The organism is Bacillus sp. GbtcB14, assembly GCF_019091205.1.
Taxonomy (GTDB): Bacteria; Bacillota; Bacilli; order Bacillales; family Bacillaceae_G; genus Bacillus_A; species Bacillus_A cereus_AG.
In genome coordinates, this window is the sequence record NZ_JAGXJT010000002.1 from 288358 (window position 1) to 346028 (window position 57671).

Here is a 57671-nt window from a genome sequence, read left to right on the forward strand (position 1 = left end):
TGTTAACAATCGCCATTTTTTGAATAGATGGATATGCATGGACTTCACAATAAATGTTGCTCGCATGATACTTTTGAAATTCTCCTTCTTTATTAGCAGCATAGTATAACGCGCGCATCAGAAGACGTGTATTTTCTTCACTGTATGGCAGCCCTGCTATATAGACTGCTCTACCTTCTCCAAACGGATGACTTGAAAGATGAACTTCTCCATTTGAATATTCTATTATTTCGGTTTTATCTGATAACGCATAAATGTTTTTCATTCCTTCACCAAAATCAAATTGGGTGCTGTCAGTAGAAATAAAGTGATTTTCAACAGGATTAATAAAATATTTATCTGTTGATAAGCTAAATCCTAATTCTTTGTCAACACCTAAGACGTTCGCCAATTGAAAATAATGTCCTTCATGCTGATAGGCTGTCGGTTCGCCAATACCTATGAAACCTCCACCGTTATACATCCAGGCCCTAATTGTAGTGACTAACTTTTCATTAATCCAATTAGCCCCTCCTGAGAAAGCTGTGCCTACATCACCGGCATTAATGATAACGTCAATACCCTCAGGTATCCCCTCGTTAATGACATCATCAAAACTAATGAACGAAACTTCCACAGCAGCCCCGCTCAAAGATTCCAAAACACCTAAATAAGAATAAATTTGTTTATACCATAGAGCGTGAGCAACCATATGTGTTTGCCAAGTTCTCAACTTGCCCCAAGAATTCAAAATTGCAACTTTAAGACCGCTGTATGGTTGAACACCTTTAATTGTGTCATGAATTTCACGAAATTCCTCGGTAACTTTTTCAATATAGGAGATAAATTCCGGGAATTGATAAGCTAGACTTAAATAACCGCCATAGCCGATACGATCAACAGGGTTCCGTAATAACGCTCTGCGTGCCGTTAACCAGTTTTCATTCGCTTCAATCGTCGGGTTGTTACCTTCGTAAAAAGTGTCTGGGAAGAAATAAGGTAAGAAACGCCCTTCTGTGTAACGAACATGTGGTATATCTGCAATCATACGTAGTGTGGCTCCGCCGCCCACACTGCCTACAACTGCGTCCAATCCGATATTTTCAAAGTATTTCCCATATGGTTCTGTACCAATCCAGTTATCACCAAGGAACATCATTGCTTCTTTTCCACTTTCATGGACAATATCCACAAGTTTCTTTGCTTCTTCAGCAACGAACTTATGAACAAAATCTATATAATCTAAAAATGCGGTAGTTGGAATTCGAAACGCAGTATTATAATAACCTTGATCAACAATGTCCTCTGGTCTTAAGCGATAACCCTTTTCTTTTTGAAAAGCATCCAAAGCAGCAACTGAAACACTAGCACCATATCCGAACCAATCGACAAATTTCTCTTTACCAAGATTATTGAACACAAGGGTAAAATGATAGAAAAATGTTGTAAACCTGACCACATCTGTATCTTTATTTTCTGTCAGCCATTGTTTTAAATAGGTTTTCATAAATTCATTGGAATGTGGCCGCCTGACATCAAAAGGAATATCATGTGGCTTATCGCCCCAATTATTAGTAATATGATTGTACATTTGGGTTGGATCCCAAATCGCATAAACTAGGAATGAAACCGTATATTCATGCCAAGGAATCGCATTCGTAATCAAGACACGATTTTTTTCGTCGTTTACTTCCCAATCATTAGCGTCAACAATTTCTCCTGTCGTCCGATCGATAACCTCCCAGTATTTTTTAGGACTGTGAGTGTAATCCGGCTTTAATTGTTCCTCAAAGTAGCCCTTCATAAAATCAATTTCAAGGCTGTCAGTAAGCGCTGTATTGAATAAGCTCATTAAATAAAGCTGCTGGCATTCATCCATGTGCTTCTCTGCAAACTCATTGTGAGCTCGAGCAACAAAATAGGTCGTATAAATTTTCGCATCCAATTGTTTAATATCATCGTCTAGTTTCGTTCCATCACTATCGCGAATCGCATCCGCACCCCATCGTTCCATCAATTCTTTTGTTTCCTTAAGAAAATTTTCTTCACTCGGTAAAGTAACGCGGCCTTTTTTCTTTTTCATGTAAATCCTCCTCTAATCCTTTAAACCACCAAGGGACATTCCTTGTGTTAATTTTTTTTGAACAATGATATATAAAATCAAAGTTGGCAGCATGACAAGAACCATACCTGCATACATTTGACCATAGTTCGCAGCAGATTTCTGAGCTGCCATCAAGTTCATTAACCCAACAGGTAACGTTTTATTCGGTCCCGGGATTAATGTTAAGGCAATAATATATTCGTTCCAAAAGGCAAGAAAATTAAATAAAATAACGGCAATAATACTTGGACGAGCTATCGGAATCATGACTGAAATCATTGTTTTGAAATATCCTGCACCATCGACCAACGCCGCTTCCTCATACGTAGATGGAAGTGATTGAAAAAAACTAGACAGCAAGTAAATGGTAAATGGTAATGCCGTCGCCGCATATACCACAGCTAAAATAAATAAATTGTCTAGTAAAAATCCATCACCCAGTTGGCCTCGTAAAAAGGTATCCCCGTCCAATAACATCAAGAAAATTGGAACAACAATGTAGTTCACATTGATGAATAATCCAGCTTTAAAAAAAGTATTTATTAACTTGCTTCCTCTAAAGGTATACCTTGCCAACACATAGGCTGCTGGTAAGGCCACAATCAATAAAATGAGCAGAGCCAACGCAGTTACCATGACTGAATTCAACATATAGGTACCCATGTTTGCTTTTTGGAAAGCATCGATAAAGTTTTGAAAATAGAAACTTTTCGGCATGGCCCAAGGACTTCCATAAAACTCCGAGTTTTTCTTCACTGAGGCTAAGAAAACCCATGCAACAGGAATAATAATAGAAATTGCTAACGTAATCAGTGCTACATATATAAAACAACGATATATCACTTCTGTAGTCATACCTTTTTTGGGCTTAACTATTTTTGGGGCTTTATAAGCTGCTTCTACAATCATTTCTTTTTCGGTTTCCATCATTTTCGGATCTCGATAAGCTGTTTCTGTAGTCATTCTTTTTTGTGTTTCCATCGTTTTGGACCTCCTTAATACTCCAACACTTCCCTTTTAGTGACACCGCTTATAATTGCAGATAATGCGAATGAGAACAGGAAAATTACCACCCCAATTGCCATACCGTAACCGTAAGAAGAATTCGTGTAAGCCTGCTTATACATGTAGCTTAAAAACACTTCCGTCGATCCGTCAGGTCCCCCGCCAGTCATCGCTTGAACGAGTAGAAAGCTTAAATTAATCGTACTAATAACGAAGAAAGTTAAAGTCGTCCGAATGTTATTCCAAATTAACGGTAACGTAATACTGAAAAATTGTCTGACCCGTCCAGCACCTTCCAAAGCAGATGCTTCATAAAAACTTTCCGGAATACTTGCCATTGCCGCCATATACATGACCATATAATAACCAATCGCTTGCCAAATGAGTGCCCCGCCAATGCTATAAATGGCAATCTTTTGATTACCGAGCCACATCTTTTGAAGATTTTCAAGGTTAAATAAAGCAAGTATATTATTTAACAATCCTGTAGTCGGATCATAAATTGCAGAAAATATTCCCGCGATAACTACAACGGATAAAATATTAGGGAGATAAAAAATAATTTGAAAGAAACTTTTACCTTTTATTTTTTCTCTCGTTAACAAAGTGGCAAACAAGATCGCCATCACCATCGTGATAAGTGTAACAATAACAATTAATACGATACTGTTTTGAAGAGATCGAAAGAAATTCATATCATTCCATAAAATCTTGAAGTTTTCTAATCCAACAAATACCTTATTATTAGAAAATCCTCCCCACTTATATAAGGACATCCTGAATACCTCAATTGTAGGAACAATCATAAAAATGGCTAATAGTAGTAGTGCCGGTGCAGTGCAAACAAAAATAAAAATTCTTTTTTCTGTTGTCTTATTCATGCCATCACCTCAGTTAATAAGTACAACGGTGAGACTAGCTGCTCACCATTGTACGTAGTGAAAACTAATTTATTTTAATGCAGATCGTAATTGGTCACTTACTTTTTCAACAGAGCTTTGCCAATCTTTCACCTTTTTATCACCAGAAATAACACTGTCAATCGTTCTAAATAATGTATCTGGCATACTTACACCTTCAACGGCTTTCGTTGCAGCAAAGCCACCTATTCCCACTTTCACTCCATTATCATAGATACTATAGAATGATTTATTTTCACCTGTCAGTTTATTAGAAAGGCCTTTTATAGGCTGAATCGCACTCGATTCAGCAAAAATTTCAGCTGCCTTATCCGAGTAAACAAACGTCATGAAATCTTTAGCAAGTTGTTTATTTTTAGCTGCCGAAGGAATCCACATTTGTTCAAAGAAAGTAAATGCATAACGGTCGCTATTAGCATCAATTGTTGGTAAAGGCATCATGCCCCATTCAAACCCTTTAGATCGAGGAGCTTCTTTCATTTCACCAACTACCCATGTACCATTTGGCATAAACAAAGCTTTGTTATCGAGAACCAATTGTTGATTTTTCTTGTAGTCTTTATCATTTGCATTCGCAACAGTAGTTGGTTCTGTATATTTTCCTAATTTTCCGATAATTTCAAACGATTTCGTTGCTTCAGAACTTTCCCAAACACCATCTGTATATTTCATAGCTTTATTAAACAACTCAGGTCCACCCACCCCTAGTAATAAAGAGTAGAAGAATGTATCAAAGTAGCCTGTTGTAGGATAAGTAAATAATGAAATTCCTTCTGCTTTCGCTTTATCTCCCAAAGCCCACATCTCATCCCAAGTCTTCGGCACTTCCCAACCTTTTTCTTTTAATAAGCTAGCATTATAGAATAATCCAGTTGGACTATAGAACATCGGTGCCATATAAATTTTGCCGTCATTATAAGGATTAGTCGCAGGTGTACCAGTAAGCCCCGGTACTAACTTATCTTTGACTTTAACATCTTCACCATAAACATTTTTATCAAAAACATCAGTAATGTCTTCTAATGCTTTATCTTTAATTAAAGTTTCTGTTAGTGCCTGTTTTCTCCCAGTTGCCAACAACACAACATCCGGATACTTTCCTGCTTTCATATTTGAGCCTATGACATCCTCAAGATTTTTGTCCACTGTCAATTTAACATCAACTTTTGGATTAGCAGCTTCATATGCGTCAATTACTTTGCTCCACATCTCTTTACCATAAGCCGATTCAAGTGTTGCCACATGAAGGGTTTGTTTTTCACTGGAGCCTTTTCCACCCTTAGAGTCATCAACTTTTGTAGTATTACCTTGGCAAGCTATTAAACTAAGAGATAACAAAGCCGTCATTCCAGACAACAAAAACTTTTTTTTCATATCTATCTTACCCCCATCTCCTAATCTTCCTTTCATAATGAAAGCATACAAAATAGATAACGCTTTCACAATAAACATCTTGTTCTGTTTTTTAGATATCTTGCTTTTTACTGAATATCCCACTAAAATCTTTATAAAATAGATAAAAAGTCTACGAAGGAGGGATTCATTTGTCCAATGAAGTATATGAGATTCCACAATTTCAACGAAACCATCTTTCAGTAAAACTTCTTTATATAACAAAATCAAAATACGATAAAGATTGGCATAGCACCATTCATGCGCATCACTTTACAGAGCTATTATATATTACCAAGGGCAAAGGAACTTTTATCTTTTACAAAGAAGAGATTCCCGTCCAAGAGCACAATTTGATTATCATCAATCCAAATATCGAGCACACAGAAAAGTCTGATACGAATCACCCACTCGAATACATCGCACTTGGTATTCAAGGTCTGTCCTTTTCATCCATAGAAAATCCTAGTCCAGTCACCATTCATAACTATAAACAGGATCAAAAAAACTTCCTCTTCTACCTTCAGCAATTGGTCGAGGAAGTGGAAAACCATCAGGAAGATTATGATTTAATTATACAAAATATTCTGGAAATATTACTACTTAAAATGATGAGAAAAAAATCTTTTAATGTAGAGAAAACATCTACTCAAAAAATCAATAAAGATATTGAATTTATTAAAAACTATATTAAGCAGCATTTTCACGAAAATATTAGCCTGGATACATTAGCTCGAATTAGTCATATAAACAAATATTACCTATCCCATTCTTTCAGGAAATTCGTCGGCGTTTCGCCTATTGAATACTTAATTCAAACTCGTATTAGAGAAAGTAAAATATTATTAGAAACTACCAATTATTCGATTTCTAATATTTCAACTATTACCGGGTTTTCTTCCCAATCATTCTTTGCACAATCATTTAAACGAGAAACGAATCTATCTCCTTCACAATACAGAAGCGCTATAAATTCTAGCAAAAATATACCAGATTCTAGTGCGAAAATTTAGGGATAATTACAATGAATCTATACTTATTTAAAATATTGTTACTATTATTTTAGAAAGGGTAGTGTTCCTATGATTCAACAATTAAAAACATATTATGGTGAGGATATCAAAATCAATGAAGTTGTTCTATCTGAGGATTATAGCTGGTTTGTAGTTGAAGGAAACAAAGTTGGGATTCGAAAAACTCGATTACATCAAAAGGAACATCAATTGCTTTCATTCATCTTAACGCCCATTCATACTGATACATTTTATGAAACAAAGAAAGAAAAATCGTGGTATGAAGTATTATATAAAAATAAGAACATCCCTATAGTATTTGTTCGTTTTTTACACTTCTTCACAACGCATCCTATAGTAGAAAGAGAAGAATTTCAATACGCTTTACAGTCTATGTTTCCTGTCACCACTACAACAATATGGGAAACTTCGCAAACCGGCGTGCTCGTCTTAGAAGAAAATGTACCAGAATCTGTATTGCAAGCAGCCCTTGATACACTAGAAACAGATTTTTTTATATCCCTATCCTTTTTTATGGGAAGACACTATACGCAAACAAATGACATTGCTCAACTATATCAATGGGAGCGAAATTTATTTTCTCTGCTTTCTCCCTATTTATCGCAAAAAATTACATACATTGAACAACTACTTCCTTATCAATTAATGATCTCATTACCGAAAGAAGTAAAAGAAAAATACACGAATCAATTATTAGCACACCTTTCTAATAACAAAGAACTAATAGATAGTGTTAAAGTATTCTTCCAATGTAATTTAAATGTATCACTTGCAGCTAAACAATTATATTTACATCGTAATACTTTACAATATCGAATTGATAAATTTATTGAAAAGACAGGAATTAATATAAAAACTTTTGAAGGTGCAGTAGCAGTTTATATGGCGTTTCTTTCTTTAGATATCTCGTGAAACTCTCATGAAAGGCGTTACAATATTCATTTTTTCATACCATCATCGTTTTATAGTCTCTCTTGCGTGACTCGGACACTCTTTTAACATATTTTTTTCTGAAAAAGTAATACTTTCATCCCATATCTATAGATGAACTTAAGTCCTACAGATGCTTTCTCGTATCTTAAATCTGTAAACTTGCATAAAAGCCTCCCATTCTTTTGTGCACAGTGCCAATTTACTTACGCTTCTAATGATCTTATAATTCAATCAATTAATCAATAAGGAGTGAATATGTATGGCCGAACTTGTATTAGATCATATTTTTAAAGTGTATGATAATAAAACCACTGCTGTTTCTGACTTTCATTTACATATTGAAGATAAAGAGTTTATCGTATTTGTCGGTCCTTCTGGATGCGGAAAATCAACAACTCTACGCATGATCGCAGGTCTAGAAGACATTTCCGATGGTTCGTTTTATATTGATGGAGAGCGTATGAATAATGTCGCTCCAAAAGATCGCAACATTGCGATGGTATTTCAGAATTACGCATTATACCCGCATATGACTGTTTATGACAATATCGCGTTTGGCTTAAAACTACGCAAACTTCCAAAAGATGCAATTAATCGCCGAGTAACGGAGGCAGCGCAAATATTAGGGCTTGAAGATTACTTACAACGAAAACCAAAAGCATTATCAGGTGGACAACGCCAACGGGTTGCACTAGGAAGAGCTATCGTCCGTGACGCAAAAGTATTTTTAATGGACGAGCCTCTATCGAATTTAGACGCAAAATTACGCGTCAGTATGCGTTCAGAAATCTCCAAACTTCACCACCGTTTAAATACGACCACTATATATGTAACGCATGATCAAACAGAAGCCATGACAATGGCATCACGCCTTGTTGTTATGAAAGATGGGCTCATCCAGCAAGTCGGTACTCCAAAAGAAGTATATGATACTCCGGAAAACATATTTGTTGGTGGATTCATTGGTTCTCCAGCTATGAATTTTTTTACTGGGACATTACAAGAAAACTATTTTCACATGGAAAATAATCGCTTCAAAGTACCAGATGGCCAACTAAAAACATTAAAGAATCAAGGGTATAATGGACAAAAAATCATACTTGGCATTCGTCCTGAAGACATTCATGATGAACCAATCGTTCTTCAATCTTCTCCTGAATCCACAGTCGAAATTACAGTAGAAGTCGCTGAATTATTAGGTGCTGAAACGATGATTCATGGAAAACTTTCGAATCAAAACTTTATTGCACGAATTAACGCTCGTTCCGAGATTAAAGCTAACGATACACTTCCATTAGCTTTTAGTTTAGCGAAAGCACACTTTTTCGATATCTCCACCGAACAACGTATTCGTAATAATTAATGGATGAATTTTCTCTAATTTTGAACAAACTGGCCCAGTAAAACAAACTCTTCTTTTTAATTATATGCATAGCTTCTACTTCAGAAAAAACAGATATATCTGTATCCAACAATTCGTGAAAAAGAATGAAATACTAGATTCCCAAGTACATGTGACAGAACCATACGAAAAAACATCTCATATTCATATGAGATGTTTTTTCGTATTTACTATTCTTTTAATAAATCTATTAATCCATTCCCTTCAGATGTACGTTCATACCCTAAAGGTACAGTTCTTTTAATAAGTTGTGCATATATTTCTGGCTCTGATAACTTTCTACCATATTCCCTCTCACACTGCTTAATGAGTAATGCGAGCGCTCCAGCAACATGCGGTGTCGCCATAGAAGTTCCACTTAATACCGCATATTTCCCTTCAGGATACGTAGATAATATTTCCTCGCCTGGCGCCACTAAATCAATTTCTTGATTCGAATTACTAAAACATGCGATTTTCCGTTCTAAATTGACAGCACCGACTTCAATTACTTCTGCGTACGCACCTGGGAAATCTAGTTCCTCCGTGTTATCATTACAATCTCCATTATTCCCAGCAGCACATACGACGAGAACATCTTGCTTTACCGCGTTTTGAATTGCTTCATGTAATTCCGGAACGTCTTGCGGGCCACCAAGTGACATTGAAATGACTCTAACTCTTTCTTTATTAGGCCCTCTCCAATTTACAGCATAATGAATCGCCTCAATAATTTGCTCATAACTTCCAGAACCATCTCCCGCTAAAACCTTTAATACTAACATTTTAGCAAGTGGTGCGACTCCTAAAACACCGACACCATTTTCAGTCGCTGCAATTGTCCCCGCTACATGAGTACCGTGTCCGTTATTATCAAGATAAATATTTGTATCCCCTTCGTAATCTTTCGTGAAATTTCTTCCGCCGATAATGCGATCCTTTAAATCTATATGATTCACATCACAGCCTGTATCTAATACGGCAACAACAATATCTTTTCCTTTCGCACTCTTCTCCCATACTTGTGGAGCATGAATGAGTTGTACACCTGGTGGAATTTCATTTACTTGTTCAACCACCTTATCTACTGTAAAAGGAATCAATTGTATACCTTTTTGTTTATTCGCTGTACTACTATTCATCGTAATCCCTCCTGAAAATATATTATTTTCATTTCAGACCACTTTTGAAAAGGTTTAAATGTAACATTCGTTTTATTCGTTTCGTTTTCCTTCCTTAAAAATATTTCTCAATATAGCTTACTAATTTTATACTACTCTTTTTATTTATCTCGTAATTTTTATTCACCAAAAATTCAATTGGTACAACCAATAACCAAAATAAAAGGACCAATTTAATGGTCCTTTCATAGTTTTTAAAGAATGATATGAAATTTTAAAAATAAAATAAATTAAGACTAAGCCTCACTCTTATTTAAAAACTTCTCTATTTCTTTTATTAAATGTTTCGCTCCATCTATACTAACAGTAATGTTTCCATTTGCTAATGATATGTTTTGATCTGAAACATCACCTGTTATTTGACAAGCATTGTAAGGTTGATATTTTTGTAAAATGATTTTTTCTTCTTCTACGAAAATTTCAAGTGGTGATTTGATTTGTATTCCTAATACTTCTCGTAACTCTTTAGGAATAACAATTCGTCCTAATTCGTCTACTTTTCGAATAATTCCTGTTGCTTTCATATTACTCCCCCCTTACTTATTAATATTTTTTCCACCTCGCTCTTTCCATTTTATCACTTTTTGGTAATACTTGTCTCTTTTTAGAAAATTTTGTACTCAAGTTAAAATAAAACAATTAACGCATACGTAATCTCTCTTTCAATTGTTTTAAATAACGAGATCGTATCAGTAAGAAATATACAACTTGAATTCCTAAGAAAATACTTAATACAATTGCATTTTCTTTAAATAGTGAGTACTCAAACATCTGTCCCAGTGCCGTTAACGCTACTGCTCCATGTAACGTTGCAACACCTATTGGAACGAAGAATAACAGTGCCAATCTGATTGTAACCACTTTCGATAATTCCCCACTCGTTAAGCCGACTTTTCGAATCATCTCAAACAAACGAGTATCATCCTCCAAATCTGAAAACAAGCGGAAGTAAAGGAAGCTTCCTGCACATACGAAAAATACTATACCAATAAAGAAACCTACAAATAAAATTGGTCCTGCGATTTGTAAACTTTGGTTTTGTTCGTACTCTTCTGCACGAAACGTTGCGTGTTCTTCATAAGGCTTCATCTGATTAGTAAGTTCTTTACCAACCTCAATTTCATCTTTCGTTCCTTCCGTTTTGTATACATAATCTTCTTCCTCTTTAAATCCATCTTGTAATGCATCATACTGATTTTTAGAGATTACATAAACGTTTCCTCTTAGTATTTTGCTTAATGAAGAAGTATTAACTTTTTTCACTTTTAAAGGTTCATTCATATTTGGTAACGTAATTTCATTTCTTTCTTTCATCGGAGGTCCTGGTATATCGACTGACAAAAATAAAGCGTCTTTATTTGATACCGCATGAAAGGGTTCTCCTGTTAACTTTGCATATCCCTTATAGTCTGATTCTTTTATAAAGGTGGCGCTTCTTAACGACTGCTCCTCTGTTTTCTTCGTCGAAATTTTAGTTTTTGAAGCTGCTATATTATATTTCTTTAATCCTTCGTCAATCATTTGTATATGCTGTGATTCAATATTATTCCCTTGCTTAGATTGGTAGTGAAATGCAATTGGTCTCTCCATAATCTCCTTTGTCATTGATGTAAAGCCAACTAATGTACCTATTGCAGAAAACGCCACAGTTGAAATAATGGTTACAATAAAGAACATTCTGGCGTTGTCTCTCATGCGGTAAGCTAAATCTGATAACGTAATAATATTTGTCTGTGTCCAATAGAAACGTTTACTTTTTTTACATAGTCTAATAATAAAGACACTTAACTGCTTGTACAGCAAATACGTACCAATAATGACTACCGTTGTAACAGGAATCATCATAATAAATACCATTGCACCATGTGACATCAGCGCCCCTGCATATCCCGCACTAAGTAATATGACTGCTAATATAGAAGAAATAATAGACGCTTTCGGTTCTGGCTTCGCTTCTGCTGATCCTCTAAACAATTTCATAATTTTATTTTTTCGAATCATTCCTGCACTAAACAATGAAATGATCATAAATAACACGAAAAACATAATACTTGTTACAACAATGGCTTTCATTGGTATGTAATAAGCTAAAGAAATATCTAATTTTAATATCATCGGAGCTACAAATATTAATATGCCAGAAAACAACATTCCTGCAAGAATCCCAAAAATAATTGCCCCTATCCCAATCATAATATTTTCAAAGAAGATCAGACGCTTTAATTGATATTTCGTCATACCTAACATCATTAAAATTCCTAATTCACGCTTTCTCGTTTTTAAAAACATTCCCATCGAATATAAAATAAAGAAAAATGTAAATAAGTAAATAATGGACTGTGCAAAAGACATACTTACGAACACGTATTGCCCCAGTTCTCCAGCACTTAATGCCGGATGAAACGCAAAAAATGAATACACAAAAAAGGCCATAATGGCAAATGCACTACTTAAAAAATATGCTGAGTATGTTCGTCTATTTCGTGTTACATTCCGGTATGCGAGTTCTCTAATGTTCATATTACTTCTCCGCCCTTCTACTAACTATGTTTTTATATTAGTAAAATACGGAAATACCTTCCATCGATTCAAATGACAAAAACCTTACATTATTGAAAGGTTTCAAAAAAATTGCTTATATGAAACAGTTTCATTATAATGACTACATTCATATTCATACACGCATCCTATTGTATATTCGTTAGTTTTGCGAAATAATAAAGGATAGAAGTATGTACCAATATACATATAAACTTATTTACCGTTTTAATATGAATAGGAGGAAACATAATGACATTACAAGAACAGATTATGAAAGCATTACATGTTCAACCTGTAATTGATCCGAAAGCAGAAATCCGTAAACGTGTTGATTTCTTAAAAGATTATGTAAAAAAAACAGGTGCAAAAGGATTTGTACTTGGCATTAGTGGCGGACAAGACTCTACATTAGCTGGACGTTTAGCTCAGCTTGCAGTCGAGGAAATTCGTAATGAAGGTGGTAACGCAACGTTTATCGCCGTGCGCCTTCCTTATAAAGTGCAAAAAGACGAAGATGATGCACAATTAGCATTACAATTTATTCAAGCTGATCAATCTGTTGCATTTGATATCGCTTCAACAGTTGACTCTTTCTCAAACCAATACGAAAACTTATTAGGTGAATCATTAACAGATTTCAATAAAGGTAACGTGAAAGCACGTATCCGAATGGTTACACAATATGCAATTGGTGGACAAAAAGGTCTACTTGTTATCGGAACAGATCACGCGGCAGAAGCTGTAACAGGATTCTTTACAAAATTCGGAGATGGTGGTGCAGACCTATTACCATTAACCGGATTGACGAAACGCCAAGGACGCGCTCTATTACAAGAATTAGGTGCGGACGAGCGACTTTACTTAAAAATGCCAACAGCTGATTTATTAGATGAAAAACCAGGTCAAGCTGATGAAACAGAGTTAGGTATTTCGTATGATCAACTAGATGACTATTTAGAAGGTAAAGCAGTTCCAGCTGACGTTGCAGAAAAAATTGAAAAACGTTACGCAGTGAGCGAGCATAAAAGACAAGTACCAGCGTCTATGTTTGATGATTGGTGGAAATAAATTACATAAAAAAGAAGCTAATCTCATTAGCTTCTTTTTTATGTTAACGATATATTCCTACTCTTTTCTCTAGTAAGTCCTGTAAACAATCCTCATGTTGTTGATTAAACAATGGTGGCATTTTGCTTAACGGGAAAAACTTCAAATCCAACGTTTCATCACCGTCTACTTTTTGCTCTCCTCCGGCAATCGAGCATGAAAAGAATATTAAAATGGACTGGGCTTTGTCTCCATTTGGATACGCTTGAAAATATTTTGTATACACCCCGATAAGTTCATTTATTTCTACATCATAGCCTGTTTCTTCTTTTATTTCTCGAATCGCTGTTTCAGCGGCAGATTCTCCAATTTCCATTGCACCGCCAGGGAATCCCCAAGCATTAAAATCACCTCTTTTTTGCAGTAATACTTCTCCATATTCATTCAACACACAACCACCCGCAAAGTTTATGAGAACACAGTCGTGCCCTACTTTTTCACGTAATTCTTTTATATAATTAGCCATCCTCTTCCCCTTTTCATACATCTTCAATCATTATTTCTTATCTTTTTCAAGCAATTCAATCATTCGGTCTAGCTTCTTATTCATATTAATTACATGTTGTTTTTTTGCAGCGCTGTTTTGCAATAACCTTCTAACAAACAAAGTAAATGATAGGAAAAACAAAACGATAAGTCCGATTACTAAACAAGTATATATCAATGTAAAAATATTACTTTCGAACAAATCCATTCAGATTCCACATCCTTCCTTTTTATATTTTATCACACAATTCTGTTTTTTAAAGCGATACATAAGAAAAAGAGCACCTTTCCAAGATGCTCTTCTTAATTAATAAGTAAATGTAATTGCCGCTAATGAATAATCTGCCATCGCGCTATAAGGTGCTACTTCATAAGATACACGTTTTGCACCTTTTGGCCAATTTATTTCATTTAACACTTTCTTTATATCTTGCATTGTTCCATCCATAGACTGCTTATATCGTACTTCTACCTTTTCTGGCTTAGTAGCAAATTGTTGCTGTAATTTTTTCTTAAATTCACTGTAATTGTCTGCCCCGTATTGTGCAGACAAATATTTTAAATTTGTTTCTTTCAACATTTGTTTGTATGCAGTAGTTTTTGAACTACCCGCTTCTATTTTGTTTGTTAATTCACCATAGTAACTTGTAGTTGCTGCCGGATATTTACTACGATCCCAGTCGTGATCTTTACTTAATTGCTCGTCAGACATATTATAATATGAATACGTTACGCGCCCAGCTTTATCTGGTACTGGATCATCGAATGTCGTATCAAGATGATACCATTTGTTTTCAATGTTTACTATATTCCATGCGTGAGCTTGTCCATTTCCTGTACCTGTTACAATATGGTTTTGGATACCCGCTTCTTTTAGCAATTCATATGTTAATAACGTATATCCTTGGCAAACGGCAGAACGATTCGCTAATGCTTCATATGCTGTATACGCTTTATAAGACGTATCATAAGATACATGTTTTACAACGTAATCATGAATAGCTTTTACTTTCTCATGCTCATCCATTCCAGGTTTTACAATTGAACCGATAATTGCTTTTACCTGAGATTTCACATAATTTGTTTGCTCTTTTGATTCACGGTATTTCACTTCCAATGTAAACGTATAGTTTCCTGGTAACCCTTTAATAGAATATTTAGTAGAGGCTACATTATATTTTACATACTCATCTGCATCTACAATTTTATTAAACTCGCCATACAATTGGTCCATAACATTTCTAGCATTTCTATCTTTTGTTTTATATGTGATTGTAATATTTTCTTCTCGATTATCAACCTGTTTTTTTAATTCTTTTCGGAAATTATTTAATAGCTTTGCATCTGATTGCGTTGTCGCTACAGACGGATTCGTAGCTGCATAAGATACCGTTGACGCGTGTAAGCCTCCCATTACTATAGTTGAACAAAGCAGGGTAGCTGTCACATACTTACTTGTCTTTCCCATCTCGTCACTCCTTATATTCTATAACTATACGAAAAAAGTATCGTATAGTTTCAGAGTATACAATACTTTTTCGTATAGGTCATATGAGATTATGCATATTTAACATTGTAAAAAGGTTGTTCTTTTTACAAGAACAACCTTCTTCATTAACAAGTTTGTAATACACAACATGTATTTTCAAAACGTCGATTTTTTAAGTCTTCATTTCCAATACAGAAATAAAGCATTCCTAAATCTCCCCACATCATATTACAATTTTTAGTATCTGAATCAATTTGGAATAAAAGCGTCATTTGTTGCGGGTTTATGTCCATATATTGTGCAGTCTCGTGCAATACCTCATCTTGTACAGAGAATGGCTCACCAAACATTTGATGGTTATCGTAATTGTCTGGGATTAGTTCTTCAAGCAATTGTAAGAATTGATCTGAATCAGCCTCATCTTCAATGAAAAGCTCTGGCAATTTATATGTCAGTTCAAAAGTAGCTGCACACTGGTTATAATTCGTTTCGAATTCATCTGCTCTTCGTAATTGCTCTACAGAAACATCATAATAAAGTACACGTCCCGCTTCAGTTGGTTTCACATCTTCTTCAAAGTAATTTTCAATGCTAAAGAAATATAACATCCCTGTCTTTGGAAGATTGTGATTCATACTAACATTTTGTAAATCATTTAAGTTAAATTGAGCGATAAACTGTAACGGATTTCCTTTGTGCGTTGGGTATTCAAATGCAGCTGGTAAATCAGGAACTCCTCCCATTTTCGAACTACCTATCGCAACTGTTTCCTCCTGCTTTGGTACGACTTTTATACAAGGAAATACAATATTAATAAGTTCCTCTTTTAAATGCGTCAGCCCATATTTATCAATTAATACTTCAATTTGGTTATTCATAAATTCTCCTTATATTTACATATTTATTTGTATCATCGCACAAAAATTATACTCCATTCTTTGTAAAAACAACAAGCCTCCAAAAAAACGGGCTCTTCCTCCATACGCGAACAAGTTTAAAAAAGCATAGTATACATTGTTCCTACAAACACGATAGTTCATTATTTCTTCCAGTACATTTTCCCCTCGTTCATTTCTATTTTTAATTTAAGGAGGAATTCCACATGGGTTACGGATATAGTTGCGGCGGTTACGGTTACGGCGGCAGTTGTGGTGGATGTGGTTATGGAGGTTTCGCTTTATTAATCGTTTTATTTATCCTTCTAATCATCATCGGAGCTAGCTGTTGGGGCGGCTTTGTAGGCTGCTAGTAAATTTTAAAAACTATTGTAAAAAAGCACGTACAATACGTGCTTTTTTGCCATTTTCAAATCTTTTATTCGAAAGGAAGTATGATTGATGAAGATTGATGGTGTTTTTGAAGGAGGCGGTGTACGCGGAATTGCGCATGTAGGGGCAATTTGCGCGTTAGCTGAAAAAGGCTACGAATGGGAGCGTGTAGCTGGAACATCAGCTGGTTCCATTATCGCTGCACTCCTAGCAGCAGGATATTCTTGTTCAGAGTTAAAAACAATTATAACTGATATTGATTATAATAAATTTACGAAGAAAACCTTTATTGACAGAATCCCGTTTATCGGCAAAGGATTAAGTGCATGGACTACTCTTGGTATTTACTCTAATATTTTTATAGAAGAATGGATTGAAGAATTACTTCGAAAAAAAGGAGTACACTTATTTACAGATTTACCTGATTTAAATAAGCTTAAAATTATCGCTTCTGATATAAGTAATGGTAAAATGGTTGTCTTCCCCGATGATTTGCCGAACTACGGATTTTTAAATTATCGCTTCTCTATTGCTAAAGCTGTAAGAATGAGTACTACAATCCCCTTCTTCTTTGAACCTGTAAAATGGAGAACCCCTAAATGGAAGAAACCTTGTTATATGGTTGATGGAGGGATTTTAAGTAATTATCCTATTTGGATTTTCGACTCACCTACCTCTCCTCGCTGGCCGACTTTTGGGTTTCATTTCGTAAAAGATGAGATTCAAGCTGATCCTGCCCACTATAACGAGCCTATCTCCATGTTTAAAGGACTATTTAAAACAATGATGCAAGCCCACGATTTACGTCATTTAGACAAGGAATCAAAAACAAGGACAATTACAATTCCAACAGGGTCCATTACTAGTACAAACTTTGAGTTAACAAAGGAAGAAAAAGAGTGGCTTTACAATTCTGGTTATAACGCCGCAAATAAATTTTTACAATCTTGGAACTTCAGACAATATATTGATGCATATAGAAATGGAAATCAGGACCGAACAACAAATCGGTATTTCCGTCAACTTGACTCATAAAACTATTACTTTTCATATGAGAACACGTAACGCTTTCAAAAAAAATAAGCCTAGTAATATCATATATTACTAGGCTTATTTACTTCCTACATAATTATTATACGTTGCTTAAGGGTACGTTAACCCTTCCGCTTCCTCGGCAGTAATAACGGTGTATCGATTTCCTGTTCTCAATCCTAACAATTCTGCTTTTTCAATTGCATCCTGCTTCGTCTCCGCATAAGCAGCTAAATATTTTTTCCCATCAATAATTTGGCAAATTACATATTGTTTCATTACTTTCTCCTCTTACTTTTTCATTAATTGCGCAAGTTTTTTGATACCTATTTCAATTTCTTCTAACGTTCCGTATGAATAGGATAGACGCAAAAATTGGTTTGCACTTCTATCATACAAAGTACCTGGATTTAATAAAATCTTTTCTTTCAATGCTTTGTCAAATAAGCTACGGTTCGAAACGGGTACATTCATATGTAACCAAATATAAAAACCACCTGACGGTTCATACCAAGTTGCTATATCATGACAGTATTTCTCTAACATTTGTATCATAAAATCTCTGCGTTTTTTTAACTTAGTTCTTACAAACTGTAAATGTTCATCATACAATCCATCTGCAAACCATTCCGCTGCAATTTGCTGGGATATAGAACTTGAACCATAATCTGTTTGCATTTTTATGTCTGCCAATCTTTGAATGACTGGCTCTGATCCAACAATCCATCCAATTCTTAATCCTGGACTAATGACTTTAGACATACTCCCGATATGTAGTACAATTCCGTTTTTATCATATGCTTTTAAAGGCTTTGAAACAGGCCCATCAAACCATAAGTCTTGATACACCGCGTCCTCTATAATAGGCAATCCAATTTCGTTACATATTTCCATCACTTCTATTCGTTTCTTTGCGTTCATACTAAAGTTCGTCGGATTATGAAAAGACGGAATTGTATATAAAATAGATGCATTAAATTGCTTCTTATATTTTGTAATATATGATGCATGTATACCATTCTCATCCATTGGTATTCCAATTAAACGCATTCCTGCAGATTGAAAAACGTTAAGCGAATATAAATAAGATGGTTTTTCTAATAAGATGGATGCCCCTTTTGGAAGAAGCCCCATAGAAATCAGTTGCAACGCTTGAATTGCTCCTGAAACAATTAATATAGAATCAGGAGTTACATATACACCATGTCCCTTTAAATAGTCCGCAATTTTCTTCCTTAAATAGAAATTCCCTTTCGGTTCTTCATACCCAAGTATCATGCTCGACTTTAAAAGCTTATTCATAATATCTTTCATCTTTTTTTCAGGTAAAAGACTTGGTGCGAGCTCACCTGTTCCTAAACGAATTACATGTGGATAAAATTCAGCTTGATTAATCTCTTGAATAGCAGGCAGATTCGGATAATGAAGTCCTGTTTCTACATAAGACTGCCAATTAGGCGGGGGTGCGTACGTTGAAGCATTATTATTTATAACAATTGTCCCTTTCCTTCCATTCCCTTCAATGTATCCCTTTGCCACTAACTCATCGAAAGCCATTACAATTGTACTCCGGTTTACCCCAAATGTATGTGCCAAATCTCTTTGTGAAGGTAATTTCGTTCCAATAGTCCATTCTCCATTAACGATTCTTTCTTTTATATACGTTTCTATTTGTTTATACAGAGGAGTTGTTAGAGACATATTCGGTTTCCAAACAAATCTTTCCATCATATCACCTTATATTCTTTTTGGTTGGTAACCTCCCCAACCATATGGATGGATACAAATTTTCATTTCTTCTATAAAATATACACTATCATAATGAAATAAAATAGGAGGTAATATGATGAGTGAAGCAATTATTCATGGTATCATTCTTGCATTTGGCCTAATCATTCCATTAGGTGTCCAAAATGTTTTCGTCTTTAACCAAGGTGCAAGCCAACCAAACATTTGGAGGGCAGCCCCTGTAATATTAACTGCCTCTATATGTGATACGTTACTCATATTGATTGCGGTGCAGGGTGTCTCCCTTGTACTCCTTACTTTTTCTTGGCTAACTAACACGTTATTTATAATTGGATTTTTCTTTCTCCTATATATGGGCTTTGTTGTTTGGAGAAGTAACCCTTCCAACGATATAAAACAAGAAAACAGCATGCCCTTAAAAAAGCAAATTCTTTTCGCTGCATCGGTTTCGTTATTAAATCCACATGCAATTTTAGATACAATCGGTGTAATTGGAACGAATTCTATTCAATACATAGGAAGTGAAAAATGGGCTTTCACACTTGCAACTATTATCGTTTCTTGGATTTGGTTTATAAGCTTAGCTTTAGCGGGGAAATTTTTAAAAAGAATAGACTCAACTGGAAAGACAATCGTATTATTAAATAAATTTTCGGGTCTCATCATTTGGGGTGTCGCACTTTATATGTTAACACAAGTTATGTATTCTTAATGAACGAAAGAGAATTGCATGATGTTCCATAAAACATCATGCAATTCTCTTACAAATTATGAAGTAGGTTCTGTTTTCTGTTTTACGGTCTTTGCATTTTTTGCTGGTTTAATCCAAATCATTGCTATAACAGCACCAATACCAGCGAAAATACTTGTTAAATAAAACACTTCATGGTCAGCACCTTTCATGAAAAAAGAATATAGAGGTGGTCCAGCTGCTACACCGATAAATCTCATGGAACTATAAAATGACGTAACTGTCCCCCTTTGCTCCTTTTCAATCCCTTGTGTAATTAGGGCGTCTAAACATGGGAGTGCCATACCAATTCCTATCCCCATAATAACGAGACAAAGAAGTAGTAAATAGATCCCTTTTATAAATAAAGGAATGATGACTGATGCAGCTGCCATTAAAAAACCAATATAAATACACTTCTTCATAACGTTTTGATTATCTCCAATTTTTTTACCGGCCATATATGAACTAAGTGATAGTACAAGTAACGGGATAGCAAGTACACAGCCTTTCCATATACCATGAATGTCATACTTTGATTCCAGTATCGTCGACAAATAAAAGAGAATTCCGAATAAAATAAGCATAATAATTGCACCTAATACAAAAATGGCAATTAACCATCTTCCCTTTTCTCGAAACGTAGAGATAATAGATTGAATAAACTCTTTAAGTGGTGGTACTTCTCCTTCTTGTTTCTTTGCCTTTACTAGAACAAGTAATAAAACAATTGATACTACGCATAAAACTGGAATCGCCCAAAATGGTAAGAACCATACAATGGCAGCAAGAGCAGATCCTAAAATAGGGCTCAGCACTTTTCCAAATGTATTGGATGTTTCAATGATTCCTAAACCTGCACTAACTTGTTTTTCATCTTTGTATAAATCACCAACACAAGGTATAACAACCGGCATTGCACCAGCTGCACCAATACCTTGAATCGCTCTACCAATCAGTATCCAAGTGTAGGGATTATCAACTTTCCATGATACCCAACCAGTTACTGCTCCGCCTATAGCCGCAATCAGCAAACTCGGAACCATTACCATTTTTCGTCCCCATCTATCTGATAAGTAACCAGCAATCGGTATAAGTAAAATGGCTACGATGGAGTAAATTGTAATTATCATGGATACTTGAAACGATGAAATATGTAATTTCTTTTCGATAGTCGGTAGGATTGGAATAAGCATTGAATTCCCTAATGTCATAACAAGTGGAACTGATGCAAGCGCAATTAAACAACAGTTTTCTTTTTTTAACATGTTGGCTTCGGAACCCTTTCATCGTATATTTCTTACCATATAATAGCCCTGGTGGAACGTAATTTTTCATTCCACCAGGGCTATTACATCTTTACTACTTCCCATTTGCAACAAAAGAAATTGGGGAAAATATAGTATTATTCCTATTCTTTGAATCCAGTTCGCAATATATCCATACCAATTAATTGAAAAAAAAAGAAAGGAAGAATCCTTCCTTTCTCCTATAACCTTCTACAATTAGCGAGTATATCCGCCACCAAGTTGTTGTTCTGCCATCGCTACTAGACGTTTTGTAATTTCACCGCCTACAGAACCGTTTGCACGTGAAGAAGTGTCAGCTCCAAGTTGTACACCAAACTCTTGTGCAATTTCATATTTCATTTGATCTAAAGCTGCTTGTGCTCCATGTGATGCTAATTGATTAGAATTACGATTTCTAGCCATTACCAATCACCTCCTTATTTATATATAAATTGTGTTAAATTTTAATTTAAATACATGGTAATTTTTGGTTATTTATATTTTTAAAAAAAGAGTCTCTACAATGAGAGACTCTTACATCATTTTATATTAAGAAGTTACTACTTCTAAATTTCTATTTGTTAATACTTTTATTTCTTCTTTTAATATATCCTTCGCATGATGTCCAAACCATTCGAGTGAAGCAAAATGGTCAGTATCTCTCACTTCCTGAATAATCTCATCATAATTTACCACACCTTCAAATAATGGAACCATACCAATTCGACTTCCCGCTGCTGCATATACATTATTAGGTTCAAATACATGTAAATAATCTGCTGACGATATATTCTTAAAATGATAATGTTGTATCCACGGCCTTAGTCGATGGAAACTGTCTATTGGATTTGCACCAGACTCCCATATATGAAGAAAATCAAGGTTTATTTTCAAATTCGGATGATTTACTTCCTTTAATAATTCTAAAGTAGAAGGCAACGTATCCGTTAACGTATTTGGATGTGTTTCTAAAAGTACATACATATTATGCTGAGCAAATAAATCACAAATGTTGCGAATTCGCTTTACGTACTCTTTCCTTTCCTGTTCCGAGAAATCTTCGCTTCCCTTTTGTCCAGCAAACGTACGAATTTTGTTCGTTTTAAACCAATTAGCTAGTATTGCAAGTTGTGCACATTTCTCTATCGTTTTTTCAAAATCTGCCGATAATGATATGTCTAAATAATCACTGATCATCGTAATTTCCAAGTTTTTATCCTTTAAACAATTCAATTCTCGTTCTGTCGTTTCATACTCTTGTATATACAAATTTTGTGCATGAGTCCCCCACAATTCAATGCCCTCAAAGCCGTTTTCATATGCAAATTGAACAATATCAGTAAATGAAATTAATTGATGACGAAAGGAAATAGTACATAACGAATATCTCATAGGTTTGAACTCCCTTATTTTAAATTCAGCTAGCTTTTTAATACGCTAAGACAGACTGGTTTTTTTCTATTTCTTTCCATAATAAAAACTGTCTCTCTAATTCAGCCTTAATTTGCAGTTCAATTGCATTCATTTCATCCAACTTTTCAACAATTGATAATAACATACCTTTATTATTCGTCATTGCCATTTTAATTGCACGATACTGTACATTTGTAAATCCTTGTACAATATCTTCTATCCGATCACACCAATAATCAAATTCTTGCTCCGAATATTGCAACGTTTCACGGAAGTATGCAAAGGCATGTTCATAACTATATTTACGAATTGCAAGTACTGGTATTTGTTTGACTGCCGCTACAAGACCAGAAAGCGAATAGCCTTCTTCTTCATTTGCCATTTTTATAATTAAATTTTTCAGCTCCATAGTCAGTTCATTGTCGTTTCTTTTAAAAGTTTCTATGAAATAACTTGCTACCATTTCTTCTGTTGGCTCCTGAATTTCTTCTATATCAATGAAATACCCTCCACCAAATGGGTTATCTTGAACAGAGTGAAGCACTTTTTCTCTTTCCATATTCCCTTCCCAGCGAAAATCAGGATCTAGCATGAACCATTCTTCTTCTTTCTCCGTCTTTGATATCATCAAATAATGCGGAAACGGTTTTTGATGGAATTTATTTTCCCTCTCTGGCAATAGAGACATATCTACCATTACAATGACATAGCGATTCTCTGGCTTATTTTCTACTAATTGTAAAAACGTTTCTACATTGTTATCCTTATCTTTTGCATGATCATACCATTCGTTCACTTTCATGCCATACAACTTTTCATACCATAATAAATAATTATCATGGTTAATATTTTCGGAGTGATACGATATAATACCGCCTTCTGTTATATCAAAATCTCCGTCCCATAGTCCAAAATAAAAGGGACGAAAATCTATATCGCTACGCCTTTTTATAATTTCGCAAAAACAACTCACTAAACAGTGCACTTTAATTGAAGTCACATTCTCATCCACTTTCCTAAAGATTAATTATTCACATTTACTTCATATACCGGCTGTAACTCCTCCATAAAATCAAGTAAAGATCCTACAGTAAGAAATGCTTTTGGGTCTACCTCATCCTCTGGAACGCATAGCTTTAAATCCATTTCTATGTAAACTATGAGTTGTAACATCATTACCGAATCTATATATAAATCTTGGTTCAAACGCATCATTTCTTCTAAATGCGTAACGTTTTTGAGTTCCATCTTACCTGTCATAATTTTCAACACTTCATTTTTTAACGTTTCACGTCTCATGCTGTAACCTCTCCCATCTCTAGTAACTTTCTACTTACTTTTCCAGTTTTATTTTTCGGGATTTCAGTTACACTTTCAATCTCATGCGGAACTTTATAAGATGGTAAATGCTGCATACACCATTCTCTTATTCGCACTGGATCAATATGAGAAATTACTTTCGCTTTAACAATTTCGCCCATTACGGGATGTTTCCCTCGATATACAATTGCCTCTTGCACACCTTCTAATCGAAGTATTATTTCTTCTACCTCTATCGGAAAGACTTTTAATCCTGAAACGTTAATCACATCATCCATGCGTCCCATAAAATGAAGACCACGCTCAGATTTATATCCCAAATCTTTCGTAAAAATTTTCTTATCGTTCATTTCCACTACGATTTCTTCAGGCATATTTTCATCTGAACCTACGCTTATACTCGCATGAGGTAGTGGATTTCCTAAATCTAAATGGCTTTTCATATCATGACATATACTAATACAACCTGCTTCAGAACAACCGTATTGCTGCATCATATATGTTGTCGTTTCTTTTAGTTTATAAAACAATGCTTCTGGCAAAGGCGCTCCAGATGTCATAATTTTATGAAACTGAAACGTTCCTTGCGGGAAACTCCCCATAATATGTAACATAAGTGGTACCGCATATATGATATGTTTTTTTGTATTGCGAACTATATTTAATGCGAATTTAGGATTTTTATTCGTAATGATGATAGGTTTGCTTCCCCGCGTAATTGCAGATAACGTACCACATATTAATCCGTATGAATGTGAAACAGGAGCCATAACGATCGGCACTTCATCTACTTCACAGTTTAAAGCTTCATTATAAGCAGTAATTTCTGTATCCACTTCCGTCCATGCTCTACGAATCAGTTTCGGTGCTCCTGTTGTTCCAGAACTATATTGCAATAAAGAGGGCTCTTCTAGTAAATCGTTCACTACTTCTAATTTCGTAAAATCGCTATATTCTCCATATAAAATCCCGGTACAATTTGCACGCTTTGCCATTTCAATAGCCGTTTCTTTTGGTGTATCTTCATGTATAAGTAATACTGAGGCTGTCTTTTCTTTTAAGAAAAACACAAGCGTAATAATATCGAATGGATCTTTCAGACAAAGCGCAAATCTATTTCCTGCCGCTTCTTGAAATTGTTCCGTTTCCTCATAAACTTGTAATTTCAAATCAAAATCACTTTTGCTATACTCTTGTTTATTAACGATTAGCATAATTTCCCCCTGTAACAACTGATTTTTGTTTGTTAAGTTGTCTTGCTCTATACAATGGATTTGGAACTTCATGAACAAGCGATTCCACATCCATATATAATCGACGCTTCGTTAATTGCTCAGCATAGAATGTAGGAGTGTATAGCTGAATACTTTCAAATCTATCTTTCAAGTGTGGATATTTTCTAAAATGATTTTCAATTTCTTCGACCACTATTATCCAAAAACTTGCTTCTTTCCAATCATATTCATCCGCAAGTATGAAAGCTAATTCTCCTATATTAAATAAGAACAGTGCATCTAGTACCATCTCTTGTAAACATCCAATACGATCCATTTCAAAGAAATCATTCATTTTTCCATTTGCATATGTTTTATGCATTTTAGTAAAATCCGGACATTTATTCATTTCTTTTAAGAATGGACGATAAAACTCAAGTCCTTCATGGAAATCCTTTAATGCAATACGGACAGGTAGCCCTTCTTTATGAACTAAAATCATATTTTGTCCGTGTGATTCTAGCGCAATCCCATACTCTACAACAAGATGTATAACTGGTATGATCGCTTTTTGAATCAGTAATCGTAGCCAATTTTCTATCCCATATTTGTTTAACCATGCATCAATAACTGGTGTTCCGTCTTTCTCCTTTGCATATAAGCCGTTAAAGGGAACCGCATCCTCTTGCTCATCTAAATATGTATGAACGCTTTCACGCCAAATGCATCCTAATGAACCATATGTGGCTTTCTTATTCGTATCATACGTTACACTCGAAAATTCCTTTAACAAAATAATGCGCGATTCATCCCTTAAATAAGAATCCTGACTTACGACATCACTTAACCAATTCGATATAGCTGGTGCACTCACAACTGAATATGGTTTCAGCGTACGGAGTGTTGAAGTGTTAAGTATGTTCAGCGATAACTTTACATATGGTCTCTTTGGATTCGTAACATTTCTTAACGTCCTCATCGATTGTTGCGCGCAATAATTATCCACTGATTGTCCTAAATAAATTATATTTTTATCCTGTATATGATCAGCGTAATTTGGAATGATAAAATTCTCCCACTGCCAAGGATGAACAGGTATAAACACGTACTGTTTTGGATTACATCCCGCACTGTGAATTCGTTCCATATACATTTCTAATGTATGCGCGCCTATCTCACCTTTTAAAATATTGTCATAGATCATTTCATTTTCATAACCTACAGTCGCATATTTCTTATGAGCTGCAATCCATATGAGTCTTATTGGCCTCATAAATTCATATCCATATTGAAAATTGTCACGATATTGAAACCCAATGCGCGCTTTATAGCTAGGATGATATGGATGACCGTCTATTAAATGGCTTTCAAAGTCATCATACAATCTTTGGGTATATTTCACCTTATTATGTCTTTCATATTGTGCAATCGTGTCTTTAAATATCGTTTGTTCTAATTCATGAATAAAAGAATCTAATTTCGTTTTTTCCACGTTAACAACTCGAAAAACTTCTTCCAAAAATTGTGAGACTGATTGTATTTCTTGTTTTTCCTCTTGAACTCTTACTATTAATGAATCTATAGAGATACGTCCAAATGTCATTCGTTCTCTTCCGTAACATTCGTACGTGGCACTTTTGTTGTCTTCATCAAGTCCTTGTATAAGAAAAAGAATTTGTTCTTCGTTTTCAATGCGAACTGGTGTAATGATCCCCTCATAAATTAACGATTCTACTAATTGACGTAACACTCTTCTTCGCACTGAAATGTAATCTTCTGATTCGAGCGCTTTCAATATTCTCGTATGATACATATCCACTCTCATAACTCCCTCCGCCTTACGAAAAAATACCATTATTTGTATTACGTGAAATTTTAACGTTATTTATGAACGAACAGCCACTTCTCTAACGAGCGGATTCTGTACCTGTACGTAAATTGCTTGTTCTAAAGGATTACTTAACTCATCGACATCGAAAAATCTCGTTAATAAATTTGCTTTACATGCCAACTTATCCTCTTCTAACAATTCTCTTAAAAAGGTAGAAGGTTCACGGTTATAAGGAAGGAACGATTCAAGTACAGATCTTAATTCAGAGAGAAGAAATTCCTCCTTAATTAATCCTGCTGTGCCAAAACCGTTAATGAGACCAAACATATGATTAAAAATTAAGTAGTAACGAAATCTCTCATCTACAATATAATCGTCATATAAATTTCCAGTACGCTCTCCAATGCCAGCCAACTCATTATGAAGCATCTCTTTCATTGAATTACAGAAATAAAACCCTTGATTATCACGGAAATAATATTTGACCGGATAACCATCCTTTAGCTGAACAACGCTATTTTGCTGATGCGCTTCTAATGCAACACCATAACGTAAGTACATCCATACCATCGGCTTTAAAGAAATATTCATATATCGTCTAAACCAATCTAAACTTACTTCTTCACAGCTTCTACCTTCTAAATCTGCTAGTCGATGAATAATATTCGATAAACGAGTACGTTCCCCAGGTATAGCATCTTGCACTAATCCAGCAATTAAAGTAGCGTCATTTGCATGTTCACTATAAAAAGGATTCTCTCGTATAATTACTTCAAATCCAGATTCTTTTGCCCCGTAATGTAATGTAATAAATGCTGGATCACAAATAAAATCAAAACCTGGAAACTTCTCTAACACTTCACCAATTGCTGTATTTAGCATTTCCTTTCCTTCAAGACCACTCTCTAGTTCCTTCAATTTATTAATACGCATTGAATTTGTTACTTTTACTGGAAATGAAAACTTAAGCATATATTTTGATTGAGGATGATATAACGTCCTAAGTGATGATGTTGCCATATAATACTTACCGACAGGGCCGATATATTCAAGTACTCCTTGATCTATCCAATCCTGTACGTATGATTGGTGTAATAGCCATTCTGCCTGAAGCGGATGAATTGGAAGTAATGAATATTCATCTTCATTACAATACTTCGATATAAATTCTTTACAAACCATCTCATCATTACGTAACTCTTCTTTTAAAATTACTGTTGTAGAATCTAACAATAATGATTTTTCATTTACTATATTTTTATGTGCCCTAAAATAATGAAGCTGACATTCTCCTTTTAATTCTGGAGAATACATTGCGCTTTTCCATTCCAAAATACCTTGTCTACTCTTTGGGGTTGGATGCGTTAAATGTCCAAATAATAAAGATTGCTCCGCTTCTATAAAGGATGTATGGAAACCGTATAATGCAGATGTATCTTCTATTCTCTCCTTTGTAAATTCTTCAATATTTTGACAACTACGAATAACTCGAAGCATAAGTTCAGCAGGATTCGTCCCTTCTCCGTAGTTGATAGACATCTCTTTTATTAAGAATGTAATAACTGTAACGTAATCTGCTTTTATAACATTCTTATTTTCTCCCATTTGATAATAAAATTGTTCTCCAAACAAATGGCGATCTGTTGCTGATTTATATATAACTTCTCCATACAAAGTAATGTTTTGTGCCGATAACCGACAGCATAAATAAGTAGAGCAAGTATCTCGTTGAAATGAATGGTAGAAAATATCCTCTATCCTTTTATCCTCTGTAATCCATTCTCCACTTCCTGTTTCTCTTAAATAACAATTTAAAAAACTTTGTATTGTTGCATGTTCCGCGATTTGTTTCGCATGCTGCATACTTGTCCTCCTCTTTATATGAACACTATCGAAATTTCATATTACAATCTATAATTGAATATCGTTATCAATTAAAATTCTAATTGAATATCATTATCAATTCAATAGTTTATTTCAGAATTTTTGAATCCGAATAAATATTTCTTTTTTTCAGCCTTTCTTTAATCTAATTAAAAATACACAAGAAAAATTCTCACTTTCAAACTACATACTTACTTTTTTCATTAGTAATTCCCTTCGAAATAGTTAAACAAAAGAGGTATACCTAATTTGGTATACCTCTTTCAAATAATAAGTTTACATAATAATATTATTTATATTTCTCCAACAATACGCTGTTTCTTCTATATTTAGTCTTTTTAAAAATTTCGTGTCAATTTTTTCTGGATTATATTTTTCATAAAACTTTTTAGAAGGATTATTCGTAACAACCCATACTAAAAGTGATTGCATATCATTGTTTATACATTCCGATAGTAAAGCTTGAAATAACTTTTGTCCTATTTTCATTCCTTGATACTCTTGTAAAAGGTAGATCGCATATAATTCCCCGTCACAATTATATGCACCACTTCTTTCCACTCCCCCGTCAATGAATCCAATTATCGTTCCATCTAACGCCTCTGATACAAATCTATATTGGTATTTATCTTCTTGCTGAAAAATGTTTTCCCATTGTTTTTCTCGTTGCTCATATGTTATATTTTCTAAAATTTCGTCAGCAAATATCCCTTTATACGTTGTTTTCCAGCTATCAACATGCACCTTCGCTATACCTGGTATATCATCTTTTATTGCTCTTCTAATATGTATTTCCATCATTTCTCCCCCTTGTTATTCATCATTATATCAATTTATTCCCTTAAAAATCCAAATAAAAAAAGAGTGAATTCACTTCACTCTTTTTTTCACAATTATCTACTTTCCACTTCAACTGAAACAACACGATCAATCTCTTTCAGGGAACTATATAACTCTGTTGTATATAAATCTTCTGGAGCTAAAATAACCATTTCCAGTTGCTGAAATGCTCCACTATCTATATCTTTAATTTTCACTCGTTTCACATGCATACCTAAATTTTTGATTTGCTTAAATATACCATCTAACTCATGATGCTCTTTTACAGTAATTTTTATAGATAAATCCTTTTGTCTTAATGAATACGGACCTGCGATTTTCACAAGTTGTGGAAGTACGTTAATTGCTAAAATAATTAAAATCATAGCAACCGTCGCTTGTAAATAAAATCCCGCCCCAATTGCTATACCTAAAGCTGACGCAGCCCACACCATAGAAGCTGTCGTTAATCCAGAAATAACGTCATTACTTCTTCGTAAAATAACACCTGCCCCAAGAAAACCAATCCCACTCACAATTTGAGCAGCTAGACGCATTGGATCCATATTTGTATGCCCTGGAACAGAATATACATGTACGGCTTCAATTGAAACCATCGTAATTAAACAACTTGCTACAGAAATAACCATACTTGTTTTCACACCAAGCGGTTTATTCTTTAGCTGCCTATCTATCCCGATGAATAATCCTAAAAAGAGTGCTAAACCTAATTTGAGTAAAAATTCATATGACATATTTCCATTCTCCTTACTTTACAATGTTTCCCTTGGAATAATTCACTATAACTCTTTTATGATATCAATTCCAGCCTTTTCTATTCATTTAACGTAAAAAGCCGAAAAAACATTTGTAACGATGTTTCTCCGGCTTTTTATTATGCTTAAGATTCTTCTTTATTTCTGATTTTTAATCTTAATCTCTGCATCTTTGTAGAATGCTAACTTACTGTCATTATACTCTTTTGTAAAATTGTTAAATTGCTCTTTTGATTTTTGTGCTTCCACAGTTGATTCATTAACAGCTTTAACTTTTTCGCCAATCTCTTTTAATTTCGTTTCTTTTACTTTTAATTTTTCATACAGTTCTTTTTCAGTCGCTAACGCCTTCGTATAATTTTCATTCATCTTCTGGAATGCATCATAACGGTTTTTATACGACTCTTCTACTGCTTTCGCTTGTTTTTGTAACTTCTTATCTTCAAGCTTCTCTATATTTCCTTGTACAGATTTCGTTTCTTTCTGAGCTTTTTCTAGCATTTCTTTCTCAGTTTTTAATACTTTTTCACGGTCATCTACATTTGCAGTAGCTTGCTCTATCTTCTTCATAACAGCTTCATTATGATCTTTACCTTCTTGTAAAATTTGAGAATATAGCTCTTGACCTTCCTTCTCTAACTTCTCTAACTTCTTCGCTTCATCAACTAATGATTTTTCTTGTGTTGCTGCTGTTTCAAAAGCTGTATAAAGATTTTCTTCTGGTTTTTCACCGAAACAACCTGTTAATAGTCCTACTGATAGTGCTCCAACTACTGCTACTTTTCCATACTTCAACGTTCATTCCTCCATTACATACGGTTATCATGCCAGAAATTCACTGGGAAGTGACTCTCTTCATGATAAGCTTCAAACTCATAACCCTTTTCTTTTAACCCTTTTAAAATTGCTGGCACAGCAGCAACTGATTGTGGGTGAATGTCATGCATTAAAATAACTTCCTGTGGTTTTGTTGCATGTGTTATTACGTTTTGAGCAATTTGTGCTGCCGCTGCATCAACTTGCACTTTGTTATATTTCCAGTCTAATGAATCAATTGTCCAATCCCATACTTTAAAACCGCCCTCTACCACTTTATTTCGAAGACCTTCATTTAATCCAGGCATCGAACCGTATGGTGGACGTGTTAATTTAGGTGATTTTCCAATAATATTTGCGATTAAGCTTTGATCTTCTTTCATTTCATTTACATACTCGCCATTTTTATATAACTTTGCAAAATTATGTGTCATACTATGCATACCTACATAATGACCTTCTGCATCTTCACGTTTCACTAAATCCGGAAATTCTTTTACATTCGCTCCAATTAAAAAGAACGTCGCCTTCGCATCATGCTGTTTTAACATATTTAACAATTCAGCCGTATATTTCCCTGGGCCATCATCAAATGTAAGATAAGCAACTTTTCTTTCTTTCCCATTAAAACGACTTGGTGCCGTTTTATTCATTTCTACTTTCGGTTGTTCACTTGCAAGCTGTACTACGTTTTCTTGTTTTGCAACAGCCTTTGCTGGTGAAGTAATGGATTGAAACATGAAATACCCAATAGCTACTGCTGCAATCGCTATTAAAACGACTACTACTCGTTTAATTTTAAAAGCTTTTTCCATTCTATCTAATTCCTCTCCCTATTAATCTTATATATAAATCACCCAATATAATTATACATCTATTTATTTTATTACACTATATAAACAGACCTATATATGTATTATAATGGGAGTTTTATCAAAATGGTTGTTCCGATTCCTTCTTTACTTATAAAACTAAGTGTACCTCCATGAAGATCTACCATTTTTTTTACGATAGCTAAACCAAGACCGGCACCTGTAGCATTGTTATTAATCTGGTAAAATGGCTGTTCTATATATGATAAATGCTCTTTAGCAATTCCAATCCCTTCGTCTTTCACCTTGATTACTGCTTGTCCTTCATTTTTAGTCGCTTCAATGTGGATTGTACCTTTTTCATGTGAATATTTAATAGCATTTTGAACAATATTCAAGAAAATTTGTTTTAGCCTATTTCGATCTCCCATCAATTCAATTCTTTCTATCGTATTAATAAATTGAATTTGTTTCTCTTCAGCGTTAGGAGTTAATTGCCAAATCGTCTCCTCTAGTATATCGTATATTTGTACCTTTTGTTTATATAAATTGAAATGATTTGATTGTAATCTTGAAAAATCTAGCAATTCTTCTACTAAATGAATCAATCGGTCTGTCTCACCTGATATAATTCCCATACCTTGCTTTATCTCTTCTTCCGTTAAATGATCTATCGTTTTTAACGTCTCACTCCAACCTTTAATTCCAGTTAAAGGCGTTCGTATTTCATGAGAAATCGAAGCAATGAATTCATTTTTCATCTGTTCCGCTTTTTCTATTTTATTAGACATATGATTTAAACTATGTGCTAACTCACCTAACTCACCAGGATAATCCTCTTTAATTTTCTTCTTTAATGTACCTTCTGCAATTTGTGAAGAAGCATGAATAATAGATTCGATTGGTTTAACAAATGAATTCGCTAATCGTCTACTGATTAAGAATACAATTCCTGAAATAACAATACCTACAGAAATAGTAAACATAATGATTTCGATAATCTTTGCATTTACATTCGTTAAAACAGTCGTATATTTCAAAACACCTATCGTTTGTCCTTGATGAATAAGTGGACTAATCACTTCTAATTGTTTCACATTTTCTTTCGTAGTAGTCACTTGATGGTACATTTCTCCTTCTAGTAACGAATACGGAATAATTACTTTACCTTCGACCTTTTGTCCACTTGACGACTGTATAATCGTACCATGTCGATCAATTAATTGTAATTCAGTTCCTTCTAACTGAAAGCTCTCAATTATATCCCCGCTGTATTCTTGCAAACGAATAAAGTATAGGGAATTGTATTCAGAGAAAAATCGTGTACTTGTCTTCGCATGAGATTCTATATATTGCACAATACCATTATAATAATATCGATAAATGGAGACTGAAAATACGACTTCAAATAATACAAGCATAAGTATAATGACCGTCATAAAATATAAAGTCACTTTTCTTTTCATCTTATACTTTCCTTCCACACATATCCTTTTCCCCACACAGTAAGAATAAATTCAGGTTCTGATGGATTACATTCTATCTTTTGACGTAACCGCCTCATATTTACATCTACTACTTTCGTCTCACCTACATAATTCGTTCCCCAAATCATATTTAAAATTTCATCACGTGAAACCGGCTTTGAAGCCTGATTCATTAAATACTGTAATATCATATACTCTGTAGGGGTTAAATCAACTAATTGTCCACTTTTATATAATCTTTCTTCTATAACATGTAACGAAAACGGGCCAGATGTGATTGTATTCACTTGTTCATCATGTACTTCTATTCTTCTTAATAACGATTGTATACGTGCAGTTAATTCCACTGGACTAAACGGCTTTGCGATATAATCATCTGCACCAATTCCTAATCCTTGTACCTTATCTTCATCTTGTACACGTGCGGTTAACATAATAATACCGATTTTTTTATTTTCTTCCCGGATAGCTTTACAAACTTGAAAACCATCAATTCCCGGTAACATTACATCGAGCAATGCTACATCAACAGTATGTTCACATAAAATCTGTAACGCCTCTTCTCCCTTACTTGCTTCTAATACATCAAATCCAGCACGTTTCAAATTTAAGACAATAAAACTACGAATAGGCATTTCATCTTCTAAGACTAAAATTGTTGGCATAATTTCCACCTCCCTACTCTTGTTGATAATCCGCTAGCGGTTTTACATATGCTTTTACTTTTTCAAAATGTGGTTGTTTCGGTACGGCATATACGTGAGAAGCCGTTTTGACTGCTGCCTCGTATCCTTTTATTTTGAACCATTCTTTCCGCTTAAATATATGGACTTCAAGCCATAGTTCATTTGTCGTAGTATCTATAAATTTTTGAACATCTGATGCTTCTTCCTGAACTGGAACAGTTATTTTTCCAATTAACGTTTGCGGGATTTTGACAAAATAACCTTTCTCTATATTTACATATCTTTCTTCTATCGGTCTAACCTCATCTTCACTCCACTGAATATAACGTTCAAACATCGTACTCTCTCCGTACGATACCTCTTCCCAACCTTTTGGACGCACTGTACGAACAAATTCAATAATGCCGTCTTCATTAATATCTTTGCTCTCCACTACATAATCATTGAATAAATCTTCTTTCCCATCTATAAGTAGTGTCTCATAATGATTCTTATCAAATTTTGCTACATACGTTATCCCTGAATGAGCGCCAACTCCTGCATCAATTACAACCGCCTTTAGTGATTTAGAAATACGCCCCATTTGTATTCTTTGAATGCTATTTATAAATGGATCGAATGATACTTCAGATAAAGTTTTAAATTGTTCCATGAACTCAACTGTCAACTTCTCATCTTTTTCATACGTAACAAGGCTTATATCTTTCAGTCCATTTTTATTTAGATCCTCTATGAATAACTTCGTATAACTTCGATTATATATTTCCTTCATATCTTCATTTTCTTCCGAAAAAACATACATAACATGTTCTAACGATTCACGATTGACAGAAATTCCGATTAATAACTCTCGCTTCCCGTTCCCTGTAAAATCACCGACTTCAACGATATCTACATCTCCACCATCAAATCTATGCGTGGACTTTACTTTCCAGCCATTTCCGATTTCTTCATAGACAGCTAAATATACGCTATGATCTTCATTCGGTAATTTATAAAATAAGATGGCTTCTTTCTTATTATCTTGTTTAAAATCCATTGACCAAATCATCTGTTTATCTTTATTAGACATTGGAGTAAGCAATCGATAAGTAACAGGCAAATCTTTATCTATTTGCTCTTTTAGTTCATTAATCCATTTTTCATTGGCAGGAGCACCCATTAAACTTGTTGGAGCTTCAGACATTTTACATCCAGTCAACATAAAAATGATTCCCATAATGCCTATCCATTTCTGCATATGATATCTTTCCTTATTACAGATTTTCAATATTTCTCTTTACTTTTTGCTTCTCCAATATTCTCATACATATGAGTATAATTTTTCTAAAATAAAAAATCGTTACAGAAAAGTTACAAATCCATTTCCATAAAAAAAGATTGGCCTCCGCCAATCTTTTTTACTATTCGTTTCGAACTGATTTTGGCGTTACACCTAGATGTTGATTCAACTTATTTGAAATATCTTTTACATTTTTTTCATTTGGAATGTAATAATAAATACCACCAATACGTTTATCCGTTCCTTCTATTTGCATCTTTTCCATTTGCAGATCTGATCCTGCCATATTTTTCGTAATAGCAAGCATATCATCAAATGTTAAATTTGTTTTCATATTTTTATCAACTGCATCAAGTAAAGAGCCCATTTTACTAATAGATTGAACAGACATTGCTTTTTTCGCAATTGCTTCAATTACAAGTTGTTGTCTTTGACCACGCATTGTATCACTGTCAATTTTACGCGTTCTCGCAAGTGCAAGTGCTTGCTCTCCATTTAAATGTTGGAAACCTTTTTCTAAATGGATCATACCTGCTTGGTCTTTACTATCTTGTTCTGTGAAAGTAACCGGTACATCAATATCGATACCACCAAGCGAATCTACAATTTGTACAAATGACTCGAAGTTAAACTTCACATAATAATCAACTGGAACATTTAAAAATCGTTCCACTGTATCTCGTGTACTTTCAACACCACCAAATACGTGTGCGTGTGTAATTTTATCTAATTTTTTTCTAGATGGAATATAAACACGTGAATCACGTGGAATACTTACTAATTTAACTGACTTATCATCTTTATTAATTGTCGCTAATAAAAGTGCATCTGTCCGAACTGCTTCGCCGTATTGGCTTTTTCTCATTTCACTTCCGTCTACACCCATGATTAATATTGAAATATTATCCTTTAAAGGTTCAACTTCTTTATCACGCTTTGATGACTTATCAATTTTTGCATACGCATCACTTACAACAGCTTTTGCTTTGTTATATATAAACGATCCATATCCTACGCCTCCAAAAATAAGTAGGAAAAATGGAATTAAAATGAACCATTTTATTGACTTTCGTTTAGAACGTTTTTTATTGCTTCTCGTGTTTTGTTCTAATTCAGAGCTCATGTTCATTCTCCTCTCTTTCTCTTTTCCTAGTATAATGTATGTCTAGTAATCTTCATATTGAATTTCCTTTCAATCACCTTACATTTTTGTAAGGTTACATCATGAATCCAATATGTATTCCATTTCACATTATACTCTCGTGCTTATTTTTGGCAAGTCACTGTTTATCAACTTCAAAAATTCAACACTTCAAAACATTCAAATTCACAGATTTATCATTCTGTTATTTACAGGTAGTAAGAGGCTCGAATTTCAGTAAGAATAAAAGTCAAATTTTTGCCGTAAAAGCTCGATTAAAGGCTAATAATCAGTGAGAGATGAACACCCCCACTGATTAAAGTTTCACCTTATTATTTCTCATTTGGTGTGTATATCATTTGCTTCCCATTATTATTAATTAAAGCTGATTTTGCTTGTATTTTCGTTTTTTCTATTTCTACATCTTTATTTGAAAAATTCACAATAATTTTAATATCTTTTCCATATGAAGCAGATTGTACTAGCTTATCTTCTGACAGATATACAAAGTTCGTCATTTCTTCTTTTACTGCTTTTTCATGAACTTCATTCCAAACTTTCAGATGCTGTGTAATTTCTTTTTTATGCTTATTCCACTCTACTTCATCTAAATGGTACAACGGAGGAACATTATACAATAACTCATATAACATACGATTTCCAACTTCATCTTTCACCTTCAAACTTCCCCATTCCCAATGGTGCGTTGTAATAACGGAATCGTTGTATACTAATTTATATAATGGTACCGAATATACTGGATTTAAATATACTTGTTTATATTCTTCTTTCAACGGTACTTGTTTTGCATATTTTTCGGGAACATTTTGATTTGGTGACCAATATCCACCTACATAATACGGGCTTGTTTTGTTTTTTCTCATATCTTCATCGTCCCATTTAATTACAGGTGTTTCAATTCCATGAGCAAATGCAATCGTACTACTCGCAAAATCATTTCCGCCCTCAGAGCCAACTACCATACCTTTTTCTTGTGCAATATAATCCATTCGTTTTAATCTTGCTTGTAAATCTTGTTCTTGTGTCGTTAAATGTTTTGTTGAATAATCATCATAAATTTCGCCCGTCGCGTCACAATCAATAAACCATGAATTATATTTAGGGCCATTTTGTAATATATCATTCATTCGTTCTTTTACACTAGGAAGTGATAATGTCGGATTTAATTTTCGCCCTCTACCTAAAAACCCTTGTACCTTTTCTCCATTTTTCTTAGTTACAGTAGCCTCTTCGTATAATGATGGATCATTAAAGGAAGCTGTGTTCCAATTTTTATCACCTTTTTCGTGAATGGAATGATAAGAATCATACGGACCAACTAAATATCCCATTTTCTTAGCTTCTGTAACAAAATTAGGTTGCATATATCCTTGTTCCCAGTTCGGTAGACCAATCCACGCCTTGTCTATCCCGGCCTCTTTCATTTCCTTTATAATATCCGTTCCATCTGCATTACCCCATTTACTTACTTCTTCAACTGCATCACCGAGTACTGACTTTAGTAAATGTTTATTTAAGCTATACAGCTCTGTCTTCGATAAGTGATCTACACCTTTCTTTACTAACACACTAGCTTCCTGATCAACTTTCGGGAAAATATCATCTTTATACAATTCCTTCATTGATAATGCTTCGTTTACATAACGCAAAATAACATTTTTTTGATACTTATCAATGAAATCTTGTTTACTTACTTGTTCAAATACATTCAGCTCCCCAGGCTCTGAACTATTCTTTTGAATAAGCTCTTTTATATGGCTAAACAGCGGACTATTTATTTGCTCCCTTAGCTTTGGCCAATTTACATTACTTTCTGATAAACCATTTTGATTCCAAAAATAAAAATGACCTGCACCGTAAAGTTTTTCAATTTCTTTATTTTTTCTTGCCTTCTCTTGTAATGTTTTAAATTCACCTTTTTCAATAATATTGTCCTTGTATAGTTTTGCGATACTTACTGCATCATTATTTGTCACATATAATTGAAAGCCATATGTTTTATTTTTATTTATACTCGGGAATTCATGTGTAAAATCAAACCCTATTTTCGGATCTGAATGAAATTTCAATTCATTATTAAACATATTATTCGCAATATATACGATCGAATATTTAGAACCATTTAATGCAAAAAACTTCATAGAAAATGATTCAGCAAATGAATATGCATCATCCTTTAAAAACTTCTTCCAATTCTCATCATTACTTGGAATTTGCTTACCTTCCCATAACGGAAGTGTATAATTTTCAGCTTGTACTTTCGGCCATGTAAAACTTTCTGCACCAGTCGATTCCACTTCAATATTTAAGTGATCTTTTTTCTTTTCTAGATTCACTTTTACTTTTTGATCTGGATATTCCCAAGATGTGCGATCCTTGTCTTTTTTTACATTCGACACCTTCATTTTCGGTAACGGCTGTGACGCCTGTTCTTTTACACCATCATGTTCTACGGTTAACGTGAAAGTCTCTGGATTTACATCGTAAGTAAACTCTTTATACGTCGCTTTCTTTATTTTAGACTCTTGTACAGCATTGCTACCTTTTACATCGCACCCGACTAAAGTCGAAAGTGACATAGTTGTAAGAAGACATATTGCTATCATTTTTTTCATCTTCTGCACCTCCACCACTGAATATACAGGTGCTTTGTTACAGGAATGTGGCAAAAATCCGACTTTGAAATAGAATCACGTTCTGTTTGAGTAAAGTTGCAACAGCACATGAAATTACGCTAAAACAGAATTCTATTTGTATCGACGTTTTGATAAAGAATATCGACTTAGCTGCAAAATATGAAATTAATATCCTACCTATTAATAAAAAGCCGTCCCAAAAACCTTTGGGAACAGCTCTCTTAAAAGTATAATATTAAGTTCATTTCCACTAATTATAACTTCAAATAACTCCAGATTTCTTCACCTGAAAAAGTAACTGTATATAATATACCCTAGAACTAGCACTAAAATTACTAGCGCTGTACCTTTCCAATTCATACCACCTGTCATATCAACTGGACTACCTGATTCAGCTCTGTTTAATCCATCCTTTAAAGAACCGGTAGGGTTATTTTTCAATTCACTTTGCCTTATACGCTCTCTTTTTTCTTCTGGTGACTCTTTCTTCATACGATCACCTCCAAATGAATACACACTTTACTAAATTATACATTATTACTTTTCTTTTATATGCCAACTGAAAAGATATTTACAACAAAAAAAGCTAGCAATGCTAGCTTTTTATAGCCCTATATGTTCTTCTTTATTTACAGTAATTCCTCTATGATCGATTTCTAGCTCACACACTTTCATAGACGTAAATACTCTCGCTAATTGCTCAGCAATTTCTTGACGTTTATCATATGGCGTTAATATAAAAATGGATGGACCTGCACCACTAAGCGCTGTGCCGTATGCGCCAAACTCTTTTGCACATTTACGAATTGAGGGTAATAGCGGTACGAGTTCTAAACGATACGGCTCGTGAAAATGATCTCTTTCCATCATTTCCCCTACAACTTCCCACTTCTTTTGACAAAACGCAGCTACTAATACGTTGCTGATTGCACTAGCCTTAACTGCTTCATGAAACGGAAACATATCTGGTAATACAGATCGGCTTTCCTCTGTATTTAACTCTTCATTCGGAATAAGAGAAATTACGCCTAATTCCTTACTTTCAATTCTTACAACCGAAACGTTCTTTCCATCAAGTGCTCCGATTACAGTTCCTCCTAATATAGAAGCCGCAACATTATCTGGATGCCCTTCAAAATTTGTTGCAATTTGAACTTTTTGATCAGTCGTTAAGTTCAAATTGCCAAGTTGATTCGCAAGCTCTATCCCTGCTACAATTGCTGATGCACTACTTCCTAGTCCTCTTGTTAGTGGGATATTACTAGTAACTTCTATTATATAGGGTGATAAAGTAGGACTCACTTTACATGCCGTGCTAACGATTAAATTTTTATCATCCGTCGGAATTGAATCATCAAAGGAATGGATTACTTGCCATTTATCAGCTTTCTCTTTTACTACTACATTTAAATATAATGACAAAGCTATTCCTACTGAATCAAATCCAGGTCCAACATTCGCTGTACTAGCAGGAACACGAATACTTAATGGTATCACGACATAATCACCCCTTTAATATGTTCTTTAATTTGTTCTATATTATTTGAAACACTTGCAATGTCTAATGTATTAGAAGAAATTGCGATATCAGGATCTTTCAAGCCGTTTCCAGTTAAAACTGTAACAACTGTCTCTCCTTTTTTGATTTTTCCAGATTGAACATGTTTAATTACACCTGCTAATGAAGCATTTGATCCTGGCTCAGCGAAAACTCCTTCCGTTTTTGCTAATAATCTATACGCATCTAATATTTCTTCATCTGATACCATATCTATTTCACCGTGAGACTGTTCAGCAGCCTCTACTGCATATGGCCAACTTGCGGGGTTACCGATACGAATCGCTGTTGCAATTGTTTCAGGTTCTTCAATGACATGTCCTTTTACAATAGCAGCTGCTCCTTCCGCTTCAAATCCGTGAATTCTCGGCTTCTTATAGCCTTTTTCTTTCTCATATTCACAGAAACCTTTCCAGTATGCTGTAATATTCCCTGCATTCCCAACAGGAATAGCGAGAACATCTGGCGCTTTTTGCAATTGGTCACAAATTTCAAATGCCGCTGTTTTTTGCCCTTCAATTCGGTACGGATTCACTGAGTTTACTAATGTAATCGGCTCTTCCGCAGCAATATTTCTTACAGCCTTAAGTGCATCATCAAAATTTCCTTCTATTGAAATGATTTCAGCTCCGTAAGCGACTGCTTGCGCTAATTTTCCATGTGCAATCTTTCCTTCCGGGATTACGATTATACATTTCATTCCAAGGCGTGCCGCGTATGCTGCAGCCGATGCCGAAGTATTACCTGTTGATGCACAAATAATTGCTTCCGAACCTTCTTCTTTCGCCTTCGCAACAGCCATTACCATACCACGATCTTTAAAAGAACCTGTCGGATTCGCACCTTCGTACTTACCGTATAACTGAATCCCTAATTGTTTTGATATATTTAATAGCGGAATAAGAGGTGTATTTCCTTCCATTAAGCTAACATCAGGTGTATTTTCATTCACCGGTAAATAAGAAGCATACTGTTTTAATAATCCTTTATACATATTGTTTTTCCTCCTCAATAATGTAATAACTGTTTATTTCACTTGCGACATTTTCTATCGCTCCTAGAACCCGTTCAAATTGATACTTTGAAGTTTGATGTGTCACAACAACGACTTCTGCAAGTTCACGATTTAAAGGTAATTGAATAACTTCTTTTAAACTTACAGAATAATTAACGAAACATTCTGTTACTTTTTGCAACATCCCAGGTTCATCTCGTAATGAAATACGTAAGAAATATTTTGAAACGACTTCTTCATCCCCCTGTAATTCATACGGTTCTGGTTCTTTTAATGCACTTTTATTTTTCTGAACTTGATTCATATTTTTAACGATTGAAATAATATCACTTACTACAGCAGAACCAGTCGGCAATTTCCCAGCTCCAGGTCCGTAAAACATTACTTCTCCTACCGCTTGACCGTGAACATATACTGCATTAAATTCATTATTTACATTCGATAATGGATGATGGCTTGGTAAAAGTGTCGGTTCTACACTTAAATGAATGGCTGATCCTTGTTTCTCTGCTTTCCCAATTAATTTCATAGTAAATCCTAATTTTTCTGCCATTTGTAAATCTTCTTTTTCGACCTTTCGAATCCCTCTTACTTGTACATCATCTAAAGAAACATTCATCGAAAAACCTAAGTTTGCAAGAATCGCTACCTTTCTCGCCGCATCTAGCCCATCTACATCTGCTGTTGGATCTGATTCTGCAAAGCCTAATTTTTGTGCTTCTTGTAAAGCCTCCTCATAAGACCAGCCTTTTTGACTCATCTTTGTTAACATATAATTTGTTGTTCCATTTACAATTCCCATTATTTTTTCAATTTGATCTGAAGCTAATCCGTCTGTTAATCCTCTTAACACCGGAATACCGCCTGCTACACTTGCTTCATAACATAAATCACAATCATTATCGTTCGCCAGTTGGAGAAGCTCTGCACCGTATACAGCCATTAAATCTTTATTTGCTGTTACGACATGTTTCTTATTTCGTAAAGCCTTAACAATATGTTGCTTTGCTTCTTCAATTCCGCCCATTACCTCTACTACAATATCAATATTTGAATCATTTAGAACTTCATCGACATTACTTGTTACTACGATTCCATCAATACAAACATCACGTTCTTTTTCCAAATCACGTACAACGACTGTCTTTACTTTCACTTCATATCCTGTATCAAGAGCGATTTTTTTATAATGTTCCTTCAAAATATGAACAACACCACTTCCGACCGTACCTAAACCTAATACCCCAACATTAATAACATTATTCATCTTCTAATCTCCTCCTAGAATTTTATTTTTCGCTTCTATCAATCACCTTGCTCTGCCATTTTCCCGTGCAGGTGGTGGTTATTTCCGTACGTACAAATCGTTTCATGTTACAGCACCTCCCTTCAAAATAATAAAAAACACACTCATCCCTAGGAAAGGGACGAATGTGTTTTCGTGGTTCCACCCTTGTTCCAACCTAGACTTATTTCCTTCTAGATTGCTCAAGTTCAGATAACGGCTGATACCGTCAATAATTACTAGATTACTCGTTCACTATTGAAGTTCAAAGGTGGTAAGATCATTTTTCGTGTTAGGAAGCTCACAGCCTTGGCTTCCCTCTCTGTAAACCGTAAAAATGTTCTCATGTCCTTATCGTTACTTTTTCGTTCATATATATTTGTTAATTCATTATACTCGCATAAAACACAAAATCAATACTATTTTTTAATTATTTTAAATTTTCAATCTTAAATGATATAAAAAAACACACTCATCCCTAGGAAAGGGACGAATGTGTTTTTCGTGGTTCCACCCTTGTTCCAACCTAGACTTATTTTCTTCTAGATTGCTCAAGTTCAGATAACGGCTGATACCGTCAATAATTACTAGATTACTCGTTCACTATTGAAGTTCAAAGGTGGTAAAACCATTTCTCGTGTTAGGAAGCTTGCACCCTTGGCTTCCCTCTCTGTAAACCGTAAAAATGATTTCGTGTCCTTGTCATTACTTTTTCGTTCATGTCTATTTGTTAACTTATTATAGTTATCAAATTTTTAAAAAGCAAGCCTATTTTTACTAACTATTTTCAAAATCATTTTTTATTATATTTTACAATAACATTTTGCAATTGCCGCTCGATTTACCTATTTTGTTATTTCTCCAGTTTGTAAATCCATGGTTCATATATAAATATCCTATTCTAAAACACGTAGATACTTACCTTACAAAGATATATCAATAAAGTTTTTTAATACAATCTTTTCGTATAACTTTCTTCTAAAGAACGGGCGACATCTTCTTCAGAGGTGTTTACTTTCGCATGCTCCAGCAACATTTTTGCTGCTGAAGGTAACTCTTTTTTATGTAACCAAGATTCTGGATCCCACATATTAGAACGAATAAACGCTTTTGCACAATGAATATAACACTCTTCTATTTCAACAACAATTCCAAGTAACGGATTGCGTCCATTCGCCTGCATTTCTTGCAAAATGTCTTCATCGTTTGTAATGTACGCTCGGCCGTTTATTCGGAGCGTCTCCCCAAGTCCAGGAATAAAAAAGAGTAACCCTACGTATGGATTTGAAATAATGTTCAAAATGGAATCTATACGACGGTTACCTGGTCTTTCTGGAATAATAATTTGATTATTATTTAATACGTATACAAATCCAGGTGCGTCTCCTCTAGGTGAAGCATCACACTCTCCTATTTTATTTGCAGTAGATAATACTAGAAAAGGAGATTTGGACAGAAAATCTATACAATGGTAGTCTAGTGATGAAATAACTTTTTTCAAAGCTCGCTCACTTGGTTGCCCCAATATTTTCCGTAATTCTTCCTCTGTTGAAATACTCGATTTTATTTCTTTACTCTCTATCCCCACTATTAGTCACTCCCTTTTTCTTTATTTTCCCAAAATTCAATACAAATATTGTATAATAAAATTTGCAGAAAGGGGAATTAAAATGACAGAGTGGTTAACGATATTTGATTCTGAAAAAAATACACTTGGAAAGAAATTACGTGATGAAGTGCATCGTGACGGTGATTGGCACGAAACATTCCATTGTTGGTTTGTAGAAAAAGATGATGAAGATATGTTCTTATATTTCCAATTACGCTCTAAAAATAAAAAAGAGGCTCCGGGTATATGGGATATTACTTCAGCTGGACATATTATGCATGATGAAGATGTACAAATTGGCGGCCTTCGTGAAGTTGAGGAAGAATTGGGGCTTTCCTTTCAAACTACTGATTTAGCATACAAAGGAATCTATAAAATAGATTATGAAATTTCAAACCTTACTGATCGTGAGTTTTGTCATATGTATTTTCACAACGTAATGCAACCACTTCTATTTGCACCAGGTGAAGAAGTAGACGATGTGATGAAAGTACATGCTACCTCTTTTCTACAACTATTAAAAAGAGAGATTTCATCTTTTACGGCTATTTCTGTTTTAAGCAATAAACCGATAACGATAACATTTGAAGATATTTATCCATATGATCTTGAATATTATGAATTTGTTGTAGAACAAGGAAAAGAATTGCTAAAAAATAATAGTTTATAAATAAAATAGGACCCCTAGCTTATAATATCCGGGGAGTCCTATTTTATTTATCATCATTGTTCAAGGAGCTTCAACCTTTTCTCTACTTGTATAAATAAGCGAATAATTAACAACAGCATAACAATCATAACCGCTATCATTGTATGCGGATATCTAAACAGTATACTAATAACACTTCCAATTAACATCATGATGAAACCATTTTGTTTCATCACTTCTGCACTATACCTATTACCCGCATCCCATAGTTCCTTATTTTTCATAGATCGCTTCGTACGATAACCATATGCCGCGTTAATATCTGTCGGTGGATTTTTTTGAAGTATAAGTGCCGCAAGTATAAATATAACACCAATCAATATGCTCATTCCTATGTTTACTAGTGCCTCAATCAATTATCTCCCCCCTACCTTACACTCTCATTATACGACACAACCCTATCGTTTCCAATTTATAACATATTCAATTTCTTTCTTTCGACGTCTGAAACATACTTGGAAGTGTTACAAAACGTGCCCCTTTCGTTTTTAACTGCGGAATGATTTTGTCTAGCGCATCTACAGATCCTTGTAAATGCCCACCTGGAGTTGAATGCTGCAGGATGACACTACCTGGAAATGAATTCCCTAACACATTATTTGTAATCGTATCGGCACTTACACCTTTCCAATCAACTGTATCAACACTCCACTGTACAATCATAAAATTTTGCTCTGTTGCCCACTTCAATTGATTTTCAAGTATTTCACCGTACGGTGGACGAATAAATTTCGGTGCATAACCAGCTAAACGATTTAATATTTCTTCTGTTTTTATAATTTGATTACGGTACTCAGCATCAGTTACTTTCGCTAAATTCGGATGGCTATACGTATGATTGCCAATTACATGCCCTTCATTCGCAATACGCTTTACTACATTCGGAAACTTTTCTGCATTTTCACCAAGCAAGAAGAATGTAGCTTTCACATTATGTTGTTTTAACTTATCTAAAATTTTTGGAGTAAATACTAAATCTGGTCCATCATCAAATGTAAGAGCTACTTCTGCTTTATTGTATGGTCCTGAAAATGCATACGCATATTTTTCGACCCATGAAAATGGTGTCCATGACCCTCGATCCTCTTCTTTCATTTGGGCTTCATAATTTTGAGGAACATGTAATGCGTATGGCATCGCATTTACATAGTCTCCATAATAAAATGAATGATATGGCATATAAGCATACGAAATATTGCGTTCTAACCCCAAAGGAAATGGAACGAACATTTCTGGTGAATAAAAATAATACATGATAAAAACCTCCCTAAAATTTCATATGTGATTCATCTGCACTTTGTTAGAGAAATTCTTATTCCTGAACAAAAATAAGACTGTCCATAATTAGGACAGCCTTACTGATTTATATACTTAATAAATTACTTTACTATCTTTCGGTAATTTTCTTACATGCTTTAAATAACTCGACACTTTGTCATCGTCATCTTGCGGATATTGATATTCATAAGTGTTAGCAATTTCGTTCGCAACTTTCCTAAATAAATCACCCATTACGAAAAATGAATCCCAAATATTTTCATATTCTGCATTTGAAAATGTCCTTTTAAACTGCTCCCAGACATCTTTTTCAACATATTGTTCGAAATACTTTCCAAACTTCCCTGCATTAACTGTAAAGTCTGTTTTCATACCAATATGCGATTCTAGCATTACGATGAACATATCTCGCACCGGACCATCAAGCATCCCTTTCACATAAGAAAGTTCTTCTCTCCATAACCCTTTTGCCACATTCGTACTACACCACCAAAATTCATTACAGCAATCTAAAAACTCTTTTTCTGTAGGCATTTTTATTAAGTAGTCTTTATCGCTTACTGGTGGAAATTCAACAATACAATTATCTTTATCCAGAAGCAGTTTACTTAAACTATCTTGTCCAACGAACTTATTTATCAAATCAAATGGAACGAGCGTTAAATCAATCCGATTCCCATCCATGAACTGCATTAAATACGGAAATTTCCCGTCTTCATCAGCTGGAAGTAACGACATTTCTTCCGGCATTTGAACAATCATTATTTCTCCAAATCTATGAATCCAATTATGATTAGAAGTAAAAGATTGTATATCATGTACAACATACATAATATCATAATCTTGAAAACAGTCTTTTTTCACATTTGGATTTACACGTGATCCATTCATGATGACTGCTCGAATTCTTTCATCCTCTTTTGCTGTATTTATAATTAAGTCTAGCATTTCTTTTTCAGTTCTCATCTATTCCTAACCTCCAATTTTTATACAAACTTATATTGTTATGTACGTTGGAGGTCCACGAGCTAACTGCGTTGCACACAATACATGTTATAATTTTTGAAACTTCTTTTTCATCCCTTTTACCTCCTTACATCACTCTTTTACGACTGCCATTACAAATCCATCATACCCTTTACTTCCGACAGTTTGAAGCGCTGTAGCACTTACACGAGGCTCCGCAGCTATTAGCTCATAGAAACGGCGTATCCCTTGTACACGAGGGTCATTACTAGTATTGTCAATAACTTCTCCTTCACGTACTACGTTATCCCCAATAATTACAGTACCAGGGCGTGATAGTTTCAGTGCCCACTCAAAATAAGCAGGGTTATTTTGTTTATCAGCATCTATGAAAATAAAATCAAATGGTTCATACTTCTCATTTTCTATTTGTTTTAAAGAATCTAACGCTAATCCTACTCGTATTTCAATTCTATCATTCAAATTGGCATGCTCAATATTGCTACGTGCAATTTCAGCATGCTTTTCACTTGCTTCTAATGTAACAATTCGTCCTCCAGATGGCAATGCTCTTGCAAGCCATATCGTGCTATATCCGCCTAGAGTACCAATTTCTAAAATGTTCCGAGCTCCTTGAATTTGTACTAATAGTTGCAAAAACTTCCCTTGCGTTGGCGATACATCATGTGCTGGTAAATTAGCTGCAACGTTTGCTTGAAGAACTTCTTCTAATGTAGAATCTCTCGGTATTAATACATCACTCATATATTGATCAACAGCCGTCCATTTCTCAATCGTACTCATGTAAATACCATTCCCTTCAATTTCTCAATACTTTTTTACCATTCACTTTCGATTATACCGAAAATTTTGTCTCATATACAAAAATAAAGAAAGGACATCTCCTCCATTACAGAATAGATGTCCCTTCTTTTGTTTATACATTTATCCCTTACGGATTAGTAGACCAAAGTCCAGCTGATTTAATAAATGTACGTTTATTTAATTTCAGCTGCGCTACGATAAACTCTGCAATATCTTCTGCTTGCATTACTTTATCTGGGTTTCCATCAGTTAATCCTAAATCTACAGCCATATCAGTTGCTACTGTACTTGGCGTTAAAGCTGTTACACGAATGTTATGCTTACGAACTTCCATCGCTAACGATTCTGTTAAACCAAGAACACCAAATTTAGAAGCACTATATGCACTTGTTACAGGTGCACCTTTTTGTCCTGCTGTAGATGAAATGTTAATAATATCACCAGATTGTTGTTCAATCATGCTTGGTAAAGCGGCACGAGTTGCATAGTATACACCCATTAAGTTTACTTGAATGATTTTTTCCCAATCAGCAACGTCTAATTCTAAAAACTTACCGAATTTAGAAATACCAGCGTTATTAATTAAAATATCGATAGATCCTAAACCATTTTTTAACGTTTCAATTGCAGTCGTTACCTCTTCATATGAAGATACATCAGCAGTCGCAATAACAGCTTTTACGCCTTCTGCTTCTACTTCTTTCGCTACAGCTTTTAAGTTTTCTTCTGAACGAGCTAAAAGACCGACATTTACGCCTTCTTTCGCTAATGCAATTGCTACAGCACGACCAATCCCTCTACCTGCTCCTGTAATTAAAGCATTTTTACCTTGTAATAATTCTGCCAAGTATAACACTCCTTAATCATTTCAGTTGTTTATTATATTAAAATTGTATCTATGTTTATGTAAAAAGGCAATGATGCACTTTCATGTGCGTAGGTTACTTATAGGTAACTATAGAAAGTTTTTATTTATAAGTCTCATGTTTTTGCCATTATTCATGTAAAATAAAAATAAATCCAGCATAGGAGAGTGTATGTGTATGAAAAGAAAAAAATGGTTCTTATCACTAACTGCAGTCGGACTTTGCATCATATTTTTCGGGATATACTTTGCATTTGGTAATCCTCTAAACTATAAAGTTATAGAAAAAGATACTAGTGATTACCTTCATACTATAAAAGGCTACAAACAAGAAGATATACAAAGTATCACCGGAAAATATACTCCCCTTTATAATATCGGCTATTATGCAATAGTAGTATATAAAGACGAACCTTATTTTACATACTCTTATACATACGATAATAATAAAAAAATAATACAAGACGACAGCATTTTAGGAAGACATACTGAGTCATTTGAAAATCTTAATTTAAAATGGTCATTGTTTGACGAGTTAGTAGATGGTATTCATACAAACTTGCAAGGAAGAGGTTTAAGAGAAAAGAAAGATTATTCTATACGCAGCGTTCAATTCATTGATGTAGATGATGATAAAAACGGTGCAGAAGCATATGTTGACTTTAAGAAAGATAAAGAATCAGATTATTCATACCGTATGAATAGCGAAGGAAAAGCTTATCAATATAGTTGCAGTAACGGTAAATGTATTTTTAAAGAGAAATAGTGTTAGAAGATATCCCCCCTAACACTATCTCTCTTTATACTTAGGAATACACACAATAAATTCCGTACCATTCCCTTCCTCACTCTCGACTTTTATTTCTCCTTGATGAAGGTCGAGTACCTTTTTTACGATAGCTAAACCTAATCCACTTCCTCCATAAGTACGATTTCGTGAAGAGTCCGCTTTATAAAAACGCTCAAAAATATGTTGTTTCTGTTCTTCAGATATACCAATTCCAGTGTCACGAATACGTATTTCTACGAATTTCTCATATTCTTGTAACTGAATTGTAATTGTGCCACGACTTGGCGTAAATTTAATACTATTATGAATTAAATTAATCCACACTTGACTCATACTTTCTTGATCCGCAGTTATATGCACTTTTTCTAAATCAAGGTCTAATTCAATTTCTTTTTCAGCCCAGAGCGGTTCACTATTTAACACAGTTTGCTTTAACTGTTGATCTAATCGATAAGTCACTCTTTCTGGTGTATACTCTTCCGACTCTAAAAGAGTTAGTTTCAGTAAATTTTGGCTTAGTTTAGATAATCTCGTCGTTTCCGTTTCAATAATGGTAAGATAATGCTTTCGTTTTTCCTCGGAAAGATTGTTATCTTGTAGTGCTCTAGCAAATCCTTTTATAGAAGTTAAAGGTGACTGTATTTCATGAGAAACATTCGATACAAATTCCTGGCGCATTTTCTCCATCGCATTCAGTTCATCTGTCATATCATTTATACTTTTTACGAGTACACCAATTTCTCCATCATACTTTTCTTCATTTCGTATTTTTACGGAGAAGTCTCCTTTTGCAATTTTTTGTATCGGTTCAATAATAGTCCAAATCATTGCCTGTCGTTTTGGCCTCATTAATATCCCAAACAATGTCCAAATAAGAACAATAAATACAAAACCGACCATATCACTAATTAGAAAGGCAACAAACGACGATACGTTTACTTCAAAAGCATTCAATATACTAGTTGCTACATAAAATGCGATAGACCAAATTATAGTGAGAAAAGAAAAAAGCGCTAATACCGCCCCCGTTACTTTCAACACCTTCAACTTACTCATTCGTTTTCTTTTCCTCATTTACTTACCTCTAAGCGATACCCTAATCCTCTTATCGTTTTAATACTAAACTTCGACTTCTCTTCTTGAAACTTCTCACGTAGTCGATTAATATGAACGTCTAATGTACGTTCATTCCCTTCAAAATCATATCCCCATACATCTTCAATTAACTGCTCTCTCGAACAAGTTCTTCCTGCTTTAGAACCTAAAGTAAAGAGCAATTCAAATTCTTTTAGCGGTAATGTGACTGTTTGTTCTCCAGCTGTAACTTCAAATGTTTTACGATTTAACAGTACATTCCCAATTTGAATCGATTGCGACACTGTAATTTGGTAACGCTTCAATAACGCCTTAACTCTCACTACTAGTTCTATAGGATCAAATGGTTTTACAAGATAATCATCCGTGCCAAGGTGAAATCCTTTTACTTTTTGAGACGTTTCCCCTTTAGCAGTTAGCATCAAAATCGGAATATCATAGTACTTCCTTAATTCAAAACATACATCAAATCCATCCATATTTGGCATCATGATATCAAGAACAACCATATCAACTTTTACTTCGTCTATTTTCTGAAGTGCATCTAGTCCATCAATTGCCTCATATGTTTGAAAACCTTCTCGTTCTAAAAATACTGAAACAAGTTCTCTAATATGTGGATCATCGTCCACTATTAAAATGTTAGGTATCAAAGAAACCATTTCCTTTCTAATTCGCATCCTTTATAAAACTTTTAAAAATGAATCATTAGTGGAGTAAAAACCCCACTGATGATTCATTTTATACTACGCCCTCTTTAATTTTCAATTGTTGCGTTGCAAATTCACGATACATATCATGTGTCTGTAATAATTCATCATGTGTACCGCTTCCTGTAAGATTCCCTTTTTCTATAAAGATAATTTTATCTGCATCCACGACAGTAGAAAGTCTATGTGCAATAACTAACGTTGTTCTGCCTTTCATTAAGTTATTTAATGCCTTTTGAACGACAGACTCAGATTTACTATCTAGACTGGAAGTTGCTTCATCTAACATAAGAATTTGTGGATTTCGAAGTAATGCTCGGGCAATGGCAATTCGTTGTCTTTGCCCTCCAGAAAGCTTCACACCACGTTCTCCAACTTCCGTTGCGTATCCGTTTGGCAAATCATGAATAAATGCATCAACATATGCCATCGCTGCTACTTTTTCAATTTCTTCATCTGTCACTTCGCCCTCAACACCGTAACAAATATTATCACGAATCGTTCCATCAATTAACGGACTATCCTGTGAAACGTAACCAATTTGACGTCGCCATGACTGTAGTGAATAATTCTTGATTGAGTCTTTTCCTAATTTAATAGCACCGCTAGTTGGCTCATAAAAACGTTCTAACAGTGAGAATAACGTCGTTTTTCCGCTACCACTTGGTCCTACGATTGCTGTTATTTTTCCTGATTCAATTGTGAAATCAATATTGTTTAAAACTTGCTCTTCTTCGTTATACTCGAAATGTACATTTTCAAGAACGATTGGCTGCTTAGCATTTGTAACCTTCACACCAGTTTCATGATCTTCTACTTCATATTCTAAAATAGTATTAATTCTTTCCGTTGCACCAATTGCCTTTTGGAATTGTGTAAAGAACATAGATAATTGACTCATCGGCATTATAATTTGAACTAAATATAAAATAAACGCTACTAGTTCTCCTGTTGTTAATGCACCGCTAGAAACTCGCATTCCACCATATCCTACGATAATAACAAGCAATGCCATTAAAACAAACGACATAACTGGTGAAATTAACGCTTGCACTTTTCCCTCTTTCAAACCAAATTGTAATAGCTTTTCAATACCTTTATTTCCAGTTTCATATTCCTTTTTTTCTGTGTTCGAAGACTTCACTAAACGAATTTCTGATAACACTTGTGTTAATACACTAGTAAAAGAAGCCGTTTCATCTTGAAGTGCTTTTGAAATCTTATACATTTTTCGTCCAAGTGGAACTAAAATTAGTACTGATAATGGAATAACTGTTAAAAGTAACAGTGTCATTTTCCAATCTAAAACAAATAATACAATTAATGATCCAACAATTGAAATACCGCCTGTTAATAAGTTTGACAAATGCTCAGAAATTAATGTTTTCACAACTCCTGTATCATTTGTCATACGGCTAATTGTATCACCTGTTCTATTTTGATCATAATAAGTTACCGGTAATATAAGCACCTTTTTCCACAAACGTTCTCTCAGTCCAGCTACGATCTTCTGTCCTATATAATTTAGTAAATATATAGACAATCCTGCAGCTATAGTTTGCATAATAAAGAATGCAACTAGCCCAACAATTTGTCCTGTACTTATTGACGAAAGTGAAAAATTATCTACTAATCCCTTCGTTAACATCGGAATAAATAAACTCGCTCCCGTAGAAAGCAAACTCATTAATAACGCAAAAGCAAGAATCCCTTTCGGAGGATTTGTATCTTGAATAAGGCGTAAAAACTGCCTCCAACTCCCTTTTTTCTTCATTTCATTTTTAACTTCCATTATGTTCATCTCCTCGTGTTAAACCAAACTGTTCTTTCTAAAAATAGAATACAACACAAATGTAAACTGAATGTAAACACACTTTTTCTGTTTTTACAAAATATACATACAAACGCATCTTTACAACAGATATAAACATCTGATATTATTACCTAGTGCTAAATATTATTCTATGTCAATTATAAATAACTAATTTACAATACTATATAAATCTCCCGTTATTGAAAGGAGTATCCTTTTTGCAAACAAATATTCATTCCGAAAAGGAAACAATTATTTTTATTCATGGTTTAGTCGGCAATCGTCGTGCCTTCAAAAAAGAGCATAAACGATTTTCCGCCTCTTACAACGTTATTACTTATGACTTACTAGGTCACGGCGATGATAAAGGAGAAGCTATCGAATTTTCATTACAGCGCCTCGTTGATCAATTATTGAACTTATACGAAAAAGAAGGCATTAAAAAGGCTCATATTTGCGCTTTAAGCTACGGTTGTTATATCTCTACCATTTTTGCACAAATGCATCCAGAAAAAGTTTTGAGCATTTGTCATATTGGTGGACATTATAATAATCCTTCCCTTTTATATAACGTATTTCAAAAGTTTTGGGAGAAGCGAGGAGACGATTATTCTAAATGGCTCTCTCAATACGCAAATACCATTTTTCCAAGTGGCATACTAAAGGCAAATCCGTTCGCAGTCATTTCAAGAAATATTTATTATCGTTTTGGATTGCAATTACATTCATCAATTATTGCCCAATCATTACGACACCGGTTAGAATTCGATTTAAAATCTAAATTAAAATCACTTCCCCAACCTATACTATGGGTAATGGGTGAACATGATCATCTCTATAAATCTTGTCTTTTTGATTTAAAATCCATTCTTCCTAACGTTTTATATAAAGAAATTCCGTTAGCAGGACATGCAGCAAACTTATTTCGCCCTAACTATTTCCATGACCTATACGCTCGATTTTTAAATGGGAAGTTACAGTGAAAACTATTACATCCCAATTTATTAAACTATAAAAAGGCTTCCCAAGTTTCCCTGGAAAGCCTTTTCTCTATACGAAAAGTATATAAACTACTTTTTCTTAGTATGCTTTTGTGTAACCTAACATGTGCTTGCTCCAGTAAGAGTTGCTTACTGAACTAATACGTACACCAGTTGCATCAGTTTCTGCACTAATGAACTGTCCGTTTCCTAAGTAAACGCCCATGTGAGAAGGACCTGATTTATAAGTATTTTGGAAGTATACTAAATCACCTGGTTGTGGATTGCTAGTTTTTGTTTTAGAGCCCCAGTATCCAGCAACTGTTTGACGAGCACCTTTATGACCAGTTTGATTTAATACGTAGTGAATGAACCCACTGCAGTCAAAACCAGCAGGTGTTATACCAGCAGTTTTGTATGGTGAACCATTTAAAGATCTAGCGAATCCAGCGATTGAAGATGTATCTCCACCTGTTGATGGTTTTTGTACGTCTTTACCTGGTTGTTGAACGTTATTTGTAACGTTATTGTTATTTGTAACGTTGTTTACTCCGCCTTTTACAAACTTAACGAAGTCTGCACTTACGTAACCTGTGCGGCCGTTATGGTTAATTTTGTACCAGCCATTTTCAGCGCCAGTAACGTTTAATACTTTACCATTTGTTACGCCACCGATTACAGCGTTGTATGTAGCTGGGCCTGTACGTACTTTTAAAGCACCAGTGTTAACAACATAAGAACCACCAGTTTGAACTGTAGTAGTGTTGTTGTTTGTAGTTGGTTGTTGTGTTTGGTTAGATACAGCAGAACCACCTTTTGTTACGAAGTCTTTGCTTACGTATCCAGTTCCACCATTGAAGTTGATTTTAAACCAATCTTGTACTTCACCAACAACTTGTACTGTTTTGCCTTTATTTACAGAACCTAATACTGTATGAGATGTACTTGGGCCTGTACGTACGTTAAGTGAAGAAACGTTTACTGTGTAAGTACCAGTTCCTTGTTGAACAGTAGTTCCTGTTTTACCACCAGTCGTTACGAAGTCACCACTTACATAACCAGTTTGACCGTTTACAGTTACTTTGAACCAGCCATTTTCTTGTCCAATTACTTGTAGTACTTGACCTGATTTCACTTTAGAAATCACGTTATGTCCTGTACCAGCACCTGAACGAACATTTAATACATCAGCAGTTACTGTGTATTTTAAGTCAGATTTTGTTTCTACAGTTTTTGTTTCAGTTACAGTCGTTTGATTTTGAGTTTGATTTTGTCCATTAATTTCTTTTAGCGCCTCATTTGAAACTTGTGCCTGAGCAGAATCCATACCTGGAACTGCAACACCCACTACTGAAGCTGCTGCTAAACCTGCAATTACTTTTTTCATAAGTTGTCTTTACTTCCTTTCCCTACTATCCTCTTTAAAAAACTTATAAACTTAATACTTTACAATATTATCAAAGTAAAATATTCATTAAGTTCCATTTTTTAACAAGAGTTTTATTTTTCACACAGAGTTCATTTTAAATGAATGAAGTGAATTCCGTGTGAACTTCATGTGAACTTTACCATTAAACGCAATGCTTTTGCAATGATTTTTTCAAATTCCTTATGTATTTCATTGAAAATTCGACATGTCATTCATTATTTTAATATATATTTTTCTTTTTCTATCCAATTTGAAAAACTCTATTAATCTAATACAATGCAAAGAATGTAGTTCCTAGTAAAGTTCCTTCCATAAAAGCATACTCTAATCATGACAAAAAATGCTTTTTTTATCAACAGTATAATATTTTCAGAAAACTTTTTTTAAATACTATCTATCGTTTTTAAAAGATTTGACGATTTGTAAGATTTAACTTCAAAAATTCTGTTCTAATTTGACGAAAATGTACATTCCACTAACTATTTTTCACTGTATATGGAATTTTTAGGATATATATATTATCATATATATAGTGGTATCTTACTCCATACAAGTATGATTCACCCTACCCGGAAACCAATCGAACTTTTACAGGTTGATATTCTCCACGTAGCATTGAATTTTGAGATGGAAGTCTTATTGCCTGCAAATATAGGGATTAAAGAAGGAGGTATATTTATGAAAAACATAATAGATGATCCTATAAATAAAAATATAGAACTGTACTATACTTTTTTTCAATTCGTTTCAATTATTACCTTACAAAAAATATCAACTATTGAAATACGTAAAAACGAATTAAAAAATCAGATGAAAAATTCCTATCAAAAAAACCCTTACTATTTATAAAAGGTGAACAGATTATTTTTCTGTTCACCTTTTATCCCGCATTAACTGCACGTAAAAGCCCGATTGGTGAAGGCTAATAATCAGTGGGGGGATGAACAACTCCCCCACTGATTAAAGTTTCACTTTATCGTTCCTAC

The 57671-nt window shown here is 34.4% G+C and carries 55 protein-coding genes and 2 other annotated features (1 of these 57 running past the window's edge); of the genes, 11 read left to right on the plus strand and 44 right to left on the minus strand.

Features of this window, described 5'->3' with window-relative positions:
* The 4 genes from gnpA to KVT31_RS06495 form a co-directional block, all read right to left on the minus strand.
* Positions 1 to 2062, minus strand: the 5' portion of a protein-coding gene (gnpA, locus tag KVT31_RS06480; protein ID WP_088096104.1) for a 1,3-beta-galactosyl-N-acetylhexosamine phosphorylase. 110 nt of this gene lie to the left of the window's left edge; the window shows 2062 of its 2172 coding nt (coding positions 1–2062); the start codon lies at positions 2060 to 2062; its stop codon lies off the left edge, out of view.
* Between the two features lie 12 nt (positions 2063 to 2074).
* On the minus strand, positions 2075 to 3064 hold the full coding sequence (locus KVT31_RS06485; RefSeq protein ID WP_088096103.1) for a carbohydrate ABC transporter permease: 990 nt from the start codon (positions 3062 to 3064) through the stop codon (positions 2075 to 2077).
* Between the two features lie 14 nt (positions 3065 to 3078).
* On the minus strand, positions 3079 to 3969 hold the full coding sequence (locus tag KVT31_RS06490) for a carbohydrate ABC transporter permease (RefSeq protein ID WP_088096102.1): 891 nt from the start codon (positions 3967 to 3969) through the stop codon (positions 3079 to 3081).
* Between the two features lie 69 nt (positions 3970 to 4038).
* Complete coding sequence (locus KVT31_RS06495; RefSeq protein ID WP_088096218.1) at positions 4039 to 5382, minus strand: carbohydrate ABC transporter substrate-binding protein; 1344 nt, start codon at positions 5380 to 5382, stop codon at positions 4039 to 4041.
* A gap of 170 nt (positions 5383 to 5552) precedes the next feature.
* Between KVT31_RS06495 and KVT31_RS06500 the strand changes: the two genes are divergently transcribed.
* The 3 genes from KVT31_RS06500 to KVT31_RS06510 all read left to right on the plus strand — a co-directional run bounded on the left by KVT31_RS06500 (position 5553) and on the right by KVT31_RS06510 (position 8730).
* Positions 5553 to 6413: an AraC family transcriptional regulator gene (locus tag KVT31_RS06500; RefSeq protein WP_088096101.1), complete on the plus strand. Its 861-nt coding sequence runs from the start codon at positions 5553 to 5555 to the stop codon at positions 6411 to 6413.
* A 69-nt stretch (positions 6414 to 6482) separates the two neighbouring features.
* Positions 6483 to 7346 carry a PucR family transcriptional regulator gene (locus tag KVT31_RS06505; protein WP_088096100.1) on the plus strand — a complete coding sequence of 288 codons (864 nt, stop codon included), beginning with the start codon at positions 6483 to 6485 and terminating at the stop codon, positions 7344 to 7346.
* Between the two features lie 280 nt (positions 7347 to 7626).
* The gene (locus tag KVT31_RS06510; protein WP_088096099.1) at positions 7627 to 8730 is read left to right on the plus strand and encodes an ABC transporter ATP-binding protein; all 1104 of its coding nucleotides are present in this window, start codon (positions 7627 to 7629) and stop codon (positions 8728 to 8730) included.
* 209 nt (positions 8731 to 8939) lie between these two features.
* Here the strand turns inward: KVT31_RS06510 and KVT31_RS06515 are convergent, their stop codons facing one another.
* The 3 genes from KVT31_RS06515 to KVT31_RS06525 all read right to left on the minus strand — a co-directional run bounded on the left by KVT31_RS06515 (position 8940) and on the right by KVT31_RS06525 (position 12449).
* Positions 8940 to 9890 carry a serine protease gene (locus tag KVT31_RS06515; RefSeq protein ID WP_088096098.1) on the minus strand — a complete coding sequence of 317 codons (951 nt, stop codon included), beginning with the start codon at positions 9888 to 9890 and terminating at the stop codon, positions 8940 to 8942.
* Between the two features lie 275 nt (positions 9891 to 10165).
* On the minus strand, positions 10166 to 10453 hold the full coding sequence (locus KVT31_RS06520; protein ID WP_000648284.1) for an AbrB/MazE/SpoVT family DNA-binding domain-containing protein: 288 nt from the start codon (positions 10451 to 10453) through the stop codon (positions 10166 to 10168).
* Between the two features lie 115 nt (positions 10454 to 10568).
* Positions 10569 to 12449 (minus strand): ABC transporter permease, encoded by a 1881-nt coding sequence (locus KVT31_RS06525; RefSeq protein ID WP_088096097.1) that lies wholly within the window; start codon positions 12447 to 12449, stop codon positions 10569 to 10571.
* Between the two features lie 270 nt (positions 12450 to 12719).
* On the opposite strand from KVT31_RS06525, the gene nadE reads away from it, so the two are divergent.
* The gene (gene nadE / locus KVT31_RS06530) at positions 12720 to 13538 is read left to right on the plus strand and encodes an ammonia-dependent NAD(+) synthetase (protein ID WP_088096096.1); all 819 of its coding nucleotides are present in this window, start codon (positions 12720 to 12722) and stop codon (positions 13536 to 13538) included.
* Between the two features lie 43 nt (positions 13539 to 13581).
* Here nadE and KVT31_RS06535 read toward each other — a convergent pair whose 3' ends face one another.
* From KVT31_RS06535 to KVT31_RS06550, 4 genes are all read right to left on the minus strand, one after another.
* The gene (locus tag KVT31_RS06535) at positions 13582 to 14043 is read right to left on the minus strand and encodes an NUDIX hydrolase (RefSeq protein ID WP_088096095.1); all 462 of its coding nucleotides are present in this window, start codon (positions 14041 to 14043) and stop codon (positions 13582 to 13584) included.
* Positions 14044 to 14073: 30 nt separating this feature from the next.
* Positions 14074 to 14271: a DUF4083 domain-containing protein gene (locus KVT31_RS06540; protein WP_087980271.1), complete on the minus strand. Its 198-nt coding sequence runs from the start codon at positions 14269 to 14271 to the stop codon at positions 14074 to 14076.
* A gap of 99 nt (positions 14272 to 14370) precedes the next feature.
* A complete protein-coding gene (locus KVT31_RS06545) occupies positions 14371 to 15531 on the minus strand; it encodes a transglutaminase domain-containing protein (protein WP_088096094.1) in 1161 nt (386 codons plus the stop codon).
* Positions 15532 to 15677: 146 nt separating this feature from the next.
* A complete protein-coding gene (locus KVT31_RS06550) occupies positions 15678 to 16430 on the minus strand; it encodes a YwqG family protein (RefSeq protein ID WP_088096093.1) in 753 nt (250 codons plus the stop codon).
* Positions 16431 to 16654: 224 nt separating this feature from the next.
* Between KVT31_RS06550 and KVT31_RS06555 the strand changes: the two genes are divergently transcribed.
* Entirely contained in the window at positions 16655 to 16801 is a 147-nt protein-coding gene (locus KVT31_RS06555; protein WP_000540425.1) for a YjcZ family sporulation protein, read from the plus strand.
* A gap of 88 nt (positions 16802 to 16889) precedes the next feature.
* Positions 16890 to 17855, plus strand: a complete 966-nt coding sequence (locus KVT31_RS06560) for a patatin-like phospholipase family protein (protein WP_088096092.1) — start codon at positions 16890 to 16892, stop codon at positions 17853 to 17855.
* Between the two features lie 108 nt (positions 17856 to 17963).
* Here KVT31_RS06560 and KVT31_RS06565 read toward each other — a convergent pair whose 3' ends face one another.
* On the minus strand, positions 17964 to 18131 hold the full coding sequence (locus tag KVT31_RS06565) for a DUF3933 family protein (RefSeq protein ID WP_088096091.1): 168 nt from the start codon (positions 18129 to 18131) through the stop codon (positions 17964 to 17966).
* A gap of 12 nt (positions 18132 to 18143) precedes the next feature.
* Positions 18144 to 19580: a MocR-like pyridoxine biosynthesis transcription factor PdxR gene (gene pdxR / locus KVT31_RS06570; RefSeq protein WP_088096090.1), complete on the minus strand. Its 1437-nt coding sequence runs from the start codon at positions 19578 to 19580 to the stop codon at positions 18144 to 18146.
* A 118-nt stretch (positions 19581 to 19698) separates the two neighbouring features.
* Here pdxR and KVT31_RS06575 point away from each other — a divergent pair, with 118 nt between their 5' ends.
* On the plus strand, positions 19699 to 20313 hold the full coding sequence (locus KVT31_RS06575) for a LysE/ArgO family amino acid transporter (RefSeq protein ID WP_088096089.1): 615 nt from the start codon (positions 19699 to 19701) through the stop codon (positions 20311 to 20313).
* A 56-nt stretch (positions 20314 to 20369) separates the two neighbouring features.
* Here the strand turns inward: KVT31_RS06575 and bcbE are convergent, their stop codons facing one another.
* The 22 genes from bcbE to KVT31_RS06685 all read right to left on the minus strand — a co-directional run bounded on the left by bcbE (position 20370) and on the right by KVT31_RS06685 (position 45204).
* On the minus strand, positions 20370 to 21599 hold the full coding sequence (bcbE, locus tag KVT31_RS06580; RefSeq protein ID WP_088096088.1) for a bacillibactin exporter BcbE: 1230 nt from the start codon (positions 21597 to 21599) through the stop codon (positions 20370 to 20372).
* Positions 21600 to 21836: 237 nt separating this feature from the next.
* On the minus strand, positions 21837 to 22043 hold the full coding sequence (locus KVT31_RS06585; protein WP_000113545.1) for an alpha/beta-type small acid-soluble spore protein: 207 nt from the start codon (positions 22041 to 22043) through the stop codon (positions 21837 to 21839).
* A gap of 126 nt (positions 22044 to 22169) precedes the next feature.
* A complete protein-coding gene (locus KVT31_RS06590) occupies positions 22170 to 23012 on the minus strand; it encodes a sugar phosphate isomerase/epimerase family protein (RefSeq protein WP_088096087.1) in 843 nt (280 codons plus the stop codon).
* Positions 23013 to 23049: 37 nt separating this feature from the next.
* Positions 23050 to 24033, minus strand: coding sequence for a petrobactin biosynthesis protein AsbE (gene asbE, locus KVT31_RS06595; RefSeq protein WP_140392427.1), 984 nt, complete (start codon positions 24031 to 24033; stop codon positions 23050 to 23052).
* A 23-nt stretch (positions 24034 to 24056) separates the two neighbouring features.
* Positions 24057 to 24332: a petrobactin biosynthesis protein AsbD gene (gene asbD / locus KVT31_RS06600; protein ID WP_088096085.1), complete on the minus strand. Its 276-nt coding sequence runs from the start codon at positions 24330 to 24332 to the stop codon at positions 24057 to 24059.
* On the minus strand, positions 24329 to 25567 hold the full coding sequence (locus KVT31_RS06605; protein ID WP_088096084.1) for an AMP-binding protein: 1239 nt from the start codon (positions 25565 to 25567) through the stop codon (positions 24329 to 24331). Before KVT31_RS06605 ends, asbD begins: the two co-directional genes overlap by 4 nt.
* Entirely contained in the window at positions 25554 to 27392 is a 1839-nt protein-coding gene (locus KVT31_RS06610) for an IucA/IucC family protein (protein ID WP_140392426.1), read from the minus strand. The genes KVT31_RS06605 and KVT31_RS06610 overlap by 14 nt, the downstream gene beginning before the upstream one ends.
* A 60-nt stretch (positions 27393 to 27452) precedes the next feature.
* On the minus strand, positions 27453 to 29261 hold the full coding sequence (gene asbA / locus KVT31_RS06615; protein WP_088096083.1) for a petrobactin biosynthesis protein AsbA: 1809 nt from the start codon (positions 29259 to 29261) through the stop codon (positions 27453 to 27455).
* 297 nt (positions 29262 to 29558) lie between these two features.
* Entirely contained in the window at positions 29559 to 30080 is a 522-nt protein-coding gene (locus KVT31_RS06620) for a GNAT family N-acetyltransferase (RefSeq protein WP_140392425.1), read from the minus strand.
* 95 nt (positions 30081 to 30175) lie between these two features.
* Positions 30176 to 30856, minus strand: coding sequence for an MgtC/SapB family protein (locus KVT31_RS06625; RefSeq protein ID WP_000119503.1), 681 nt, complete (start codon positions 30854 to 30856; stop codon positions 30176 to 30178).
* Positions 30857 to 31015: 159 nt separating this feature from the next.
* Positions 31016 to 31672 (minus strand): YkyA family protein, encoded by a 657-nt coding sequence (locus tag KVT31_RS06630; protein WP_088096081.1) that lies wholly within the window; start codon positions 31670 to 31672, stop codon positions 31016 to 31018.
* A gap of 14 nt (positions 31673 to 31686) precedes the next feature.
* Positions 31687 to 32508, minus strand: a complete 822-nt coding sequence (locus KVT31_RS06635; RefSeq protein ID WP_088096080.1) for a peptidoglycan-N-acetylglucosamine deacetylase — start codon at positions 32506 to 32508, stop codon at positions 31687 to 31689.
* 101 nt (positions 32509 to 32609) lie between these two features.
* Positions 32610 to 33971: a sensor histidine kinase gene (locus tag KVT31_RS06640; RefSeq protein ID WP_088096216.1), complete on the minus strand. Its 1362-nt coding sequence runs from the start codon at positions 33969 to 33971 to the stop codon at positions 32610 to 32612.
* Complete coding sequence (locus KVT31_RS06645; RefSeq protein WP_088096079.1) at positions 33968 to 34657, minus strand: response regulator transcription factor; 690 nt, start codon at positions 34655 to 34657, stop codon at positions 33968 to 33970. Before KVT31_RS06645 ends, KVT31_RS06640 begins: the two co-directional genes overlap by 4 nt.
* A 13-nt stretch (positions 34658 to 34670) precedes the next feature.
* A complete protein-coding gene (locus KVT31_RS06650) occupies positions 34671 to 35918 on the minus strand; it encodes a hypothetical protein (protein ID WP_088096078.1) in 1248 nt (415 codons plus the stop codon).
* Positions 35919 to 36081: 163 nt separating this feature from the next.
* The gene (locus tag KVT31_RS06655) at positions 36082 to 37083 is read right to left on the minus strand and encodes an LCP family protein (RefSeq protein ID WP_088096077.1); all 1002 of its coding nucleotides are present in this window, start codon (positions 37081 to 37083) and stop codon (positions 36082 to 36084) included.
* Between the two features lie 350 nt (positions 37084 to 37433).
* Positions 37434 to 39737 carry a glycoside hydrolase gene (locus KVT31_RS06660; RefSeq protein ID WP_088096076.1) on the minus strand — a complete coding sequence of 768 codons (2304 nt, stop codon included), beginning with the start codon at positions 39735 to 39737 and terminating at the stop codon, positions 37434 to 37436.
* Positions 39738 to 40040: 303 nt separating this feature from the next.
* The gene (locus tag KVT31_RS06665) at positions 40041 to 40250 is read right to left on the minus strand and encodes a DUF6366 family protein (RefSeq protein WP_088096075.1); all 210 of its coding nucleotides are present in this window, start codon (positions 40248 to 40250) and stop codon (positions 40041 to 40043) included.
* A gap of 111 nt (positions 40251 to 40361) precedes the next feature.
* Positions 40362 to 41255: a homoserine kinase gene (gene thrB, locus KVT31_RS06670; protein WP_088096074.1), complete on the minus strand. Its 894-nt coding sequence runs from the start codon at positions 41253 to 41255 to the stop codon at positions 40362 to 40364.
* Entirely contained in the window at positions 41252 to 42310 is a 1059-nt protein-coding gene (gene thrC / locus KVT31_RS06675; protein WP_088096073.1) for a threonine synthase, read from the minus strand. Before thrC ends, thrB begins: the two co-directional genes overlap by 4 nt.
* Positions 42303 to 43598: a homoserine dehydrogenase gene (locus KVT31_RS06680; protein WP_088096072.1), complete on the minus strand. Its 1296-nt coding sequence runs from the start codon at positions 43596 to 43598 to the stop codon at positions 42303 to 42305. Before KVT31_RS06680 ends, thrC begins: the two co-directional genes overlap by 8 nt.
* 153 nt (positions 43599 to 43751) lie before the next feature.
* Positions 43752 to 43983: a binding site (T-box leader), on the minus strand.
* A 115-nt stretch (positions 43984 to 44098) separates the two neighbouring features.
* Positions 44099 to 44331, minus strand: a binding site (T-box leader).
* A 234-nt stretch (positions 44332 to 44565) separates the two neighbouring features.
* Complete coding sequence (locus tag KVT31_RS06685; protein ID WP_088096071.1) at positions 44566 to 45204, minus strand: pyridoxamine 5'-phosphate oxidase family protein; 639 nt, start codon at positions 45202 to 45204, stop codon at positions 44566 to 44568.
* Positions 45205 to 45286: 82 nt separating this feature from the next.
* Between KVT31_RS06685 and KVT31_RS06690 the strand changes: the two genes are divergently transcribed.
* Complete coding sequence (locus KVT31_RS06690; protein ID WP_088096070.1) at positions 45287 to 45895, plus strand: NUDIX hydrolase; 609 nt, start codon at positions 45287 to 45289, stop codon at positions 45893 to 45895.
* A 53-nt stretch (positions 45896 to 45948) separates the two neighbouring features.
* On the opposite strand, the gene KVT31_RS06695 is transcribed toward KVT31_RS06690, so the two are convergent.
* The 5 genes from KVT31_RS06695 to KVT31_RS06715 form a co-directional block, all read right to left on the minus strand.
* A complete protein-coding gene (locus KVT31_RS06695; protein ID WP_140392440.1) occupies positions 45949 to 46287 on the minus strand; it encodes an SdpI family protein in 339 nt (112 codons plus the stop codon).
* A 70-nt stretch (positions 46288 to 46357) separates the two neighbouring features.
* Positions 46358 to 47188 carry a peptidoglycan-N-acetylglucosamine deacetylase gene (locus tag KVT31_RS06700; protein WP_088096068.1) on the minus strand — a complete coding sequence of 277 codons (831 nt, stop codon included), beginning with the start codon at positions 47186 to 47188 and terminating at the stop codon, positions 46358 to 46360.
* Positions 47189 to 47305: 117 nt separating this feature from the next.
* A complete protein-coding gene (locus KVT31_RS06705; protein WP_088096067.1) occupies positions 47306 to 48178 on the minus strand; it encodes an aminoglycoside 6-adenylyltransferase in 873 nt (290 codons plus the stop codon).
* Positions 48179 to 48310: 132 nt separating this feature from the next.
* On the minus strand, positions 48311 to 48982 hold the full coding sequence (locus tag KVT31_RS06710) for an O-methyltransferase (RefSeq protein ID WP_088096066.1): 672 nt from the start codon (positions 48980 to 48982) through the stop codon (positions 48311 to 48313).
* 148 nt (positions 48983 to 49130) lie between these two features.
* The gene (locus tag KVT31_RS06715; RefSeq protein WP_000818985.1) at positions 49131 to 49850 is read right to left on the minus strand and encodes a 3-ketoacyl-ACP reductase; all 720 of its coding nucleotides are present in this window, start codon (positions 49848 to 49850) and stop codon (positions 49131 to 49133) included.
* Between the two features lie 190 nt (positions 49851 to 50040).
* Between KVT31_RS06715 and KVT31_RS06720 the strand changes: the two genes are divergently transcribed.
* On the plus strand, positions 50041 to 50634 hold the full coding sequence (locus KVT31_RS06720; RefSeq protein ID WP_088096065.1) for a DUF3139 domain-containing protein: 594 nt from the start codon (positions 50041 to 50043) through the stop codon (positions 50632 to 50634).
* Positions 50635 to 50658: 24 nt separating this feature from the next.
* On the opposite strand, the gene hitS is transcribed toward KVT31_RS06720, so the two are convergent.
* The 3 genes from hitS to KVT31_RS06735 form a co-directional block, all read right to left on the minus strand.
* The gene (gene hitS / locus KVT31_RS06725) at positions 50659 to 51732 is read right to left on the minus strand and encodes an envelope stress sensor histidine kinase HitS (protein ID WP_098342775.1); all 1074 of its coding nucleotides are present in this window, start codon (positions 51730 to 51732) and stop codon (positions 50659 to 50661) included.
* A complete protein-coding gene (gene hitR, locus KVT31_RS06730; RefSeq protein ID WP_000612742.1) occupies positions 51729 to 52406 on the minus strand; it encodes an envelope stress response regulator transcription factor HitR in 678 nt (225 codons plus the stop codon). Before hitR ends, hitS begins: the two co-directional genes overlap by 4 nt.
* A gap of 88 nt (positions 52407 to 52494) precedes the next feature.
* The gene (locus tag KVT31_RS06735) at positions 52495 to 54255 is read right to left on the minus strand and encodes an ABC transporter ATP-binding protein (RefSeq protein WP_088096064.1); all 1761 of its coding nucleotides are present in this window, start codon (positions 54253 to 54255) and stop codon (positions 52495 to 52497) included.
* A gap of 239 nt (positions 54256 to 54494) precedes the next feature.
* Between KVT31_RS06735 and KVT31_RS06740 the strand changes: the two genes are divergently transcribed.
* Positions 54495 to 55259 (plus strand): alpha/beta fold hydrolase, encoded by a 765-nt coding sequence (locus KVT31_RS06740; RefSeq protein ID WP_088096063.1) that lies wholly within the window; start codon positions 54495 to 54497, stop codon positions 55257 to 55259.
* 97 nt (positions 55260 to 55356) lie between these two features.
* Here KVT31_RS06740 and entFM read toward each other — a convergent pair whose 3' ends face one another.
* A complete protein-coding gene (gene entFM / locus KVT31_RS06745) occupies positions 55357 to 56643 on the minus strand; it encodes an enterotoxin EntFM (protein ID WP_088096062.1) in 1287 nt (428 codons plus the stop codon).
* A gap of 720 nt (positions 56644 to 57363) precedes the next feature.
* On the opposite strand from entFM, the gene KVT31_RS06750 reads away from it, so the two are divergent.
* Positions 57364 to 57534 (plus strand): DNA mismatch repair protein MutT, encoded by a 171-nt coding sequence (locus KVT31_RS06750; RefSeq protein ID WP_140392424.1) that lies wholly within the window; start codon positions 57364 to 57366, stop codon positions 57532 to 57534.
* The last annotated feature ends 137 nt before the right edge of the window (positions 57535 to 57671 follow it).

Bases quoted from the DNA above. Each gene is read 5' to 3' on its own strand.
- pdxR (WP_088096090.1), bottom strand. From the start codon at position 19,580: ATGGAAAGATTTGTTTGGAAACCGAATATGTCTCTAACAACTCCTCTG.
- KVT31_RS06605 (WP_088096084.1), bottom strand. From the start codon at position 25,567: ATGCTAATCGTTAATAAACAAGAGTATAGCAAAAGTGATTTTGATTTG.
- KVT31_RS06680 (WP_088096072.1), bottom strand. From the start codon at position 43,598: ATGAATAATGTTATTAATGTTGGGGTATTAGGTTTAGGTACGGTCGGA.
- KVT31_RS06720 (WP_088096065.1), top strand. From the start codon at position 50,041: ATGTGTATGAAAAGAAAAAAATGGTTCTTATCACTAACTGCAGTCGGA.
- KVT31_RS06535 (WP_088096095.1), bottom strand. From the start codon at position 14,043: ATGGCTAATTATATAAAAGAATTACGTGAAAAAGTAGGGCACGACTGT.
- KVT31_RS06485 (WP_088096103.1), bottom strand. From the start codon at position 3,064: ATGGAAACACAAAAAAGAATGACTACAGAAACAGCTTATCGAGATCCG.
- KVT31_RS06690 (WP_088096070.1), top strand. From the start codon at position 45,287: ATGACAGAGTGGTTAACGATATTTGATTCTGAAAAAAATACACTTGGA.
- KVT31_RS06645 (WP_088096079.1), bottom strand. From the start codon at position 34,657: ATGCCAACAATTTTAGTCTTAGAAGATGAAATGCCTATTCGTAGTTTT.
- KVT31_RS06555 (WP_000540425.1), top strand. From the start codon at position 16,655: ATGGGTTACGGATATAGTTGCGGCGGTTACGGTTACGGCGGCAGTTGT.
- KVT31_RS06750 (WP_140392424.1), top strand. From the start codon at position 57,364: ATGAAAAACATAATAGATGATCCTATAAATAAAAATATAGAACTGTAC.
- KVT31_RS06620 (WP_140392425.1), bottom strand. From the start codon at position 30,080: ATGGAAATACATATTAGAAGAGCAATAAAAGATGATATACCAGGTATA.
- KVT31_RS06585 (WP_000113545.1), bottom strand. From the start codon at position 22,043: ATGGCTAGAAATCGTAATTCTAATCAATTAGCATCACATGGAGCACAA.
- KVT31_RS06635 (WP_088096080.1), bottom strand. From the start codon at position 32,508: ATGGAAAAAGCTTTTAAAATTAAACGAGTAGTAGTCGTTTTAATAGCG.
- KVT31_RS06490 (WP_088096102.1), bottom strand. From the start codon at position 3,969: ATGAATAAGACAACAGAAAAAAGAATTTTTATTTTTGTTTGCACTGCA.
- KVT31_RS06560 (WP_088096092.1), top strand. From the start codon at position 16,890: ATGAAGATTGATGGTGTTTTTGAAGGAGGCGGTGTACGCGGAATTGCG.
- KVT31_RS06610 (WP_140392426.1), bottom strand. From the start codon at position 27,392: ATGAGAGTGGATATGTATCATACGAGAATATTGAAAGCGCTCGAATCA.
- KVT31_RS06575 (WP_088096089.1), top strand. From the start codon at position 19,699: ATGAGTGAAGCAATTATTCATGGTATCATTCTTGCATTTGGCCTAATC.
- KVT31_RS06565 (WP_088096091.1), bottom strand. From the start codon at position 18,131: ATGAAACAATATGTAATTTGCCAAATTATTGATGGGAAAAAATATTTA.
- asbA (WP_088096083.1), bottom strand. From the start codon at position 29,261: ATGCAGCATGCGAAACAAATCGCGGAACATGCAACAATACAAAGTTTT.
- KVT31_RS06700 (WP_088096068.1), bottom strand. From the start codon at position 47,188: ATGTATTATTTTTATTCACCAGAAATGTTCGTTCCATTTCCTTTGGGG.
- hitS (WP_098342775.1), bottom strand. From the start codon at position 51,732: ATGAGGAAAAGAAAACGAATGAGTAAGTTGAAGGTGTTGAAAGTAACG.
- KVT31_RS06495 (WP_088096218.1), bottom strand. From the start codon at position 5,382: ATGAAAAAAAAGTTTTTGTTGTCTGGAATGACGGCTTTGTTATCTCTT.
- KVT31_RS06625 (WP_000119503.1), bottom strand. From the start codon at position 30,856: ATGTCATATGAATTTTTACTCAAATTAGGTTTAGCACTCTTTTTAGGA.
- KVT31_RS06510 (WP_088096099.1), top strand. From the start codon at position 7,627: ATGGCCGAACTTGTATTAGATCATATTTTTAAAGTGTATGATAATAAA.
- KVT31_RS06650 (WP_088096078.1), bottom strand. From the start codon at position 35,918: ATGCAGAAATGGATAGGCATTATGGGAATCATTTTTATGTTGACTGGA.
- KVT31_RS06515 (WP_088096098.1), bottom strand. From the start codon at position 9,890: ATGAATAGTAGTACAGCGAATAAACAAAAAGGTATACAATTGATTCCT.
- KVT31_RS06590 (WP_088096087.1), bottom strand. From the start codon at position 23,012: ATGAGATATTCGTTATGTACTATTTCCTTTCGTCATCAATTAATTTCA.
- KVT31_RS06655 (WP_088096077.1), bottom strand. From the start codon at position 37,083: ATGAGCTCTGAATTAGAACAAAACACGAGAAGCAATAAAAAACGTTCT.
- asbD (WP_088096085.1), bottom strand. From the start codon at position 24,332: ATGAGACGTGAAACGTTAAAAAATGAAGTGTTGAAAATTATGACAGGT.
- KVT31_RS06505 (WP_088096100.1), top strand. From the start codon at position 6,483: ATGATTCAACAATTAAAAACATATTATGGTGAGGATATCAAAATCAAT.
- KVT31_RS06540 (WP_087980271.1), bottom strand. From the start codon at position 14,271: ATGGATTTGTTCGAAAGTAATATTTTTACATTGATATATACTTGTTTA.
- KVT31_RS06525 (WP_088096097.1), bottom strand. From the start codon at position 12,449: ATGAACATTAGAGAACTCGCATACCGGAATGTAACACGAAATAGACGA.
- thrC (WP_088096073.1), bottom strand. From the start codon at position 42,310: ATGTATAAAGGATTATTAAAACAGTATGCTTCTTATTTACCGGTGAAT.
- KVT31_RS06550 (WP_088096093.1), bottom strand. From the start codon at position 16,430: ATGAATAACCAAATTGAAGTATTAATTGATAAATATGGGCTGACGCAT.
- KVT31_RS06640 (WP_088096216.1), bottom strand. From the start codon at position 33,971: ATGAAAAGAAAAGTGACTTTATATTTTATGACGGTCATTATACTTATG.
- KVT31_RS06545 (WP_088096094.1), bottom strand. From the start codon at position 15,531: ATGGGAAAGACAAGTAAGTATGTGACAGCTACCCTGCTTTGTTCAACT.
- KVT31_RS06735 (WP_088096064.1), bottom strand. From the start codon at position 54,255: ATGGAAGTTAAAAATGAAATGAAGAAAAAAGGGAGTTGGAGGCAGTTT.
- nadE (WP_088096096.1), top strand. From the start codon at position 12,720: ATGACATTACAAGAACAGATTATGAAAGCATTACATGTTCAACCTGTA.
- KVT31_RS06710 (WP_088096066.1), bottom strand. From the start codon at position 48,982: ATGAGTACGATTGAGAAATGGACGGCTGTTGATCAATATATGAGTGAT.
- KVT31_RS06520 (WP_000648284.1), bottom strand. From the start codon at position 10,453: ATGAAAGCAACAGGAATTATTCGAAAAGTAGACGAATTAGGACGAATT.
- KVT31_RS06665 (WP_088096075.1), bottom strand. From the start codon at position 40,250: ATGAAGAAAGAGTCACCAGAAGAAAAAAGAGAGCGTATAAGGCAAAGT.
- KVT31_RS06660 (WP_088096076.1), bottom strand. From the start codon at position 39,737: ATGAAAAAAATGATAGCAATATGTCTTCTTACAACTATGTCACTTTCG.
- bcbE (WP_088096088.1), bottom strand. From the start codon at position 21,599: ATGTTAAAAAAAGAAAACTGTTGTTTAATTGCGCTTGCATCAGTTCCA.
- KVT31_RS06705 (WP_088096067.1), bottom strand. From the start codon at position 48,178: ATGAGAACTGAAAAAGAAATGCTAGACTTAATTATAAATACAGCAAAA.
- entFM (WP_088096062.1), bottom strand. From the start codon at position 56,643: ATGAAAAAAGTAATTGCAGGTTTAGCAGCAGCTTCAGTAGTGGGTGTT.